Annotated in this window: 40 protein-coding genes; 18 read left to right on the top strand and 22 right to left on the bottom strand. The window is 62.1% G+C overall.

Going from position 1 to position 43,490, the window contains the following annotated elements; translation table 11 throughout:
* Window positions 1-107 precede the first annotated feature (107 nt).
* Window positions 108-1,499 (bottom strand): aldehyde dehydrogenase family protein, encoded by a 1,392-nt coding sequence (locus ACYP2A_RS09560; protein WP_459744682.1) that lies wholly within the window; start codon window positions 1,497-1,499, stop codon window positions 108-110.
* Window positions 1,500-1,607: 108 nt separating this feature from the next.
* On the opposite strand from ACYP2A_RS09560, the gene ptrR reads away from it, so the two are divergent.
* Window positions 1,608-2,468, top strand: a complete 861-nt coding sequence (gene ptrR, locus ACYP2A_RS09555) for a putrescine utilization regulator PtrR (RefSeq protein ID WP_459744680.1) — start codon at window positions 1,608-1,610, stop codon at window positions 2,466-2,468.
* Between the two features lie 123 nt (window positions 2,469-2,591).
* On the opposite strand, the gene ACYP2A_RS09550 is transcribed toward ptrR, so the two are convergent.
* The 11 genes from ACYP2A_RS09550 to ACYP2A_RS09500 form a co-directional block, all read right to left on the bottom strand.
* Window positions 2,592-3,101, bottom strand: coding sequence for a flavin reductase family protein (locus ACYP2A_RS09550; RefSeq protein ID WP_459744679.1), 510 nt, complete (start codon window positions 3,099-3,101; stop codon window positions 2,592-2,594).
* A gap of 32 nt (window positions 3,102-3,133) precedes the next feature.
* A complete protein-coding gene (locus tag ACYP2A_RS09545) occupies window positions 3,134-3,958 on the bottom strand; it encodes an NADPH-dependent oxidoreductase (RefSeq protein ID WP_459744678.1) in 825 nt (274 codons plus the stop codon).
* A 37-nt stretch (window positions 3,959-3,995) separates the two neighbouring features.
* The gene (locus ACYP2A_RS09540; protein WP_459744677.1) at window positions 3,996-6,428 is read right to left on the bottom strand and encodes a TonB-dependent receptor plug domain-containing protein; all 2,433 of its coding nucleotides are present in this window, start codon (window positions 6,426-6,428) and stop codon (window positions 3,996-3,998) included.
* A 107-nt stretch (window positions 6,429-6,535) separates the two neighbouring features.
* On the bottom strand, window positions 6,536-7,873 hold the full coding sequence (locus ACYP2A_RS09535; protein ID WP_459744676.1) for an LLM class flavin-dependent oxidoreductase: 1,338 nt from the start codon (window positions 7,871-7,873) through the stop codon (window positions 6,536-6,538).
* A gap of 13 nt (window positions 7,874-7,886) precedes the next feature.
* Window positions 7,887-8,981 (bottom strand): LLM class flavin-dependent oxidoreductase, encoded by a 1,095-nt coding sequence (locus tag ACYP2A_RS09530; RefSeq protein WP_459744675.1) that lies wholly within the window; start codon window positions 8,979-8,981, stop codon window positions 7,887-7,889.
* A 133-nt stretch (window positions 8,982-9,114) separates the two neighbouring features.
* Window positions 9,115-10,449 carry an LLM class flavin-dependent oxidoreductase gene (locus ACYP2A_RS09525; protein ID WP_459744673.1) on the bottom strand — a complete coding sequence of 445 codons (1,335 nt, stop codon included), beginning with the start codon at window positions 10,447-10,449 and terminating at the stop codon, window positions 9,115-9,117.
* Window positions 10,446-11,306 (bottom strand): TauD/TfdA dioxygenase family protein, encoded by an 861-nt coding sequence (locus ACYP2A_RS09520; RefSeq protein WP_459744672.1) that lies wholly within the window; start codon window positions 11,304-11,306, stop codon window positions 10,446-10,448. The genes ACYP2A_RS09525 and ACYP2A_RS09520 overlap by 4 nt, the downstream gene beginning before the upstream one ends.
* An 89-nt stretch (window positions 11,307-11,395) precedes the next feature.
* On the bottom strand, window positions 11,396-13,948 hold the full coding sequence (locus ACYP2A_RS09515) for a TonB-dependent receptor plug domain-containing protein (protein ID WP_459744671.1): 2,553 nt from the start codon (window positions 13,946-13,948) through the stop codon (window positions 11,396-11,398).
* An 84-nt stretch (window positions 13,949-14,032) separates the two neighbouring features.
* Entirely contained in the window at window positions 14,033-15,013 is a 981-nt protein-coding gene (locus ACYP2A_RS09510; protein ID WP_459744670.1) for an ABC transporter substrate-binding protein, read from the bottom strand.
* Between the two features lie 204 nt (window positions 15,014-15,217).
* On the bottom strand, window positions 15,218-15,775 hold the full coding sequence (locus ACYP2A_RS09505) for a nucleotidyltransferase family protein (protein WP_459744668.1): 558 nt from the start codon (window positions 15,773-15,775) through the stop codon (window positions 15,218-15,220).
* A gap of 40 nt (window positions 15,776-15,815) precedes the next feature.
* Window positions 15,816-17,459: a tannase/feruloyl esterase family alpha/beta hydrolase gene (locus ACYP2A_RS09500; RefSeq protein WP_459744667.1), complete on the bottom strand. Its 1,644-nt coding sequence runs from the start codon at window positions 17,457-17,459 to the stop codon at window positions 15,816-15,818.
* Between the two features lie 123 nt (window positions 17,460-17,582).
* Here ACYP2A_RS09500 and ACYP2A_RS09495 point away from each other — a divergent pair, with 123 nt between their 5' ends.
* Window positions 17,583-18,068: a DUF3237 domain-containing protein gene (locus tag ACYP2A_RS09495; protein ID WP_459744666.1), complete on the top strand. Its 486-nt coding sequence runs from the start codon at window positions 17,583-17,585 to the stop codon at window positions 18,066-18,068.
* Window positions 18,069-18,074: 6 nt separating this feature from the next.
* Here ACYP2A_RS09495 and ACYP2A_RS09490 read toward each other — a convergent pair whose 3' ends face one another.
* Both ACYP2A_RS09490 and ACYP2A_RS09485 read right to left on the bottom strand, forming a co-directional pair.
* Window positions 18,075-18,413, bottom strand: coding sequence for an FKBP-type peptidyl-prolyl cis-trans isomerase (locus ACYP2A_RS09490; protein ID WP_459744664.1), 339 nt, complete (start codon window positions 18,411-18,413; stop codon window positions 18,075-18,077).
* An 88-nt stretch (window positions 18,414-18,501) separates the two neighbouring features.
* Window positions 18,502-18,981: an Lrp/AsnC family transcriptional regulator gene (locus ACYP2A_RS09485; protein ID WP_459744662.1), complete on the bottom strand. Its 480-nt coding sequence runs from the start codon at window positions 18,979-18,981 to the stop codon at window positions 18,502-18,504.
* A gap of 147 nt (window positions 18,982-19,128) precedes the next feature.
* Between ACYP2A_RS09485 and ACYP2A_RS09480 the strand changes: the two genes are divergently transcribed.
* A complete protein-coding gene (locus tag ACYP2A_RS09480) occupies window positions 19,129-21,216 on the top strand; it encodes an alpha-ketoacid dehydrogenase subunit alpha/beta (RefSeq protein WP_459744661.1) in 2,088 nt (695 codons plus the stop codon).
* A gap of 1 nt (window position 21,217) precedes the next feature.
* Entirely contained in the window at window positions 21,218-22,447 is a 1,230-nt protein-coding gene (locus tag ACYP2A_RS09475; protein ID WP_459744660.1) for a dihydrolipoamide acetyltransferase family protein, read from the top strand.
* A gap of 4 nt (window positions 22,448-22,451) precedes the next feature.
* On the opposite strand, the gene ACYP2A_RS09470 is transcribed toward ACYP2A_RS09475, so the two are convergent.
* Window positions 22,452-24,593, bottom strand: a complete 2,142-nt coding sequence (locus ACYP2A_RS09470) for a TonB-dependent receptor (RefSeq protein ID WP_459744659.1) — start codon at window positions 24,591-24,593, stop codon at window positions 22,452-22,454.
* A 279-nt stretch (window positions 24,594-24,872) separates the two neighbouring features.
* Between ACYP2A_RS09470 and ACYP2A_RS09465 the strand changes: the two genes are divergently transcribed.
* From ACYP2A_RS09465 to ACYP2A_RS09450, 4 genes are all read left to right on the top strand, one after another.
* On the top strand, window positions 24,873-25,283 hold the full coding sequence (locus ACYP2A_RS09465; protein WP_459744658.1) for a DUF2946 domain-containing protein: 411 nt from the start codon (window positions 24,873-24,875) through the stop codon (window positions 25,281-25,283).
* A 65-nt stretch (window positions 25,284-25,348) separates the two neighbouring features.
* A complete protein-coding gene (locus tag ACYP2A_RS09460; protein WP_459744657.1) occupies window positions 25,349-27,505 on the top strand; it encodes a TonB-dependent receptor in 2,157 nt (718 codons plus the stop codon).
* Between the two features lie 41 nt (window positions 27,506-27,546).
* Window positions 27,547-29,604, top strand: a complete 2,058-nt coding sequence (locus tag ACYP2A_RS09455; protein ID WP_459744949.1) for a TonB-dependent receptor — start codon at window positions 27,547-27,549, stop codon at window positions 29,602-29,604.
* 80 nt (window positions 29,605-29,684) lie between these two features.
* Window positions 29,685-31,016: a DUF7256 domain-containing protein gene (locus ACYP2A_RS09450; protein ID WP_459744656.1), complete on the top strand. Its 1,332-nt coding sequence runs from the start codon at window positions 29,685-29,687 to the stop codon at window positions 31,014-31,016.
* Here the strand turns inward: ACYP2A_RS09450 and ACYP2A_RS09445 are convergent.
* Complete coding sequence (locus tag ACYP2A_RS09445) at window positions 31,013-31,399, bottom strand: carboxymuconolactone decarboxylase family protein (RefSeq protein WP_459744654.1); 387 nt, start codon at window positions 31,397-31,399, stop codon at window positions 31,013-31,015. The genes ACYP2A_RS09450 and ACYP2A_RS09445 overlap by 4 nt on opposite strands.
* An 87-nt stretch (window positions 31,400-31,486) precedes the next feature.
* On the opposite strand from ACYP2A_RS09445, the gene ACYP2A_RS09440 reads away from it, so the two are divergent.
* The gene (locus tag ACYP2A_RS09440; protein ID WP_459744653.1) at window positions 31,487-32,401 is read left to right on the top strand and encodes a LysR family transcriptional regulator; all 915 of its coding nucleotides are present in this window, start codon (window positions 31,487-31,489) and stop codon (window positions 32,399-32,401) included.
* 33 nt (window positions 32,402-32,434) lie between these two features.
* Here ACYP2A_RS09440 and ACYP2A_RS09435 read toward each other — a convergent pair whose 3' ends face one another.
* From ACYP2A_RS09435 to ACYP2A_RS09420, 4 genes are all read right to left on the bottom strand, one after another.
* Complete coding sequence (locus ACYP2A_RS09435) at window positions 32,435-33,136, bottom strand: DUF3053 domain-containing protein (RefSeq protein ID WP_459744651.1); 702 nt, start codon at window positions 33,134-33,136, stop codon at window positions 32,435-32,437.
* A gap of 207 nt (window positions 33,137-33,343) precedes the next feature.
* Entirely contained in the window at window positions 33,344-33,604 is a 261-nt protein-coding gene (locus tag ACYP2A_RS09430) for a type II toxin-antitoxin system Phd/YefM family antitoxin (RefSeq protein WP_459744650.1), read from the bottom strand.
* A gap of 96 nt (window positions 33,605-33,700) precedes the next feature.
* Complete coding sequence (locus ACYP2A_RS09425; protein ID WP_459744648.1) at window positions 33,701-34,480, bottom strand: enoyl-CoA hydratase-related protein; 780 nt, start codon at window positions 34,478-34,480, stop codon at window positions 33,701-33,703.
* On the bottom strand, window positions 34,477-36,033 hold the full coding sequence (locus ACYP2A_RS09420) for a 3-hydroxyacyl-CoA dehydrogenase (protein WP_459744646.1): 1,557 nt from the start codon (window positions 36,031-36,033) through the stop codon (window positions 34,477-34,479). The genes ACYP2A_RS09425 and ACYP2A_RS09420 overlap by 4 nt, the downstream gene beginning before the upstream one ends.
* Window positions 36,034-36,249: 216 nt before the next feature.
* On the opposite strand from ACYP2A_RS09420, the gene ACYP2A_RS09415 reads away from it, so the two are divergent.
* From ACYP2A_RS09415 to ACYP2A_RS09400, 4 genes are all read left to right on the top strand, one after another.
* On the top strand, window positions 36,250-37,008 hold the full coding sequence (locus ACYP2A_RS09415; protein ID WP_459744645.1) for a GntR family transcriptional regulator: 759 nt from the start codon (window positions 36,250-36,252) through the stop codon (window positions 37,006-37,008).
* Complete coding sequence (locus ACYP2A_RS09410; RefSeq protein WP_459744643.1) at window positions 37,005-37,625, top strand: glutathione S-transferase family protein; 621 nt, start codon at window positions 37,005-37,007, stop codon at window positions 37,623-37,625. Before ACYP2A_RS09415 ends, ACYP2A_RS09410 begins: the two co-directional genes overlap by 4 nt.
* 141 nt (window positions 37,626-37,766) lie before the next feature.
* Entirely contained in the window at window positions 37,767-37,934 is a 168-nt protein-coding gene (locus tag ACYP2A_RS09405) for a hypothetical protein (RefSeq protein WP_459744641.1), read from the top strand.
* A gap of 129 nt (window positions 37,935-38,063) precedes the next feature.
* Window positions 38,064-38,255: a hypothetical protein gene (locus ACYP2A_RS09400; RefSeq protein ID WP_459744640.1), complete on the top strand. Its 192-nt coding sequence runs from the start codon at window positions 38,064-38,066 to the stop codon at window positions 38,253-38,255.
* Window positions 38,256-38,273: 18 nt separating this feature from the next.
* On the opposite strand, the gene ACYP2A_RS09395 is transcribed toward ACYP2A_RS09400, so the two are convergent.
* The gene (locus ACYP2A_RS09395) at window positions 38,274-38,879 is read right to left on the bottom strand and encodes a hypothetical protein (RefSeq protein ID WP_459744639.1); all 606 of its coding nucleotides are present in this window, start codon (window positions 38,877-38,879) and stop codon (window positions 38,274-38,276) included.
* 204 nt (window positions 38,880-39,083) lie between these two features.
* On the opposite strand from ACYP2A_RS09395, the gene ACYP2A_RS09390 reads away from it, so the two are divergent.
* Genes ACYP2A_RS09390 through ACYP2A_RS09370 form a run of 5 tightly spaced genes read left to right on the top strand, consistent with a single transcriptional unit; the run spans window position 39,084 to window position 43,285 of the window.
* Window positions 39,084-39,725 carry a glutathione S-transferase gene (locus ACYP2A_RS09390; protein ID WP_459744638.1) on the top strand — a complete coding sequence of 214 codons (642 nt, stop codon included), beginning with the start codon at window positions 39,084-39,086 and terminating at the stop codon, window positions 39,723-39,725.
* A 22-nt stretch (window positions 39,726-39,747) separates the two neighbouring features.
* Complete coding sequence (locus ACYP2A_RS09385) at window positions 39,748-40,938, top strand: CaiB/BaiF CoA transferase family protein (protein ID WP_459744636.1); 1,191 nt, start codon at window positions 39,748-39,750, stop codon at window positions 40,936-40,938.
* 45 nt (window positions 40,939-40,983) lie between these two features.
* Entirely contained in the window at window positions 40,984-41,622 is a 639-nt protein-coding gene (locus ACYP2A_RS09380) for a carboxymuconolactone decarboxylase family protein (protein WP_459744635.1), read from the top strand.
* The gene (locus ACYP2A_RS09375) at window positions 41,619-42,500 is read left to right on the top strand and encodes an amidohydrolase family protein (RefSeq protein WP_459744634.1); all 882 of its coding nucleotides are present in this window, start codon (window positions 41,619-41,621) and stop codon (window positions 42,498-42,500) included. The genes ACYP2A_RS09380 and ACYP2A_RS09375 overlap by 4 nt, the downstream gene beginning before the upstream one ends.
* A gap of 20 nt (window positions 42,501-42,520) precedes the next feature.
* On the top strand, window positions 42,521-43,285 hold the full coding sequence (locus tag ACYP2A_RS09370) for an enoyl-CoA hydratase-related protein (RefSeq protein ID WP_459744632.1): 765 nt from the start codon (window positions 42,521-42,523) through the stop codon (window positions 43,283-43,285).
* A gap of 109 nt (window positions 43,286-43,394) precedes the next feature.
* Here ACYP2A_RS09370 and ACYP2A_RS09365 read toward each other — a convergent pair.
* Window positions 43,395-43,490: IS3 family transposase (locus ACYP2A_RS09365; protein WP_459741911.1), on the bottom strand; the 96-nt coding region annotated here is incomplete at its 5' end.

The raw sequence follows: 43,490 nt of genomic DNA, 5'->3' as shown, positions 1-43,490 counted from the left end.
CTTTAGTCGGGAACCGCAGCGCCACTGTTCCCGACTAAAGTCGGTCCTACGCGGATCGCCGCCCGGTCGGTCCTACGGTCCTACGAATCAGCGACCCAGGTCGCTGATCAGTTGCGATCCAGCCACACGGTCTGGGCGTTGCAGAACTCGCGCACGCCAAAGTGCGACAGTTCACGGCCGAAACCGCTTTTCTTCACCCCGCCAAAGGTCACCCGTGGGTCGGAGGCGCTGTAGCCGTTGATGAATACGCCGCCGGTTTCCAGTTGCTCGGTCAATTGCTCGGCACGTGTTACATCCGCAGTGTAGATCGTCGCAGTCAAACCGAACTCGCTGTCGTTGGCCAGCTCCAGCGCGTGCTGGGCATCGCGGGCAGTGATGATCGACGCCACCGGGCCGAACAGTTCCTGGCGGAACGAGGTCATCGTGTCGGTGACATCGCCCAGCACCGTCGGGGTGTAGAAGTTGCCATTGCCTTCAGCCTTGGCGCCGCCCAGCAGCAGGGTCGCGCCTTCGCTGAGTGTGGCCTGCACTTGCTGGTCCAGCTCGTCACGCAGATCGAAGCGCGCCATCGGGCCGATATAGGTGGCGTCGCTCAGCGGGTCGCCAACCACCAGTTGCTGCGTGGCTTCGACAAAGCGCCGGGTAAATTCCGCGACCACACCTTGCTCGATGATCAAGCGCTTGGCCGCCGCGCACACCTGCCCGGTGTTCTGGTAACGGCCGATTACCGCCGCCTTTACCGCAGCGTCCAGGTCGGCATCGTTGAGCACGATGAACGGGTCGGAGCCGCCCAGTTCCAGAACGCATTTTTTCAGTGCGGCACCGGCCTGCGAGCCGATGGCGATACCGGCGCGCACGCTGCCGGTCAGGGTCACGGCGGCGATGCGCGGGTCGGCAATGGCCTTGGACACGCCGTCCGGGGTGACGTTGATCACCTCGAATACACCGTCAGCGAAGCCGGCTTCCTGCAAGGCGTCACGCAGCAGATAGGCGCAGCCCATGATGTTCGGCGCATGCTTGAGCACATAGGTATTGCCGGCCAGCAAGGTCGGCACCGCGCCGCGCAGTACCTGCCAGAACGGGAAGTTCCACGGCATCACCGCCAGCACCGGACCCAGCGGGCGGTATTCGATCCGCGCCTTGCCGCCGGGCACCAGCGTCGGTTCCGGGGCGAGCATGGCCGGGCCGAATTCGGCGTACCACTCGCACAATTGCGCGCACTTCTCGATCTCGCCACGCGCCTGGGTCGCAGGCTTGCCCATTTCCAGGGTCGCCATGCGCGCCATCTCGTCGGCCTTGTTGCGCAGCACCCTGGCCAGCGCCTGGATCAGCTCGACCCGTTGCGCCAGCGGTTTGCGTTTCCATACGGCAAAACCTGCCGCCGCCCGCGACAGCGCAGCGTCCAGTGCTGCGTCGGTTTCATAGGGATAAACACCGATCTGCTCGCCGTTGGCCGGGTTGATCGATAGAGCGTGGGTCTGGCTGGAAACGCTGGTCATGGCCGCCTCTGCATCGTGTCATGAGTGAAAGTGCGATCAGGTTAGGGCCATGCTAGAGTCTTGAAAACTGAATAATAATGACTAACTCGTTCACGTTTGGAGAATGATGTGGATCTGGTCCAACTGGAAATCTTTAAGGCCGTTGCCGAACACGGCAGCATCAGCGCTGCCGCCCAACACATTCATCGGGTGCCCTCCAACCTCACCACGCGCATCAAGCAGCTTGAGGAGGATTTGGGCGTCGAGCTGTTCATTCGCGAAAAACACCGCCTGCGCCTGTCACCGGCAGGCTGGAATTTTCTCGATTACACCCGGCGTATCCTCGATCTGGTCGACGAGGCGCGCATGGCCGTGGCCGGCGATGAACCGCGTGGCCCGCTGGCGCTCGGTTCGCTCGAAAGCACCGCAGCGGTGCGTATTCCAGCCTTGCTGGCCGGCTATAACCAGGCGTATCCCAAGGTCGAGCTGGCACTCTCGACCGGCTCGTCGGGCACCATGATCGACGGCGTGCTGGCCGGGCACCTGGCGGCGGCGTTCGTCGATGGTCCGGTGCTGCACCCGGCGCTGGAAGGGGTGGCGGTGTTCGAGGAAGAAATGGTCGTGATCGCGCCGCTCAACCACGCACCGATCGACACCGGCAGCGACGTCAACGGCGAGCACATCTACGCCTTTCGCGCCAATTGCTCGTACCGTCACCACTTTGAAAGCTGGTTCAGCCACAACGCCGCCGTGCCGGGCAAGATTTCCGAAATGGAGTCCTACCACGGCATGCTCGCCTGCGTCAGCGCCGGCGCGGGTCTGGCCCTGATGCCGCGCAGCATGCTCGAAAGCATGCCCGGTTGCAGCACCGTCAGTGTCTGGCCGCTGTCCGAGCAGTTTCGTTATTTGCAGACCTGGCTGGTGTGGCGCAAGGGCACGGTTTCACGCAGCCTGGCCAGCTTTATCGAGAGGCTGGAACAGCGCGTATAGGAGGCAGCAATTGTCTTTGCCCATGCCGGCCTCTTCGCGAGCAGAGCTCCCTCCTACAGATCGGCGCTGGCCTTGTAGGAGGCAGCTCTGCTGGCGAAGACTGACTACAAGCCACTACATGTCTCAAACAAACCGCCCATACCGCCCGTTTGAATACAGCAACGGCTCGCGGTCCGAGTACCAGCAATGCTCCACCCGGCCGATCACCACCAGGTGCGAGCCGACGTGCGACAGTTCGGTCACCGTGCAGTCGAACCCTGCGCTGCTGGCGTCCAGTGCCGGGTTGCCGCTGGGCAGGCGTTGCCAGGCATGCCGGACAAAGCGCTCCTCGGGCGGCAGGCCGCCGGAAAAATCGTTGGACAGCTGCACGGCTTCGGCTTGCAGCACATTGACGCAAAAGCGCCTGTGCTCAAGCAGATGGCGATAAATGCTCGCACCACTGTTCACCGCGATCAGCACGGTGGGCGGGTCGGCGGTTACCGAGCTGAACGCGGTGGCGGTCAGCCCGAAGTCACCCTCGGCGCCGCCACAGGTGATGATATTCACCGAGGCCGCCGTATTGCGCATGGCCAGCTTGAACGCTGCCGCGTCCAGCACCGGCGCTAAGGGGTGTTCGACAACAAGAACAGTCATGAAAGACTCACGCAGTAGTTTTTAGAAGTGGCCTAGCGAAGGGCCAGGCGCTGGGCGCGCAGCGTCTCGGCGATGCGCTCGCGGCCATGCAGTGCATCGATACTTTTCAGACGATTGAGCACCTGCTCGCTCCACGGTGGCGTGTTCTGCCCCTGTTCGCGGCTAAACGCACCGGCCACCGCCTCATAGGCAGCAATTCGTGCCGGCTCCTCGGCGGCCACCTGATAATGCTCGCGGTGCAGCACCACGCTTTGCGGCAGGCGCGGCTTGATTGCCGCCGGGCGCTCGGGGTCGGCGTAGCCCACGCACAGGCCAAACACCGGAAACACCAGCGGCGGCAGTTGCAGCACATCGATCACCGCTTGCAGGTTATTGCGCAGCGCGCCGATGTACACCGTGCCCAGGCCCAGCGCTTCAGCGGCGACCACCGCATTCTGCGCTGCCAGTGCGGCATCAAGGCTGCTGACCAGCAGGCTGTCGAGCAACGCCGGCACTTCCAGTTCAATACCTTGTTGATCGGCGATGCGCTGGGCGCGCGAGAAGTCCGCCAGCCAGACCAGAAACAGCGGCGCCTGGCGAATGTGTTCCTGGTCGTTGGACAGCGTCGCGAGATGCGCCTTGTGCGCCGGGTCTTCGATGGCCAGCAGGCTCCAGGCTTGCAGGTTGGACGAGGTGGACGCCGATTGCGCCGCAGCCAGCAAGGTTTCCAGTGTGCCTTCGGGCAGCGGTGTGCTCAGGTACTGGCGCACGCTGCGGTGGCCGAGCAGGTGGTCGATGATCGGGTTGTCGACAGCCTGCGCGGTAACGTCAGGGTCGCGATAGCGTTGTTGCCAGAGGGTGTGTGTCGTTACAGGCATGGGCTGCTCCATTGCAGAGTGATATCAGGTGACGATCTTAGAAGCCGACTTCAAGACGCGTGTAGTAATAACCGCCGTACTGCCCGAACGGGCTGTTGGAGGCGTACAGCTGGGCACCGCTCGAGTCGACGACCGTGCTCTTGTCCGGGTAGACGTTGAACAGGTTATTGGCACCCAGTGCCAGGGTGACCCGTGGGGTGATCGCATAGGCGATGTCCAGGTCGGTCAGCCATTTGGCGCTGTAGTGCTGATCGGTCGCCGGGTTGGTCGCACTGGTGATCAGGTCATGACTGCCATAGCGGGTCAGGCGCAGGTTGATGTCCCAGGCGTCGACTTTCCAGTTGCCGCCCAGGATCAGCTTGGTCCTGGGGTTGTAGTCGGTGATATAGCCTTGGGCGACACGGTTGAACAAGGTCAGGTTGAGGGTGTTCAACTGTGCCGGGGTGTCCTTGATGTTAGTGATCTCGGTCTCGTCCCAGTTGGCGGCGGCGTTCCAGCGCACGCTGCCCCAGGCCCCGAGGTCTTGCAGGTAATTGCCGATGATGTCGACACCGGTGGTTTTGGTGTCGATGGCATTGGCGTAGTACGACACCGACTGGCTGGCCGAGAAACCGTTGGCCTGGAGGATCTGGCCGACGCCGGTACCGGACAGGTAGCCGGTCTGGGCAATGCGGTCCTTGAGCTCGATGCGGTAAGCGTCGATCGACACGCTGGTGCGTTCGTCCGGGGTGAAATTCAGGCCCAGGCTGTAGTTGGTGGATTTTTCCGGGGTCAGCGCTTCGGCCCCCAAGGCCGCGCCGAGGGCCGAGTCCGGGCGCACCAGCCGCGTGGTGGTCAGGCCGGGACCGATACTGGCGTTGTAGCCTTTGGACGAACTGGCAAAACCGCTCTGGGCCAGCGACGGCGCCCGGAAACCGTTGCTCACGGTGGCGCGCAGGTTAAGGCTGTCGGTCAGCGAATAGCGGGTCGAGAGCTTGCCGTTGGTGGTCTCGCCCGCGCTGTCGTCATACTTTTCGGCGCGGCCTGCCACCCCGACGAACCAGCGGTCGGTGAGGTCCAGGCCAAAGTCCAGGTAGCCGGCATAACTGTTGCGCTCAAGATCGGCGGCGTCTTCCGGCAAAATAGTCACCGCGCCTTGTGCCCCGATCGCGCCCAGTTGCCCGACCAGAGGGCCGGAAGTGTAGCGATAGCCGCCGTCGGCATACGCCAGCGGGTCGTGGGCGATGGTCTGGTAACGCTCGTGACGGTGTTCCAGGCCCCCCGACACCTGTAGCGGGTTGCCTGGACCAAGGTCGAAGGCGCGGGTCAGGTCGAGGTTGTTGGTCCACTGGCCGAACTCGGCCGAATAGGTATTGAACGCCGTCGGGCTGGTTGGTCCCAGCGATGGGTTGACGGTGTCGACCTGACGAAAGTCGGTGCGGTCATGGCCGTAAGTAGTGCTCACGTCCCAGTGCCAGTCATGCCAGTTTTCGCCGCGCAGCCCCGTCGCCACCTGATAGTCGTTTTCCTTCAGGGTCATGCTCGGTTGCATGATGCCGCCGTTGTAGATTTCCGCGATGTAGCTGGTGGAGTTGGGCAGGCGGAAGCTTTGCCCGACTTCGGCCTCGCGGTGGCCGTAGGTGCTGAACGAGTACAGCGTCACGTCTTCACTCAGCGGCAACTCGGCGTTGTAGGCCAGATTGAGCGCCTCGATCTTCGGCAGGCCACCCCGGTTCACACGTTTATCGACGGTGGTTTCGCGGGCGTCGCCCGGAAAATAAAAGCTGCCAGTGGCCTCGCCGTTACGCAGCGACCAGTTCTGCTTCTTGGCGTCCAGCGACAGGTTAAGAAAGCCGTCGTTGGGCAATGCCAGGCCTTTGTTGAGGCTTTGGGTATAGGTGTCGCCGTCGTTGTCGCCCTTCCAGCGGTAGCGCTGGCCAAGGGTAGTGATCGCTTTGCCGCCGTTGTCGGCCTGCTTGAGGATGATGTTGATCACCCCGGCAATCGCGTCGGAGCCGTACTGGGCTGCTGCGCCGTCGCGCAGCACCTCGATATGGTCGATGGCGCTGACCGGGATCAGGTCCAGATCCACCGGGTTGGCTCCCGAGGCCTGACTGGCCGGGTTGTTGTTGGCCGTCGCGGTGTTGTGCCGGCGCTTGCCGTTGACCAGCACCAGCACGTGGGCCAGGCTCAAGCCGCGCAACTGCGCCGGGCGCTGCACGCTGCTGCCGGACTGATTGTTGGAGGTATTGACCTGAAACGAAGGCAGGATCTGGGTCAACGCATCGCGCAGGTTGCTGTTGGCACCGCCAATGCGCTCCAGTTGCGCGCTGTCGATGACATCCACCGGCGCCGGGCTATCGGCAACGCTACGCTGGTCACCGCGGTTGCCGAGGCTGACCACCGTACCCAGCACTGCATCATCGGCACTGGCGTAAGCGCTGGCCAGCGCCAGGGTGAGCAGAGAAAAACGAAAAAGCGGGTTGTTCATGAATCTTCCTGACAGCAGGCTGGGCACATCGCCGTGGCGCAGCGTCAGTGCAAAAAAGGTGGGAAGAGCGGCAACTCAACGAAATATTCAGCACCGCTCGGGTTGCATCACGCCGGTACAGCTTCTTCGACCTGGCGGGTTACGTGCCGATTCACCGGCACGTCCAGCCCCAGATGCCCGCGCAGGGTCGTGTGCTCATAGTCCTCGCGGAACAGGCCGCGCTCGCGCAGGATCGGCAGCACTTGCTCGGTGAAGCGGGCAAAGTCGCTGGGCGTGCCGACATGGATATTGAAGCCGTCCACCGCGCCTTCGTTGAACCAGCGTTCGATTTCGTTGGCCACGGTCAGTGGCGAGCCGACAAAGCTCGAATACGGCTGGCCAAAACGCAGTGCAGCCTGGCGCACGCTCAGTTGTTGCTCGCGGGCGACCTTCTTGATGCGCTCGGCGTGGCCGCGATAACCGTTGCTGCCCAGATCGCCCAGCTCCGGGAACGGTGCATCGAGGTCGTACTGGCTGAAATCGTGGTAGTTGAACGGCCGGCCCAGTTGCACCAGTGCCTTGTTCAAGTCCAGCGTGCCCTTGCGCTGCAACTGAATGGCCTGGGCTTCTTCGTCGGTGTCGGCAATGATCGGGTCAATGCCGGGGAACAGCTTTACCTGCTCAGGATTACGCCCGGCCTCGGCCGCACGGCGCTTGATGTCGGCGTAGTACTCGCGGGCATCGTCGAAGTTGTCGACACCGGCAAAGATACCCTCGGCAATCGACGCGGCCAGACCGCGACCGGATTCGGAGACGCCGGCCTGGAAGATCACCGGCTGGCCTTGTGGCGAGCGCGAGATGTTCAACGGCCCGGTGACCGAGAAGAACTCGCCTTGGTGATCAAGGCGGTGTTGCTTGCTGGTGTCGAGAAAGCGTTTGTTGGCGCGGTCACGCGGGAAGGCGTCGTCTTCATAGGAATCCCACAGCCCTTGCACCACCGCAACGTGCTCATGCGCGCGGCGATAGCGCTCGCCGTGATCGATGTGTTGCTCAAGACCGAAGTTACCGGCGGCGCCTTCAAGGCCGGTGGTGACCACATTCCAGCCCGCACGACCGCGGCTGATCTGGTCCAGCGAGCCGAACTGGCGGGCCACGTTGAAAGGTTCGGTGTACGAGGTGGTCAGCGTGGCGACCAGGCCGATTTTGTCGGTGGCCCCGGCCAATGCCGAGAGCAGGGTCAATGGCTCCAGACGGTTGAGAAAGTGCGGCGCCGAATCGGGCGTGATATACGGGCTGTCGACGATGAACACAAAGTCGAACTTCGCCGCTTCCGCTGCGCGCGCCTGTTGTTTGTACCAGTCGATATCGATACTGGCATCGCCGGGGATTTCAGGGTTCAGCCATTCATGCTGGCTGGTGCCGACACCGGTAAGAATGGCGCCGAGGTGCAGTTTACGTTGAGTCATGAGGGGCAATCCTTTAGGGCTGTGTACGTAGGAGCGGCCGGGCGACCAATGCGCGAATGCGTGGCAGCAAATCCTGGCCGTATTCGGTGGCGTCGCGCAGTTGCTCGAAGCCGCGGAACAGGAAGGTGCTGATACCGGCGTTGTAGTAATCCAGCGCCGATTCGGCGACCTGATCGGCGGTACCCACCAGCGAGGTCGAGTTACCGGCGGCGCCGGTCAGTGCGGCGATTTCAGTCCACAGGCGCTTGTCGTGCACCTTGCGCTGGCTGGCCAGTTCCACCAACCGTGCGGAGCCTGCGTTGTTGATGCCGACCTTGTCGCGGCGCTTGCCCTGACGCAGGCTGATCAGGTGGCGGGCGTCTTCCAGAATGCGCTCGGCGCGGGCCCAGGCTTCGGCCTCGGTGCCGCCCAGAATCGGCCGCAACGACAGGCTGAAACGAATGTGCTTTTCACGGCCGTATCTGGCAGCGGCCTTGCGCACTTTGGCGATGCGCTCGCGCACTTGCTCCAGCGGCTCGCCCCACATCATGTACACATCGGCGTGTTTGGCGGCGACTTCGACCGCAGCCTCCGAAGCGCCGGAGAAGTAGATAGGCACGTGCGGCTTTTGTACCGGCTTTACCTGCGTCAGGTTGTCTTCGACGCGGTAATGCTCGCCGTGGTGATTGAACGGCTCGGTGCTGGTCCAGGTCTTGCGGAAAATATCCAGGTACTCGTCGGTGCGTGCGTAGCGGGCGTCCTTGTCGATGAAATCGCCATCGCGTTGCAGGTCGCCGCTGTCGCCACCGGTAATCACGTTGATCGAAGCGCGGCCGTTGCTCAGGTGATCAAGGGTCGCAAACTGCCGTGCGGCAAAGGTCGGTGCCTGAAAGCCCGGACGGTGGGCGACCAGCAGGCCGAGCTTTTCGGTGAAGGCGGCGGCATAGCTGGCCAGAATCATCGAGTCGGCGGAGCTGGTGCTGACCGCCAGCAGGGCCTTGTCGAAACCGCCGTATTCCTGGGCTTGCGCGAGTGCCTTGACGAACGCCACGTCGACCACCGGGCCACGAGGTGCCTGTGATTCGCTGCCTTCCTGAGGGCCGATCAGGCCGATGAATTCGAGACTCATTGCGAGGGAAACTCCTGTTGATTCATGGGGGCGCCATCCTCATGGGGGCGGCGTCTGGGCGCACGGCAAAGCATGAGTCGATACTAGGGTGGGTGGTTTTTACATGCAAATAACGTATAAAAATATGGTTATATTATTTTAAAAGGTTATTTTTTGGCTTGCGCAGGCCCAGGTGCTCGCGCAACGTGGTGCCTTGGTACTCGGTGCGAAACAGCCCGCGGCGTTGCAGTTCCGGCACCACCTGTTCGAGAAACCGCTCCGCGCCGCCAGGCATGTACGGCGCCATGACCACGAAGCCGTCGGCCGCGCCTTGTTCCAGCCAGGCCTGCATCTGGTCGGCGATGGTGGTCGGCGAGCCGATCATTTTCGCGAAGGCCAGGCTTGAGGCGTACCAGCGGCCCAGTTGCTCCAGGCTCCAGCCGGCTTCGATGGCGTTGCCGATCACCCCATCGAAACGGCCCTTGCTGCCGCGAATGTGCTCGCGGATGTCCGGTACCGGGGCTTTGGGATCGTGTTGCGACAGGTCGTAGTTCATGCTCGCCGACATGAACGCCAGCCCGGTGAGCGGCAGAATCAGCTCGTCCAGTTGCTCGGCCAGCGCCTGCGCTTGTTCGTCGGTGTCGGCCACGATCGGGTACAGGCCCGGCAGCACCTTGACGTCATCGGGGCTGCGGCCGGCATCCACCACTTGCTGCTTGAAGGTGCGATAGAAGGCCTGGCCTTTTTCCAGGGTCGACTGCACTGGAAAGATCACCTCGGCATTTTTCGCCGCCAGCGACTGAAAGGCCGGCGAGACACCGGCCTGGATCAGCACCGGATGGCCCTGCGGCGGGCGCGGCAGGCTCAGCGGGCCGCGCACCTTGAAGGCTTCGCCGTGGTGGTCGAGGTAGTGCAGTTTGCTGGCATCGGTGTAACGCCCGCTGGCCTTGTCGGCGACAATCGCGTCGTCTTCCCAGCTGTCCCACAGGCCGCGCACCACATCGAGAAACTCGGCGGCGCGGGCATAGCGCTCGGCATGCCCCAGGTGCTGGTCCAGGCCGAAATTGCGTGCCTCGCCGTCGTTGACCGAGGTCACCGCGTTCCATGCCGTACGGCCGCCGCTGAAGTGGTCGATGGTCGCGAACTGGCGGGCCACGTGGTACGGCTGGTGATAAGTGGTCGAAATGGTCGCACCGAGGCCGATGCGCGTGGTCAGCACGCTGAGCGCCGAGAGCAGCGCCAACGGTTCCGGTGAGCCGTTGGGACGCCAGGTCACGGCGGCGTCGAAAGAGCCACCGTGAATGTCGTCCAGCGCCAGTTTGTCGGCCACGAACAGCAGGTCGAGCCTGGCCGCCTCGGCCTTTTCGGCGAGCTTCTGGTAGCCACGAATGTCCAGCGGGTTGACCGTCTGAGCCTGCGGCAAGCGCCAGCCGGCCAGGTGCGTGCCGGCATGGCTGGCGAACAGCGCCAGGTGCAATTGCTTGCTCATTCGGCTACGCCTTTGCGCACGCGGTGCGGAATGTCGTCGTCGGCGATCAGCACCCGTTCCATGGCGCGCTCGAAATCGCCGTAGTTGTAGACCGGGTAGTGCAGCAGGGCGCGGTTGTCCCAGAACGCCACGGTGCCCGGCGTCCACTTGAAGCGCACGTGGTACTCGGGGTTGCTGAACTCCTTGAGCAGTTCGGCGACCAGCGCGCGGCTGTCTTCGACCGACCAGCCGATGAACTGCGGCGACATCGAAAAGTTGATGAACAGTGCGTCTTCGCCGGTTTCGGGATGGGTGCGCACCAGCGGGTGGGCGAGGATCGGGTAGTGGTAGCCGACCTTGTCCAGCGATGGCTTGAAGTTATGGGTGACGAACAGATTATCGATGCGCGCCTTGAGCTCATCGGACAGGCCGCGATACACCAGGCCGCTGTCGGCCCACACCGTGTCGCCGCCCAGCTCCGGCAACGAAATGGCGCGCAACACTGCACCCCAGGTCGGTTTCAGCAGCCAGCTGGTGTCGGTGTGCCAACGGCCCTTGGGCGCATTGCCGTAGGCTTCGCGGGCTTCCCTGGCCAGAATCAGGTGCGCCTGCGGCTTGTTGCTGTCCTGCTTCTGGGTGGTGGGGTGCTCGTACAATTCACCGAACTGCGCGGCGAAGGCGATCTGCTGTTCGCTGGTGATGTGCTGGTCGCGGAAGAACACCACCTTGTGCTTGAGGATCAGCGCATGAATCTCATCGCGCTGCTGAGTGCTCAGCGGACGGCTCAGGTCGACGCCGCTGATTTCTGCACCAACGGTGGGTTCCAGCACTTTGACGCTGAGGGATTGGGTGATCGAGACAACGTTTTCTGCGGGCATGGTGTGGTTTTCCTGTTGTTGTGCTGGAGCGGCGAGACGCTGATCTCCGTAGGAGCGGCTTTAGCCGCGAACGGCATCAGCCAAAGTTGTCACCAGTCATACGAAACCCGGGCGTAATAGAACGCGCCGTTCAAACCGTACGGGCTGAAGTTGCCGTAGGCGTCGGGGTTGTTGATTTCGCTGGGGTTGGCGCTGCCCAGCCCGGTCAGCGACGGGGTCGGGTTCTGTTTGTCGGGGCGGATGCCGAACAGGTTGTTGGAGCCCACCGACAGCGACAGGTTGTCGGTCAGCAGGTAGGTCACGTCCAGATCCGTAATCCACTTGGCGCCGAACTGCTGGTCGGCCGCAGCTGTGGTGCCGGCTTCGGTGTACTTGCCGTAGCGGGTAGCGCGCAGGTCGGTGATGAAGTCGCCCAGCCGCCAGTTGCCGCCCAGCACCAGCTTGTCGCGCGGGGTGCCCTTGGTGAGGTCGGTCTGCGCCTGGTGGCCGAAGATCACATAGTCGTTGCCCAGCAGGCTGTTGACCGTGCCGTTGCGCTGGATGTCCTGAATCGTGGTGCGGTTGTAGCTGTACAGCGCCGACCAGCGCACCTGGCCAAAACGCCCGTAGTCCTTGTTCAGTTCACTGACCAGATCGATACCGTCGGTGCGGGTGTCGACGCCGTTCATGTTGTACTGCGCCGAGTACAAATCGTTGATGCCGAGCGAGGCGAGGGTGTCGCGCACCCGGGTCGAGGTGCCGGTGTCGCGGATGATCTCGCTCTTGACGATGCGGTCCTTGATCTCGATGCGGTAGGCGTCCAGGGTGATGCGTGCGTCCCTGGTCGGCTCCCACGACAAACCGACGCTGAAGTTGGTGGATTTCTCCGGCTCCAGGTCCTGCGCGCCCAAGGCCTGGGCGGCCACGCTGCTGGGCGGCAGATAGCGCGCCAGCAAGGACTCTGTGGTGCCGTCGGCCAGGCGTACTGCGGTGTTCTGGGTCACCGAGAAGGTCTGCTGGGCCAGCGACGGCGCGCGGAAACCGGTGTTGAACGTACCGCGCAAGGCCAGCCCCGGCGCCAGTTCATAACGGGTCGAGAGCTTGCCGCTGGCGGTGTTGCCCGAACTGTCGTCGTAGTGCTCGAAGCGAAACGCCGCGCTGGTGTACAGGCGCTCGGTCAGATTGGCACCCGCGTCGAAATAGAACGCATAGCTGTCGCGATCCAGCGCTCCGGCATCGGCCACCGAGGTGCCGGTGAACGACTGCAAGCCGGCGGTCGGCCGTTGCCCGGCGCGTGGGTGGCCGGCAGGGTAGACATAACCGCCGTCACGATACGAGTCCGGTTCGCCAGCGGTCTGCACGTACTTTTCCCAGCGGTGTTCGATGCCGGTCGAGAACTGCAATGGCTTGGCCAGGCCGACATCGAAGGCGCGGGTGAAATCGAGGTTGCTGGTCCACTGCTCGAACTCCAGCGCGCCCAGGTAGAACGAGGTCTTGCTGGTCGGGCCAATCGAGGAGTTGAGGGTGTTCTGCGCGCCCAGGCGTACATCGTCCTTGCCGTAGGTGGTGCTCAGGTCGGCGTCCCAGCCGGCGACCTCGCCCTTGCCGCCGAAGGCCACCTGAAAGTCCTGCTCGTCGATCAACCGCTGGGCATGAAAGCCATCGGGGTAGATTTGCGGAATCGACGACACGCTGGTGGCGCGGTAGCTGCCGCGTGTATCGACGATGTTGCGGTCGCTGTAGGTCGAAAACGAGTAGAGCGTCAGGTTGTCGTGGATCGGCAGCTCGGCGTTGTATGAGAAGTTGTAGGCCTCGTCGCGGTTGGAGCGCCCGTAGCCTTTTTCCAGCAGGCGGTCGACCGAGCCTTCACGCGGGTCGGGCTGCGCCCCGGCGGTGCCGAACGGTACCGATTGGCCATTGACCACCGGGTAGTACCACGGGCCTTGTGCATCGCCTGCGGTGTACGACGGTCCTTGCAGGCGAATGTCCAGCGAGGTGTTGAAAAAGCCGCCATTTTCGCCGAGGGCAAAACCGCCATTGAGCGTGGTCTGGTTGAGGTCGCCGGGCTTGTCTTCCTGCTGGCCGGTGGTGACGCTGGCGCTGCCGCCACTGTCCTGACGCTTGAGAATAATGTTCAGCACGCCTGCGATGGCGTCGGAGCCGTATTGCGCCGAGGCGCCGTCGCGCAGCAGCTCGATGCGCTCGATGGCCGAGGTCGGAATCAGGTCCAGGTCCACCGGCACGCTGCCGCTGGCGATGCGTGCAAAGTTGTTATAGACGGCGGTGTTGTGCCGGCGCTTGCCGTTGACCAGCACCAGCAGGTGATCGCCGGACAGGCCGCGAATCGACACCGGCCGCACCGACGACGAGGTACCGCCGCCGGCCTGCGCCGGGGCGCTGAACGACGGCACGATGCTGCCCAGCGCTTCACGCAGGCTGGCCTTGCCGGTCTTGCGAATCTGATCGCCGCTGATGATGTCGATGGGCGAGGGGCTTTCGGCCACGGTCAGGGTATTGCCGCGCGCGCCGGTCGAGATCACCGACACCGTGCTCAACACCGTGTCCGATTGTGCGGCGTGCACCGCGCTGGCCAGGCCGCACAGCAGCAAGCCGCAAACCGCAGGCGAGCGCGGGCCTGACTGCATGCCAATGAATGCATTCATGGAGCATTTCCTTATGAGGGGCGCCACAGTTCCCGGGTCAAGCGGATTGCCGTTTGCCCGGTCTTGTCACCTGATGCCGAGCAGTCAAGGGGTGACGCGAACCTGTGTGGTCGCGACCTGCGTGGACAGGCCACGAACACTGTTGAAGCTTGGGTCAAACCCCTGGGAGACATTCACCGGGCGGCTGAGAATGCCTTCTTCGCGGTAGATGTCGGCGGTCACTTGCAGGTTGGCGATGACCGCATCGGTAATCGCCACCTTCTGGAAGTCGGTCGCCTCGGCGCTGGCCAGATGCACCTCGACCGGCAGGCCAGTGACCCTGACCTGAGCCTGCGCATACTCTTTGGGGTGCGTGTTGACCCACGCCCAGGCACGGTCCAGGCGCTGCACGAAGTCATCGAGCTGCACGCGTTTTTCAGTGATCGCCTTACTGGTGGCGGCGGTGTACAGGTGGTTGGTCAGCAGGTCGTCGCCCTTGCGCAAGATGCGTGCGCCGTTCTGGGTGATGGCGATGGTGGTGTACGGGTCCCAGGTCGACCAGGCATCGGCGTTGCCACTTTCCAGCGCGCTGCGCGCGTCGGTGGGCAGCAGGTTGACGAAGGTCACGTCGCTGCTTTTCAGGCCCACATCACGCAGCGCCTTGATCACCAGATAGTGACCGATCGAGCCCCGGTTAGTGACGATGCGCTTGCCCTTGAGGTCGGTCACGGTTTTCAGCGGCGAGTCCTTGGGCACCAGGATCGAGGTCGAGAAACGTCCGTCGGCGTGGGTGATGCTGACCACCTTGAGCGGCGCACCGGCGCCCAGCGCAAACACATACGGTGCATCCCCCAGCCCGCCAACATCCACGGCCCCGGCATTCAGGGCTTCGCCCAAGGGCGCGGCGGCGGCGAACTCGGAAAACTCGATTTTGTAAGGCACATCTTTCAGCTCGCCGGCCGCTTCAAGCAGCAGCTTGTAGGAAGATTTCTGGTTGGCGACTTTCAGTGGGGCAAGATCAGCGGCCTGTGCGCTGAAGGCCAGCGTGCCGGCAATCAGGGTGGCTAACAGGGAACGTAGCAGCATGTGGAACTCTCCTGGGTCTGGGCTCGAAGGCCTGGACGCGTCGTGGAAAACGTCCTCCACCAGGAAAGGGGTCGGGTCTGAAACAGACCTTATCTCTATAAGAAATGGCTGTGAAAGTCTTTTTAGCTCTAAGCTAATTATGAAAAATTGTTATTTATATGATCGTTGCACATTAATTTGTTGTATTTAAAGGGGGGCGCAAGGCTAGGCTTCAAGCCGCAACCAAGGCCAGCGTGCCTGATAGCTTTGGGCTTTGCGCTCGAACAGTTCTTGTTCGGGGTTAAGCGGGTTGAGGCGCAAAATGCCTTGCTCCACATCGCTCAGGCCATAAGGGGCATAGACCTCACCGGATTCCAGCTCCAGCCCGATGCAGGTGCCGGCGATCAGGTAGCGGTCGATGCCGTCGCGGGTCGATTGAAGCTGCGGGTAAGGACGGCCGAAGTGCTCGCCGTACCAGAGGTGTACGCGCGCCTGATTGCGGATTTCGATCTCGGCGTTCAGGTCCTTGAACAGGTATTTGGCGGCCTGGATCACGGCGTCTTCGGCCTCCCATGACAGGTCGGTGTCGAAGTAAAAGACGTCGTAATCCTTGATCCCCCAGCCCGGGGGCTGCTGCGCCTGCTGGTTCCAGACAGCTTGAAACAGGCAACCCGCGACCAAGGCGCACTGGTTCAGCCCCAGCGCCGGCAGGCGCTGAATGAGCTCGACGTTGATCGGGTCGGTGCGGGCGATGTCGAGCAGTTGTCGGGAGTTCAAGGCCATGATCATGTCCGTATGCAAAAGCCGCCACCTTGAACCGGATTCAGCGTGGCGGCAACTCACACACAAACGAATCGCTGCTGTTCAGCTCGCCTGTGCCGCGATAGCGGGCTTCTTGCGGATAGGGGCATAACGGGCGGCTGCGCTCGGGAAACGCGCTGCCGGTGGCGATCAACTGTTGCGGTGCCTGCTGCCGGTCTTGCCAGTCTTGCAGGGCTTGCAACGGGTCGAAGTTATCCAGCCCCGGGCCATCGCCGCAGTGGGTCATGCCCGGCACGATGAACAGGCGCGCCCATTCGCCCAGTGGCTGCGTGTCGCCGTTGTCGTGGCTCAGGCGGTCCCAGTAACGGCGTAAATCGTTGGCCGAGAACACCGGGTCGCTGTTGCCCTGGATCACGATCAGCTTGCCGCCGTTGGCAATGAAGCTCGACAACTGGGTGCCGGTCGGATCGTTGATCGCGCCGGTTTCGGCCACCGCCTCAGCGGCCTGGTCGAAGTCGACCTCGGCCAGCGTCAGCGTAGGGTTGGGCGGGGTCATGAAGTAATACCCCAGCGATTTCGGTGTCAGCGTGGCGTTGCGTGCGTTGGCCTGGGCGGTTGGCGAGGTGCCCAGTTTCCAGGCGCGCCAGCCATCGCTGGCAATCCCGGCGTCCCACGGCCAGTCGCTGTACAGGCTGCGGCCCTGGCTGTCATGCGCGCCTTCGAACACGCGGCGCAAGGCCTGGACCTTGGTGCTGGACAGGCATTCGCCCTGGCTGCCGGCCGGGCATTGCAGTTCGCTGGGGTCGAAGCGGCACTGGCTCATGGCGTCGATGCTGCCGTCCCTGGCGCCATCGAGGGCGTCGCAGCGGTCGAGCACTTTGCGTGCAACCAGGGCTTGCTCGTCGGGCGTCAGGGCCTGGGCCAGAATCGGCTCACCATTGGCCGTGCGCGGTGCGGCGGCCTCCAGCGCCCGGGTGTCCCAGGCCTGCGCCACGGCCGCACGCGACAAGCGCAGGCCAGGGTTGCCGGCGATGATGCCGTCGAACTCGGTCGGGAAGCGCTGCGCCGCCATCAGTGCCGCCCGCCCGCCGTTGGAGCAGCCCATGAACACGCTGTGCTGCGGGCCGCGCCCGTAATGCGCGTTGATCAATTGCTTGGCCTGGCGCGTCACCTGGCCAATCGCGGCGTAGGCGTAGTCAAGCCGGGCTTGCTGGTCGAGACCAAAGCTGGCATCGCTGCTGTCCTTGCCGGCATGCCCCGAATCGGTGGCGACCACCGCATAGCCACGGTTGAGGGCGGGCAGGGCGGTGGCGCCGCGAAACGGAATCGCCCCCAGTGCCTGATTGACCACGCCGTCCATGCCGCCGCCGCCCTGAAACAGAAAATGGCCATTCCAGTCTTGTGGCATACGCAGCTCGAAGCCAATGGCGTAGTCCTGGCCATCGGCGCCTTTGCGCGGATTGATCACCCCTGTCACCAGGCAATGCGCGGGCATCGCGGCCTTGGACAAGGCCTGGCCGGTCAGTGCGGCGCGGCCGGGGTTGGCCTTGGGAATTTCGCCGGCCGGGACGACGGTGGTGTTGAGCAGACGCACTTGCGGGTCGAGGCTTTGCAGCCCGGTGCAGGCATCCGTGGCGGCCTGTGCGCCCGTGGCCAGGCCGAGAAGGGGCAGGCTTGAGAAGATAAGACGGGTAACCAGTGTCATTCAGCATTCCCTTTGCTTGTTGTGATGAGTGGGGAAGTCGAGCTATAAAGTTAATAGTGTTAACTAAAAGTTCGGTCAAGCGCTTTCTGCAAAACATCCCCACAACAACAAGGAACCTTACCCATGCGTCATGCCATTGCCTTGTCTTTCGCCCTGCTGGCTGCCCACGCTCAAGCGGCCGAAAGCCCGCCGCCGCGCACCGAGCTGGTCTATGAAGCGATTGTCGATATCGCACCCTCGGTCAGCCTCGGCCAGGGTCCGCTGGGCGAGCGGCGCATGGTGCCGATCACCGGGGGGGAATTCCACGGTGCCGGGTTGGCGGGCAAGGTATTGGCCGGCGGCGCCGATCGGCAACTGATCCGCAGCGACGGCGTGCGTCAGCTCGATGCGGTGTACGAGATGCAGACCGACGACGGCGTGATTCTCAGCGTGCGCAATCAGGTGCTGGTACGCGGCGAAGGCGCCAACCGCTACGCCTTCTCGCAGATCACCATCGATGCGCCGCAAGGGCGCTATGAGTGGCTGAATCAGTCGCTGTTCATCGGCACCCTGACCAGCCTGAAACCTGAACGCAATGCGGTATCGATCAAGGCCTGGCGGGTTTACTGACAGGAATCAGTCGTCGCGGGTCAGCACTTCCAGCAGTTCGATCTCGAACGTCAGGTCCGAATGCGGTGGAATGCTGCCGACCTGACGCTCGCCATAACCCAGTGCCGCCGGCACGTGCAGTTTGCGCTTGCCGCCGACGCGCATGCCCATCAGGCCCTGGTCCCAACCTTTAATCACGCGACCGGTGCCGATCACGCACTGGAACGGTTTGCCGCGCCCGGCCGAAGAATCGAACACCGTGCCGTCGTCCAGCCAGCCGGTGTAATGGGTGGTGATCAAGGCGCCCTTGACCACGGCCTTGCCGTCGCCTTCGTGCAGGTCGGTGATGTGCAGGGTATCGGTCATGGACGTGCTCGCGTAGGGAATGAAGGGCGGGCTTTTTCGCAGGAAATGCGCGTGGATGCAAGTCTGCTTGCTGCCAGGTCAAATGCCGTTATGCAAGGTGCCCCAGTGGCACCGGCGTATTGGCCTTGACCTCACGAATAACCACGGCCGAGCGAATTTCGCTGACGCCGGGCAATTTGAAGATCACTTTGTGCAAAAACTCGTCGTAGTGGGCGATGTCGGTGGTCAGCACTTTCATGATGTAGTCGGCCTGACCGGTGGTGCTGTTGCATTCGATGATTGCCGGGCAGTTGCGCACCGCCTCTTCGAACGCTTCAACCACGTTTTCGACATGCTTGGACAGGTTGACCTCGGCCAGTACGCAGTTGCCCAGACCGACCTGCTGGCGGTCGACGATGGCGGTGTAGCGTTTGATGTAGCCGTCCTGTTCCAGGCTTTTGAGGCGCTTCCAGGTCGGCGTCGATGACAGGCCGATGCGCTCGGACAAGTCTTGCACCGAGAGGCGGGCGTCGGCTTGCAGGGCATCGAGAATGCGGATGCTGTAGGTATCGAGGCGATCTTTCTTCATTTGTTTTTATTCGGAGAATGAGCGTTCTCGATTCTCGCCAAAGGTCGAAAAAATAGGAAGCACATTCTCCGTCGCCGTCCATAGGATTTGGGTAAAGGAAACGCGCCGTTTGGCGACGTACCGCTCAACCGCAAGGACAACAATAAAATGACGGTGATCCAACGCACACCCGCGCAACCTACGTTAGCCAGCCCGCATGAGGTGCCTGTCGACTGGCGTCGGGCGGCTTTTCTGATGAGGGTCTCGCGCCAGCTCGACGCGCTGGAAGAAGGCACGCTGGTGCCACAGAAAAAGGTGCTGTACCAGTTTTCCGCGCGCGGTCACGACATGGCGCAGATCCTGCTGGGCCTGCACCTGAACGACCCGCATGACGCCGCCTGCGGCTATTACCGCTCGCGTCCGCTGTTGCTGGCGCTGGGTGTCGATCTGGCCGATGCGCTGGGCTCGTCGATGGCACGGGCCGGCGGTTATTCGGACGGTCGTGACATCGGTGTGGTGTTCAACTACCCCAACCCCGGTGGTGTCGCCGCGCTGCCGATGTGCGGCGGGGTGGGCGCGCAATACACGCCGACCGCCGGCTGGGCACAGGCGCTGGAGTATCGCGCCAAAGTGATGGATCAGGCCGAGTGCTCGCGGGCGATCAGCGTGGTACTGGGCGGCGACGGTTCGGTGGCCACCAACGGTTTCTGGTCGGCGCTGACCATCGCCACCACGCAAAAACTGCCCATGCTGTTCTACATCGAAGACAACGGCTTTGGCATTTCCGTGCCCTCGACCCTGCAAACCCCCGGTGCCGACATCGCCAAGAACCTCGCCAGCTTTCAGGGCCTGGAAGTGATTTCCGGCGATGGCTGCGACCCCGAACACAGCGCCGCCTTGATTGCCCGCGCGGTGAACCATGTGCGCGATCGCCATGGGCCGTGCCTGTTGCGCCTGACTGTACCGCGCCTGCAAGGCCACAGCTTTCAGGACACTCAAGCGTACAAGTCCGCTGAACTGGTCGATGCCGAATGGGCCCGCGATCCACTGCCAAAGCTGCATGACTTTCTGGTGCCTGCACGGCTCAGTGAAGCGCAATGGCAGCAATTGCAGGAGGACGCCGCGCACGTGGTGCAACAGGCTTGCGAGCACGCCGAAGCGCGCCCGGTCAGCGATCCGCAACGGGTCACCGATAATGTGTTTTTCGAAGGCGAGCTGCAACAGCGGGGCGGGCAATGGACCGATGGTTATCAGGCGCCGGCACAACACCTTGAACCCGAACCGCAAGGCCCGCGGCTGAACATGGTCGCGGCGATCCGACGCACCCTCGACCATGAACTGGCCATCAACCCGCGCGTGGTGGTGTTTGGTGAAGACGTCGGCCCCAAGGGCGGCGTGCATGCGGTGACGCTGGGGCTGCAAGATAAATATGGCAGTGATCGAGTGTTCGATACCAGCCTGTCGGAGGAAGGGATTATCGGCCGCGCAGTGGGCATGGCGCTGGCCGGGCTGATGCCGGTGCCGGAGATTCAGTTTCGCAAATACGCGGATCCTGCCATGGAGCAGATCAACGACTGCGGCACCATGCGCTGGCGCACCAATAACCGCTTTGCCGCGCCGATGGTGGTGCGCATTCCGGGTGGTTTCTTCAAATGCGGCGACCCTTGGCATAGCCAGACCAACGAGGTGCAGTTCGTGCATTCGCCGGGCTGGAAAGTCGCCGTACCGTCCAATGCCGAAGACGCCGTGGGCCTGTTGCGCTCTGCATTGCGCGGCAACGATCCGGTGATCTTTTTCGAGCACCGGGCGATGCTCGACGCCGCCAGTGCGCGGCGCAGTTACCCCGGTGACGACTATGTGCTGCCGTTCGGCAAGGCGCGTCTGGTCACGCGCGGCAACGACCTGACCGTGGTGACCTGGGGTGCGATGGTCGAGCGTTGCGAACAGGCGGCTGAAGGCCGTTCGGTCGAGGTGATCGACCTGCGCACGCTGATGCCCTGGGACCGTGAAGCGGTGCTGGCCTCGGTATCGCGCACCCATCGCTGCCTGGTGGTGCATGAGGATTTGGGCACGGCAGGCTTTGGCGCCGAGATCCTTGCGGTGGTCGCAGAGCTTGCATTCATGGAACTGGATGCGCCGGTGGCGCGCCTGACCATGCCGGACATCCCCAGCCCTCATCACCCGTTGCTGATGGAGCACGCATTGCCATCGGTGGAAAAAATCCGCGCGAAAATCGACCAGATGCTGGGGTTCTGAAATGAATGACATGACCCTTAATCCTTCTGCACAAAACATAGCCGCGCCGTTGCAGCAGGAAGGCACCAAGGCCGTCTTGCGCACCTGGCTCAAGGCCGCCGGTGCGGCAGTACGCTACGACGAACCGGTGGTGGAGCTGGAAACCGACAAGGTCGTGGTGGAAGTCTGTGCACCGTGCGATGGCGTGCTGGAGATTGTCCTTGAAGAAGGCCAGGACGCTGTGCCCGGCGCACTGCTGGGGCGCGTGGTGGCGGCGTTGCCCGAACCAGTGGCCGTTGCGTTGCCGGGCGCTGAGCCTGCGCCGCCTGAACCCGTAGAGACTGAACCGGCTGAAATCGAATTCAGGCTGTCGCCGGCCGTACGCCGCCTGGTGGCCGAGCATGACCTGAATCTTGAAGCACTCAAGGGCTGCGGCACCGGGCGCGGCGGGCGCCTGACCCGTGAAGATGTGGTCAAGGTGGTAGAGCAACGCAAAGAGCACCCTGTGAAAGAGCAACCCGTCAGCGAACCCGCGCAAGCCTCGAACGGACCTCGGGTGGCCGAGCGCATCAAACACTCGGGCATGCGCCGCAAGATTGCCGAACACATGCAACATTCGGTCAGCGTGGCCCCGCATGTCACGGCGGTGTTCGAGGCCGACTGCACGGCGATCATCAATCACCGCAATCGGCACAAGGCACGTTTTGCCGAGCAAGGCGTGAACCTGAGCTTCACCGCCTATTTTGTCGCTGCTGCCGTGCAGGCGATGCAGGCTGCGCCAACGGTCAACAGCCGCTGGCACGAGGATTTTCTGGAGGTGTTCAGCGATGTGAACATCGGTGTCGGTGCGGCATTGGGCGATCAGGGCCTGATCGTGCCGGTGATTCATCGTGCGCAGGAATTGTCATTGGCGGGCATCGCCAGTCGTCTGCAAACCCTGACCGAACAGGCCCGCACCTCGCGGCTGAAACCGGCGGACGTGCAGGGCGGTACGTTCACGATCTCCAACCACGGGGTATCAGGGACATTGCTGGCCACGCCGGTGATCATCAACCAGCCGCAGTCGGCGATTCTGGGCGTGGGCGCGTTGCAAAAGCGCGTGGTCGTCAAAGAGGTCGATGGCGTGGACAGCTTTCAGGCCCGGACGATGGCCTATGTCTCGCTGACCATCGACCATCGCGTGCTGGACGGCAGCCAGACCAATGCCTGGCTGCGCCGGTTTGTTGAAGTGCTGGAAGGGTGGGGTGATTGACCGATTAAAGATCGTAACGCACGCTCAGCAACACCGTACGCGGGTCATTGATCACGTAGTGCGAGGTGTTGCTTGCGGCCGAGTAGCTGACGCCTTGCGGGTACGCGCGGTCGAGGATGTTTTTCACCGACAGCGTGGTGGTCCAGTGGCCGTCGCCGGTGGTGTAACTGGTGTTGGCGTTCCAGAAGCCCTGGGCCGGGACTTCATAGATGTCGGCATTCAGGGCGTTGGCGTACGAGCGGGTCTGGTACTGGTAGTCGGTGCTGGCGATCAGCGCGCCCGGCAGGCTGACCGGTACGGTCCAGCTCAGGCCCAGGCTGGCGTTCCATTTGGGCGCGAAGATCATCTCTTTGCCATCGGCGCTGACGCCCGGACCGCTGGCGTTCTGGAAGTCGTCGTACTTGCTTTCGAGATAACCCAGGTTGGCGGTCAGGCGCAGGTCGCGGGTCAGCAGGGCGGTGTTTTCCAGCTCTACGCCGTAGGTATGGGCGCTGCCGACGTTGGTGCGCAGGTTGGCGCTGATCGCAGGGTCCCAGGCGTTGGTTTGCAGGTCTTCATAGTCGTTGTAGAAAAACGCGATGTTGCTGCGCAGGCGGCCATCGGCAAAGTCACCCTTGAAGCCGATTTCATAGGTGGTGACGTTTTCCGGGTCAAAGCCTTGCTCAGCCGCGATTTGCGTCGGGGCGCGGTTGTCGAAGCCGCCGGCCTTGAAGCCGCGTGCCACATAACCGTATTGCACCAGGTTGTCGGTCCAGGCGTATTCGAGACCGATCTTGGGGCTGACCGACGACCACGACTCGCTGGTTTCGGCGCTGAAGTTGGTGCCGGTGATCTGCCGGGCTGTGGTGATGGCGTAGTTCTGGTAGTCGAAGTTCTTGTGTTCGTAGGTGTAGCGCAGGCCGGTGGTCAGCGACAGGCGCGGGGTGATCTTGTAGTTGCTCTGGCCATACAGCGCGTAGCTTTCGGTGTCGGTGGTGCTGTACTGGCCGCTGGCGTTGACGCGGTTGGCGGCGACCGAATAAGTCAGGCTGTCGCGCTCGGCGCGGAAGCGCTCCTTGTACAGAAACACACCCAGGGTGTAGCTGAACCGGTCGTAGTCGCCGTTGAGCTGGAACTCCTGGGTGGCGTAGCGCTGTTTGTAGACGATCAGGTTGTTCTGGATCGGCGAGGCGTTGCCGCTGTTGGCCTTGCCGGAGTTGTCGTAGTCCACGGGCTGATCGAACTCGGACCAGGCCGTCACCGACTTGAAGTTCAGGTGGTCGTCGATGCTGTAGATGGCGCGCAGCACGGCGCTGCCCTGGTCGAGTTTGTTCTTCGGCGTCAGGCTGTTGTAGGTGGTGAATTTGTCGTAGTGACCGTCGGCAACGTTGAACGGCGTGTAGCTGGTGGTATCGCCACGGTCGATGGTGCCGGCCAGGGTCAGTTGCACATCCCAGCGCGAATCGTCCGGCGCCCAACGCAGTTTGCCGCGATACGACTGGATGTCGACGTTGTTGACGTCCTTGTCGGTGGTGCGGTTGTGCACCGTGCCGTCGCGGGTCAGGCGGATCGCCGAGAAGCTGCCGTACAGGGTGTTGTCGACCAGCGGCCCGCTGATCAACACCCGGCCGTTGCGTGCGTCGTAGTTGCCGGCGCCCAGTTCAAAAAAGCCACGGGTGGTCTGGTCGGGATCGCGGGTAATCACCCGGATCGCCCCGGCGGCGCTGTTACGTCCGTACAGTGTGCCTTGCGGACCGCGCAGCACCTCGACGCGCTCGACATCGTTGAAGTCGAGCATCGAAGAAATCGCCCGCGGGATGTACAGGTCGTCGGCGTACACCGCGACTGCCGCTTCCTGGATCGGGTCGGTCTCGCCGATGCCACGTATGCCGTAGGTCTGCGCACTGTAGGAGATCGACTGGCGCGGCAGGGTCAGGTTCGGCACGCGTCCGGCCAGATCGCGCACGTTGTTGACCTGCTGGTCCTGCAAGGTGTTCTGGTCGAAGGCGGTGATCGCCAGCGGGGTTTTCTGCAGGTTTTCTTCGCGGTGTTCAGCGGTGACGGTCACGGTCGGCAGACGGTCTTCGTCAGCGGCCAGCACCAGCGCCGGAGCGCCCAGGGCAATGGCCAGCACCAGCGGTTGCAAGGCGTAGGGAATGGTTGGCATGGGGTGAGGTTCCTGTCATGCATCTATAGGGCCTCCGCCATGGTGTGGGGTCGGGTTGCATAAAAGATATTCTTTTTAAAAAATCCTGTGAAAGCACATTTGGTTATATGTTAATCATGATTTTCCATGATCTTAAGAAGTGTAAATCATCAGTAAAAGTTATCTTGAAAACGACTTGTGCAGGTCGTTTTCAAGCAGCACGCGCGCCCTGAAACAGTGCGGCAATCTGCCACATCAGTCTTTTACGATCTGTTCTCATCCGGTGATAAAGTCGCCGCCATGAAAATTCACCGGACCGACCGCAGATTGATTGCATGGGTGCTCTACGCCAGCGTCCTGTTCAGTCTGTTCGCCTCCAGTATTCATCACGGGCAAATGGCCGGGCTTGCCCTTAGCGGCCTGAGCGGCGGCTATTGCGCGATGGAGGGCGGTGGCGGCATGGGCCAGAATGCGGGCGATGCCGATCACGCCGGCAAAGCCACCGCGCAATTTTCCTGTCCATTGTGTTCATCCTCGACCACCGCCCTGACGCTGAACTCAGCGGCCTGGGACCTGCGTGACATTCCCAAGGGCGTTATCTCGCCAGTGGTGGTGCGCAGTTGGGCGCAACCGCCGCCACGTGCGCTCTGGCCCTCTCTCAATCCCCGCGCACCGCCTGCCTTTATTCCCGCTGTGACTACAACTGCCTGATTGCGGCCGTCTGCACCTTGATGCAGCCCGAATCAGCGTCACTTATTTGCGTGGAAACGTTGTTCATGAAAACCACCAACACCTCTCTGGTGCTGCTTTTGGGCGCCTGCAATGTCGCGTGGGCGCAAGATGCCTCGCTGGAACTCGATGCCCTGAGTATTCAGGCTGTGCAAGACCAACCTTCCGGGCTCAGCCTAGATCAACCGATCACGACCGGCTCGCGCCTGGGCTTGACCGCCCGGCAAACACCGGCCTCGGTGAGTGTCTCCGACCGTGCGCTGATCGAAGCGCGCGGTGCCAGGGACAGCCAGGAAATTCTCAACGCCATGACCGGCATCAATGCCTCGGCCAACCCGGGATATGGCGGCTTTGTGGCCTATCGCGGCTTTACCCAGAACCAGATCACCCAGCTCTATAACGGCATCAATCTGGGCTACAGCAGCGCCACGCGGCCGGTCGACGCCTGGCTGGTCGACCGGGTCGAACTGCTCGGCGGGCCCTCGAGCTTTCTCTCGGGTGCAGGGGCCGTCGGCGGCTCGATCAACACCATCAGCAAGCTGGCCAGCCGCGATGCTCAATTGCTTGAAGGCCGTTTGCGCTATGGCAGCTTTGATGAGTCCGAGGTCGCGGTCGGCTTCAATCAGGCGCTTAGCGAAACGGCGGATACGCAGCATTACCTGCGGATGGATTTCAGTCGCGTGGCGGGCAAGGGCTATATCGACCGCAATACCCGTGAAACCAACAGCTTTTCAGCGTCGCTGCTCAGCGACCTGACGCCCGATTTGAGCCACACCCTGGCGCTCGAATACCAGGAAGACACCGAAGACAGCCCGTACTGGGGCTCGCCGATTCTCAACCCGCTCGGCAACACGATGAAGATCGACAAGAGCCGGCGCTTCGAGAACTACAACACCGAGGATGGACGTTACGAACAGCGCGTGCGCTGGCTGCGCTCGATCACCGAGTATCAGGTCAGTGCCGCCACCCGCCTGAACAACACCCTGTACCACTACGACGCCCAGCGCGATTACCGCAACCTGGAAACCTACCGCTACACCGCCGATAACCACCAGGTGATCCGCTCCGGGGCTTACCTGCAACGCCACGAACAACAGGTGCTGGGCAACCGTCTGGAACTGCGCCATGACCAGGCGGTGTTCGGCCTGGCCAGTCAGTGGGCGGTGGGGCTGGATTACTCGGTCATGCGCCAGGACCTGTACCCCACCAATGGATCAGGCGCCGATACGGTGGATGCTGATCTCTTCAATCCGGGGCATTTTCGTGACCTGCCGGGCATGGGCGCGGGGCTGGTGAGGCAACGCAAACATGAAATCACCACCCGGGCGCTGTTCGTGGAAAACCGCCTTGAGCTGACCGAGCGCCTGTCTTTGCTCACCGGCCTGCGTTACGACCATTTGCAGATGGAAGTGACTAACTACGGCACGGTGTCGGCCACCAGCCCGGCCTGGTTCGAGCGCCGTTGGGAGCCGCTGAGCGGTCGGGCCGGGTTGCTGTATGAAGTGACGCCGCATGCCAATGTCTATGTGCAATACAGCACCAGCGCCGATCTGCCGGCCGGTTCGCTGGCGTCGGCCACCTATTCCAACGTGGGCCTGTTCGATCTGTCCAAGGGCGAACAATGGGAAGTCGGCAGCAAGTTCGACTTTCTTGAAGGCCGCGCTTCGGCCACGGCGGCGCTGTACCAGATCGTGCGCCGCGACTTTGCCGTGCGTGACTCGGTCAATCCCAACCTGACCGTGCAGGCCGGGCAGCAGACCTCGCGCGGCATCGAGCTGGCCGGCAAGCTGCAGGTCACGCCGCAGGTGTTGCTGGAGGCCAACTACACCTGGGTCGATGCGCAGTATGACCGCTTCAACGAGGCGGTCGGCGGGGTGTCAGTGTCGCGCAAAGGCAATACCCCGACCAATGTGCCGGACAGTGTCGCCAACCTGTGGCTGACCTGGCGTCTGAGCGATGCCTGGCAGGTCGGTGCCGACAGTCGCTATGTGGCCTCGGTGTACGCCGACAACGCCAATACGCTCAAAGCCCCGGCGTACACGCTGTTCGGTGCCTTTGCCCGGTATCGACTCACGCCGCAGGCGGCGGTCACCGCGCGGGTGCGCAACCTGACGGACGAGGTTTACGCCAAACAGGCCTATGGCAGCCAGTACTACATGGGCGCGCCACGCAGCCTCGATGTAGCGCTGGACCTGCGTTTCTGATCGCCCGCCGGCCATTTGATTGAAGGACTTTATTGATGAACATGAACATCAAGGCGGGCGCTCGCCTGCACGTTAGCGGTGTGTTGTGCAGTCTGTTTGCATGGGCGCCGTTAAGCCAGGCCATCGCTGAAACCCGCAGCGCCGGTGATTCGGTCGTAACCCTGGGCGCGGTCACCGTGACTGGCAATGAGGCCGGTCCGTTGAACAGCCGCAATATCCTCAGCTCCGTGGATGCCGTGGGCGCCGAGCTGCTGGAAAAACAACCGGTGCAATACAGCTGGGAGCTGTTCAACCGCGTGCCGGGGGTGATGCTCACCCAATTCAACCAGGGCACGACGTCGGGAAAGCTGTCGTTTCGCGGCTTCAATGGCGAGGGTGAGGTCAATGCGGTCAAGCTGCTGATCGACGGTATTCCGAGCAACACCAACGACGGCAATATGCCGTTTATCGACATGGTTTTTCCGCTGGAAATCGACAGCATCGAGGTGGTGCGCGGCACCAACGACCCGCGCTACGGCCTGCACAACATCGCCGGCAACGCCACGATCAACACCCGCCAGGGCGGCAACGATGGCAAGCTGCGGCTGCGTTATGGCAGCTTCGATACCCGCGAAGTGCAACTGGTCAAGGGCATCGAGTCGGGCAACTGGAGCCAGAACTATGCCCTGAGCTACCAGGCCAGCGAAGGCTATCGCCAGCACGCCGATGCCGAGCGCATGAGTTTTTCCGGCAAATGGTTTTATACCGCCGATGACGACGCCTGGCGTGCAGGACTGATCGCCCGGCATTACAAGGCCGACGCCGACGAGGCCGGCTACCTGAGCCGCGCCGACAGCCATGACCGGCCACGCCAGTCTTATGCCAACAACGCCACCGACACGGGTGAGCGGCAGATGAGCCAGCTCAGCCTGCACCTGGACGCCACACTCCGTGAAGACCTGAGCTGGGCCAGCAAGGCTTACGTGAACACCTTCGAAGACCGGCGCTGGACCCAGTACTGGCGCACCTCGGCGCAGCAGGAACGCTACAGTGACGAAACCCAGTACGGCGCCCTCAGCAGCCTGACCTGGCGCCCGCAGGTCGATGGCCTGCACGGTTTTGCCCTGGAAGGCGGCGCTGAAGTGCAGCGTCAGGAAAACCAGAGCCTGCGTTACCGCACCCTGTTGCGTACCCGCACTGCGCAAACCCGTGACCAGCAATTCAACCTGAATGTCTACGGCGCTTATGTGCAGGCGGTGATCGAGCCGATCGAGTCGCTGAAGATCATCCCGGCCTACCGCGTCGACAAGCTCTATGGCGATTACCGCAACGGGCTGAGCGGCGAGCGCGCTGACGTCAACGACTACGGCCTGATTCGCCAGCCCAAGCTCAGCGTAGTCTGGTCGCCGTGGCAACAGGCCAGCCTGTACGCCAACTGGGGGCGCAGTTATCAGGTGGGGGTGGGTTCGGCGACGTATCGACTGGCGACTCAACAGGATGACCTCAAACCCTCGATCAACGACGGCTGGGAAACCGGCATCAAGTTTCGCCCGGCCGCGTGGATCGACGGGCGTGTCGCCTATTGGCAGCAGAAGGCCAGCGACGAGGTGCAGCGTAAGCTCAACGATGCCGTCGGCGATGCCGAGAATGTCGGCCAGACCCTGCGCAAGGGTTGGGATGTGCAGGTCAATCTGTACCCCACCGACAGCACCAGCCTGTGGCTGTCGTACTCGCGGCAGTTCTCCGAGATCCTCAAGCCCAACCCCAATCTGCCGGCCAGCAAGGGCCAGGAGATGGACCACGTGCCGCATCACTTGTATGCCGCCGGCTCGACCTGGCAGGTCACGCCGGCGCTACAGCTGTCGGCCTGGGCCAACGGCCAGAGCGACTATTACCTGGAACGCACTAACAGCACCGGCAAGTTCGGTGATTACGTGTTGGTCAATCTGGGGGCGACGTATCAACTGACCCCAAGCCTGAGTGTCGATCTGCAAGCGAAAAATATTACCAACCGTTACAGTGAATACGTCTGGTACGACGATACCGCAGGCGTCCAGCAATCGCTGCACGCCGCCGGCGACGGACGGGCGGTGTATGCCGGGTTGACCCTGGATTTCTGATCGGGCAAGACCTGGGGGAATTCGTCCGGGGTAATCGGGTCTGATCGGCACATGCATCCGATTACCAAGGAGGTTCACCCATGAACAGTGCCCGAATTGCCGCATTGCGGCCGCTGATGCCCATCGATGTGCTGGCCAGTATCATGGGCAAGCAGTGGTCACCGCCCGATGCGCATGGCTACGTGCCCGACACCCATAACCATGGTTTCGGGGCGCAGATGGCGGTAGACGGAACACTGGGCAAGGTGAGCTTCTACAAGTCGTTTGCTGCCGACCAACTCATCGAAGGCTTGCACATCGGCATGCCGGTGGCGGCGGTGCTGCAGGCTCGGCCGAGCCTGCAAGCCTTTGAAAACGGTCCGCAAGACCCGCTGGAGTGGTCGCAGTACCGCGACCGCACCGAGGCAGGCCATGAGCTGATCGTGCGTATTCGCGACGGTGTGATTCTGGCGCTGGAAATCAGCCAGCCAGGCGCTGTGTATCCCGAACCCGACAAGTTGCTGGCCGACACCAGCCTGAACAAGGTCTATGACCTGCTGCGTGACCCGCAACGGCCACTGCCGCCCAGCGGTCGCGGTGCCAAGTGGGCAGGTGGCTGGAACCTGGGCTTGCCGCCCGGTATCAGCGCCCGGCAATGGCCCTTGAGCCCGTCGCTGGGGTATCCGCTGCGCCATGCGTTTACCGTGCATGTGCCACTCCAATACCGCGCACAGGGCGCCGAATTTGTGGCGTTCAGCCTGTTTGTCGACGACCAGTTCGAAGAACTGCCGTCGAGCAGCGCCATTGAGGCCTTTTTTGCCGCGCCCCTGTCCAGCGAGCCCCCGGCCGATGTTCATCTGTTGCCGTTCTGGCAGCACCGCCATGCGCGGCACCCCAAACAGTTCGATATGAAGGACATCCTCGGCGTCAGCTATGCCGCCATCTGGCTGACCCAGGCGCAGTTCGACGCGGCGCTGTGCACACCGCCTGACCTGAGCGGCAATCCGCTGCTGGGGCAGGCGCCGGGCTGGCTGGAAAAGAACTACAGTGAATATTTCGGCTACGAGCAGGTGCGTAACCCCGGCGAGCCGGCATTCGAGTGGCTGCCCGACGCCGGCCTGGAAACCGCGTTTGCCATTCGTGCGCAAGAACGCGAAGGCGACCCCAACGTCGGCAAACCACCGCGTGAGTGGGAAGATGAATGCCAGGACAGCGGCTATATTCCAGGCTTCAGCGACGAAGGCATCGCCCTGGACCTGGAACGCTTTCATGCGCGCAATCACTTCGGCGGCACGATGTTTCCGGTACAGGGCTACCCCGAGTTCGGCCCGCGCTATCTGGAGTTCGAAGAAGACTTCGGCGGCTTCAACTTCGGCAGCGGCAACGGCCAGATCGATCTGGAAAAAATGGAAATGGACTGGGCGTGTGGCTAACACGCCGATTGGTTTTCGGCGGCAAACACCTCTTTGGCTGCAAACAGACCATTGAGCGCCGCCGGAAAGCCGGCATACACCGCCATCTGCATGATCACTTCAACCACTTGCTCCCGAGAGCAGCCGACATTACGCGCGGCATGAATATGCACTTTGAGCTGCGGGGTGGCGTTGCCCAGCGCGGTCAACGCCGCCACCACCGCCAGCTCGCGGGTTTCAAGATCGAGACCGGGCCGCGAGTAGATATCGCCAAACGGAAACTCGATCAGCAACCGGGCAAAATCCGGCGCAATGTCCTTGAGGCTTTCAATCACGTTTTCACCGGCCTGACCGTCGATTTCTTTCAGCTTCGCCAAGCCCCTGATATAGCGTTCATTGTCCATGTCATCTGCCTCGTCGTGGTGTGTGCAGCGACTTTAGGCCCGACAGTGGATGTTCAGCCAATACCCTTTTGGTGATACCTTTTCGGTATGAATGAAGCCATCGATCTACGCCAGTTCCGTTATTTTCTAGCCGTCAGCGAAACCCTCAATTTCGGGCGCGCTGCGGCGCGTTTGCATATCTCGCAGCCGCCGCTGAGCCGGCAGATTCGCCAGCTGGAAAACCAGCTCGGCGTCGAGCTGTTCGTGCGCACCCGCACCGGTGTGACGCTGACCAAAGCCGGCGCGGCCTTTTTGCCCGAAGTCCGGCGTACCCTGGCGCACGCGGCAAAGGCCATCGCGGCCGCGCAGGCAGCGCGGGAAGGTGAGGGCGGTCAGTTTTGCGTGGGCTATACCACGGTGTTCGATCGCAGCGTGATCCCCGATGTATCCGAAGCCCTGCGGCAGCGCTTTGCCGATTGCCGGATCGTTACCCAGGGCAAGCACTCGATCAGCCTGGTGCGCGACATCAACAATGGATCGATGGATGTCGCCTTTATCGGCCTGCACACCGAGGCCCGCGGGCTCAAGACCGAGACGCTGTTTGCAGAACCGATGAAAGTCGCCTTGCCCGCCAGCCACCCGCTGGCGCGCAAGCGCACGCTGGGCTTCGATGACCTGCGCAACGAGGTGATCTTTCGCTTCGAGCGGCGGCTTAATCCAGGCTTTTACGACCATTGCCAGGCGTTCTTTGACGGGATCAGCTTCAAGCCCGAGACAATCCCGGAACCTGACGACCACCATATTCTGCTGGGGCTGATTGCCGAGGGGCAGGGCATCGCGTTTATCCCGGCGTCGCTGACCCACTTCAAGCGCAAAGGCGTGGTGTTCAGGTCGCTCAAGCAGGAGGGTAACGCGCTGTCCAGCGGTATTGCCGTGGCGTATGTCGAAAGCAACCCGTCGCCGGTGCTGGCGTATTTTCTGCAACGGGTGAGGGCAAGTGTGGTGAGTACGCACGCCCAGTGAACGCCGACCGGCATTCACTGGACGGGAAGGGGATTACTTGCCGAGCATCACCGACTGCAAACGAACCTGCGCCTGCTGAACGGTCTTGGCCTGCTCATTGAGGTTTTGCAGCAGCGTGTTCAGCTCTGCCTGCACTTTCGGGTCCTTGACCGTAACCACCGCGCCATTGATATCGATCTGTTCTTTATGGGCGGTCACGTAATCGGCCACTTTCAGGCCGCTGTCCAACGTGTTGTTGAGTTGCGGCAGCACTTCCAGAAGGGCCGTTGCCGGCACGCTGACGGTCTTGTCAAAGGCCTTGTCGTACACCGCTTTCAAATCGTCCGGCTGCTTGAGCTGGGCATGCGCAGTGTCGGCCTTGGTCTTCTGCTCCTTGAGCTTCACACCTACGTCGTTCAGGCCGGCCTGGATCGCCTTGATGTCATCGCGGCGGCTGACCATCTCACTCACCGAGCGCATCTCGCCTTTCTTCGCCAGTTCGCCCAACGGCTTCATCGTGGCGTCCATCGAGCTGTTGAAGTCGGTGATCACCGCGTAATGGGTGGTGTAGTCGCCAAACGACTTGGACTCTTCCGGGGTCAGCTTGGGCACACGCACGCCGGGTTTGTCGACGATGCGGGTTTGCAGGAACTGGCTGAACGCGGCGCGTTGTTCAGGTTCGTCGTTGCCGCAGGCGGCGAGGACAAGAGGCAGGGCCAGGGCGAGTAGCCATTGAGGGCGCAACGAGACGTTCATGTCGGCAGGGTCTCCAGAAATACATGACAAGCCCGCGACAGAGACGGCCCCTGCGCGATGCCGGTAAGCGTGCGGTGCGTGGTGTACGCAGTGATGGCACATCACTTACAGGCGATAGGACGCAAGTGGTCGGTAGAGGTTCCGCAAGGGGGTAGTTTGTAGGTCTATTCGATACGCTTGCTGGCAGCTTCGTAAACGTCTGACCGTTCACGCTTGCCGAATCAGTTCGTCGATATCAACCGCTACCGTGGGTTCACCCTGGCGTGAGCGCACAAGCTCGGCAAGTTGCATGTCATCGATCAATTCCAGCATGGCCTCATAAAGGGCTGGCGGAACCGCATAAAAAGCCGGCTCGTTACGGTTGAGAATGACCACCGTTTTTCCCTGACCTTCGCGAACAGTGCCCATTGGATCGCGCTTGAGGTCAGTAACAGAAGCAGCGATATCCGCCAGAATTTGAAATGCCATAACAAGACTCCATAGAGTGCTTTTAAAAATGTTTTTTACAGTGCCTTAGCATAGGCGCACTCAATGGCAACTTGAAGCGAATTCTCTGGAAGCCTATCACCGCCCCCGATAAACCGGCGTCCGCTTCTGCAGAAACGCCGCCATTCCTTCTTTCTGATCATGACTGCCAAACAGCAAGGTAAAGGTCTTGCGCTCCAGGCTCAGCATGGTCTGCAACGGTGCGTCCTGGCCGATGCTGAGCATTTCCTTGATCGCCTTGATGGCCAGCGGCGGCTTGCTGGCGATTTTGTGGCCGATCAACAGCGCGGTTTGCAGCGCCTGATCGTCGTCACAGAGTTGCGAAACCATGCCGTTGGCAAAGGCGTGTTCGGCACTGATGGCCTCGCCGGTCATGGTCAGCAGGGCGGTCTGGTATTTGCCGATGGTTCTCAGCAGCCGCTGGGTGCCGCCTGCGCCGGGCATGATGCCGACGTTGATTTCCGGCTGGCCAAAGCGCGCACTGCGGGCGGCGATGATGATGTCGCAACTCAAAGCCAGCTCGCAGCCACCGCCCAGGGCGTAACCCTCGACAGCGGCGATAACCGGTTTGGTGCACTGGCGCACCACCTCGAACACCCGGCCGGTGGCTTGCAGGTTGTGCTGCAAGGGCGTCATGTCGGCCATTTCGGCGATGTCGGTGCCGGCGACAAAATAGCCACCGGCGCCGGTGATGATGATGACGTGCACGTCCGCGTTGCTTTCGCATTCGATCACGGCGTCAGCGATCAGGTTCTTGATTTCAAGGTTCAGGGCATTGCGGCGTTCGGCGCGGTCGAGGGTAATGACCGCGCAGCCGTCGTGCAGGGTGAGGTGAACCGGAGAAGTGGGCTGGCTCATTGGACGGTTTCCGCAGGTGAGTTGGCGTGGGTCCACAGGCTGTCGGTCAGTGCTTTGCGCCGCAACAAGGCGCTGGGGCGATAGCGGCCATCGGGGTAGGCCTGGGCCAGATGATCCAGAACACTGACCACCTGGCGGTTGCCAAAGCGGTCGGCCCAGGCCAGCGGGCCAACGGGGTAGTTCACGCCCTTGATCATCGCGGTGTCGACATCTTCTGCGCTGGCGATGCCATGGCACACCGCTTCGGCGGCTTCGTTGGCGAGCATGCACAGGGTGCGCAGTACCAGCAGGCCCGGAATGTCGCTGATGATCGCGACATTTTTGCCCAGTTTTTGAAACAAGCCGACCGCGTGAGCAAGTGCCTGATCGGAGCATTGATCCGCTTTGGCGAGCACGATCAAGCTTGCCTTGAGGTAGTCGAACGAGGCATCGAAGAGCACCACGTTACGATGCGCTCCTGCAGCCGCGAGTTGGGTTGCGGTCACGCCGGTCGAGGGTTGCAGCTGTGCGTCCCCCACGCTGATCGAGCCTTCGCCGTCGGTGTGCGCGAACGCCAGGCCGTGGGTGCTGGCCAGGCTGATCAGTGCTTCAATCCCGCTAAAGGTGCCTTTGAACACTGCTCGATCAGGCGCTTGCGAGGCGGGTGCCAGGTCCACAGCCGGCGCTGGCGCGTCTTCGGCGTACGAATGAAAGCCACGGCCGCTCTTGCGCCCCAGCCACCCGGCATCGACCAGCGCTTGCTGCACCAGCGAGGGTTTGTAACGGGCGTCCTGAAAAAAGCTGTTGTAGACGCTGCGGGTCACCGCAAAGTTGGTGTCGTGGCCGATCAGGTCCATCAACTCCAGCGGCCCCATGCGAAAGCCGCCGGCATCGCGCAGTGCCGCATCCAGCGTGCCCTTGCTGCACGCTTGTTCCTGCAGGGCGAGCATGGCCTCTGCGTAGAACGGTCGCGCCACCCGGTTGACGATAAAGCCCGGCGTAGAGCGGCAGTGAACCGGCGACTTGCCCCACGCGGCAGCAGTGTTTGCGATCAGCGCGGCAATCTGTGGGTCGGTCGCTTCACCGCTGACGATTTCGACCAGCGGCAGCACGGTGGCCGGGTTGAAGAAATGCATGCCCACCAGGCGCTCGGGATGTTGCAGGCCGGCGCCGATGGCGGTGATCGAGATCGACGAGGTGTTGCTGGCCAGAATCGCGTCGCGGCTAACCACCTGCTCAAGCGCGCTGAACACGGAGATCTTGATCGGTAGGTCCTCGATGATCGCTTCGATCACCAGGCCGCAGTCGCTCAAGGCCTCCAAGGTGGGCGTCAAACTTAGGCGTGAGCGGTATTCAGCCTGGTCGGAGGCCACAAGATCACCACGTTTGATCCAGCGCGCCACGATCTTTTCAATCGCCTCGGCAGCGCTGTCCAGCGCTTGCGTGCGAGTGTCGTGCAAGCTCACACGATGGCCCGCACGCAGCGCGACGGCGGCAATGCCGTTGCCCATGGTGCCGGCGCCAATCACGCCAATACGGGTACTGGCAGGAAGTGAGGGGGGCGTTGTTTTCATAAGGTCCTCATGAGGCTGCTCAGGCGTCAGGCGCCCGGAATGAGCGAAACCTTACGAGTTACCCTTCATATAAGTCAATAGACTGACCTATAGGATTTAAAGACGATGTTGCCTGCAAAGGTCAATCGACTGGTATTTTGCCTTTATGCAATACTTGCCCGTCTAAGCGCGAGCACGCTTAACGCCTGTTCCGCTCCCTTATTCGAGGCAACCAAGATGACTGATGTGGACTTTCTCAACCGGCCGGGCGTCGACTTCAGCCGCAGCGGCGTGTCGCGTTACATTCAACTGGCCACCCTGTTTCGTCGGCGTATCGAGCAAGGCGTGTGGCCGGTAGGCGAGCAGATTCCCACGGTCGATGACCTGGCCGCCGAGTGCAGCGTGGCCCGTGCCACAGTGCGCCAGGCGCTGGATATTCTTGAAGACGACAAGCTGATCAAACGCTACCGGGCCAAAGGCACGTTCGTGATCCAGCAACCGCAAGAGCAGATGTGGTGCGAGGTGCCGACGGACTGGTCGGGTCTGTTGCTGTCGCCAGAAGGCGCATCCATCGAAGTGCTGGCGTTCGACGTCAAGGCGCAGCCGGTCAACATCCAGCACAAGATCGGCGAACTGGCCCCGGAGTACCGTTGCTGGCGTCGCCGCCACTCGCGCGATGGCCGGCCGTACTACATCGGTAATGCCTACATCGATGAGCGGCTGACCCGCAAGATTCCCAACGAAATGTTTGCCAGCCATACCACCCTGAGAATCCTGCGCGACCTGCCGGGTCTCAAGCTGGTCGAAGTTCATCAGACCATCACCGTCGGCACCGCCGATCTGGAAACCGCCGAAGCACTGGAAATTCCACTGAACGCGCCGGTGGTGTACTGCTACCGCACCGCCGTGGACGCCAAGGGCCGGCTGGTGTTCGTCGGTGACGGTGTTTACCGCGGCGATGTGGTGCGCCTGGACGTGAAGGTGACGGTCAAATGAGTGAATGGGTGCTGCATTGGTCGCCGCTGTCGCCGTTCGTACGCAAGGTCATGTGCTGCGTGCACGAGCTGGGCCTGGCGGATCGGGTGCGCTGTATTCGCACCAAGGTCTCCAGCCAGGCGCCCAATGAGGCGCTTATTGCCGACAATCCGCTGATCAGAATTCCGACCCTGGTGTTGCCCAACGGCCAGGCGCTGTTCGATTCGGTGGTGATTGGCGAGTACCTCGATTCGCAGAGCAGCGCCGCCGAGTTATACCCCGCGCACGGCGATGCGCGCTGGCAAGCCCTGCGCTGGCAGGCGTTGGGCGATGGCTTGTGCGACACGTTGATTGCCTGGCGGCATGAGCGTGATCGCAGCGCCGAACAGCAGATACCGGCGCTGCTGCACGGGGCGCGGGTGAAGGTCGATGCCACGCTGGACCGGCTTGAACGGGAGGTCGGTGAGCTTGAGGCTGCGGCCTTTGGGATTGGGCATATCGCGATCGGTTGTGCGCTGGGGTATCTGGGGGTTCGCTTCAAGGATCTGGAGTGGCGTGTGGGGCGGCCCTTGCTGACGCAGTGGCAGGTCGGGTTTGAGGCGCGGGCCAGTGCGCAACTGACTCGGCCCGTCTCTTGAGGGAATGTGGAAATTTCTGACAAACGCCGTGGGTGAAGAACAGGACGGTCAGCACTAACCTCGGCTATGACCACTGGTTATACTTTGCTGCGTAGGGCGCAATGTCAGCGCCCTCTCATTTAATTGCCCACAGGGATAAGAATGAAAATGCTCAGCTTCAAGACCGTGCGGCTTGTGCTTTCTGGTGCGTTGCTTGGCGTCGCAGCAGCAAATGCATTCTTTGGCGTGAATTTTTCCGGTGAGATCGTAGCAGGCGTTCTGGGCGCTGGCGGCGCGTTGATGCTGATGAAAATGACTGCGATCGTCTAGGTGGTTACTGTTTTCGGGCACGTTCTGGGGTTCGAGGCCATCACGATAATCCTCGCCGGAGCTTGCGGTCTCGTGAATGCAATTCAGCAGTGGTGTCACCGGCGCCGGTTGAAGAGCGCAGACCTGGTCATGGCTCTGCTCAACGGCGCCTCGATCTTTCCCTTCTGTGCGATGGCAGGCGCTGTATTCTCTGAACAGCTTCTCAAGGCCGCTTCCTCGTCCGTGCTTTCCCTTGCGCTGGCGGGGCTGGTCGGGCTTGTATTTGTTCTGGGTGAGGTGTGTTCCCCTACGGGACTCAAAAAAACCGCTGACGTCGATTGATTGTGCATTGCACGATGCTCAACAGTTAAACACCGGCGCATAACGTTCTTCACGCTTCCTGAAGTGAATCGGCGCCATCGGTACTTTTTCACCGTTCACGAAAATAGCCGGAAAGGTGAGGGTGAAGTCATCCATATCGCCCTTGCCCAAGGGCGTTCCCTTGCGGCTGCTGCTGTGTATCTCTTTCGGGTCAAAGCCGGTTTTCAGTTGCTCGATACTGACTTGATAAGTCTCACCCGTGGCCAGCGTTACGCTGACCATGGGCGAGGCGGCGCTGATCCAGAGCGGTGGGTCGGTTTGTTGGTAAGCCGCCCGGCGTTGATCCGGAGTGTTCAGGTTGCGCAAGCGTGGGGGTGTGTAGAGTCGGCCAAACAGGCGCAGCTCGGTATCGGCCGAGCGCACGTTACCGGGCCAGCTGGATGTTCCCGGCGGCGCCACGTAGACCAGTAGATGAACCCAGTCGAGTTCTTGCGAAAGCGGTGCATAGCTCATGGCCGCTTTCGGGCCAGGGCACGTGCGGTCGAGCACGGCGTTTGTGCCCGCTGCGGATTCCGGGTGCAGATACGGCCCGGTGCTGCATCCAGCGAGCAGCGCCACGAGTGGATAGAGGATGTAGTGCTTCATTCGGGGGGCCAACTCCATTTGCAGTACGCACGACTATCTCATCCCGGCGGTTGATTCTCACCACCACCCTTCATAAAAAATCTCCCCGGGCGGTCTAGCCGTCCGCTTCAAGACCTGTTTATACTGAAAAGGTCATAAAGTTAGTTGATAGGCATAAAAGTGACCTTTACAACAAAAGCTATCGCTCCAGACACCCACGCTCCGATGAAGCTGCACTGGTCGCCACGCTCGCCGTTCGTGCGCAAGGTGATGATCGTGCTGCATGAAACCGGGCAGTTGAACAGCGTCGACTGCGTGCGCAACGTGGTCGGCATGACCCAGCCCAATGAGCAGGTGATGCTGGATAACCCGCTGAACAAGATTCCGACCCTGGTGCTGCCCAGTGGTCAGACGTTGTTCGATTCACGGGTCATCTGCGAATACCTCGACCGTCAGCATCAGGGCCACCGGCTGGTGCCCGAGCAAGCCGAGGCCTACTTCCAGGCCATGACCTGGCAGGCGCTAGGCGACGGTTTTCTCGACCTGTTACTGGTCTGGCGCAACTGGTTCAGCGATCGGGCGCTTGCCCATGATGCCCCGCAGGATGCCTACCTGGTGACCTTCGCGTTGAAAGCCCAGCGCATCCTCAGTGAGCTTGAACAGCAAGCCGCCGCGCTTGGCGCAACGCCGTTGAACCTGGGCCATATCGCCATCGGCTGTACCCTGGGGCATCTGGATTTTCGCTGGCAGGTGCTGAACTGGCGCGATAACCGGCCGCAACTGGCGGCCTGGTACGCCACGTTCAGCGCGCGCCCTTCAGCCATCGCCACCGTCGTGCATGACGACGCCGCGGCCGTTGCCCAATAACCTTGATAAGGAGCACATCCGCATGGCTGGACCACTTTCCCATATTCGAGTGCTGGACCTGAGTCGCATCATGGCCGGCCCCTGGTCGGGCCAGGTGCTGGCGGACCTTGGCGCCGATGTCATCAAGGTCGAGCGGCCTGATGTCGGCGACGATACCCGCACCTGGGGCCCGCCGTTTCTCAAGGACCGCGATGGCAACGCCACCAAAGAGGCGGGTTACTACCTGGCGGTCAATCGCGGCAAGCGTTCGGTGACGGTTGATCTTGCCGATGCCGAAGGCCAGCAAACCATTCGCGAGCTGGCGGCGCAGTGCGACATCGTGCTGGAGAACTTCAAATCCGGCACCCTGGAGCGCTATGGCCTGGGCTATGAAGACCTCAAGGCGATCAAGCCGGACATCATCTATTGCTCGATCACCGGCTTCGGCCAGACCGGGCCGAAACGTGATCATGCCGCTTACGATTTCATGATCCAGGCCATGGGCGGGCTGATGAGCGTCACCGGCGAACGCGATGACGAGCCCGGCGGTGGCCCGCAGAAAGTCGGCATCCCGATTGTCGATATCATGACCGGCATGTACGCCACGGTTGGCGTACTGGCGGCCCTGGCCAATCGCGAACGTACCGGGCAGGGCGAGTATGTCGACATCGCGATGCTTGATGTGCAGACCGCCATCCTCGCCAATCAGGCGATGAATTATCTGGTCTCGGACAAAGAGCCCAAACGCGCCGGTAACCGCCACCCCAATATCCAGCCGCAGGATGTCTTCAAGTGCGCCGATGGCCATATCGTTCTGGCAGTGGGCAACGACGGCCAGTTCCAGCGCTTTTGCACGGTCATCGAACGGCCAGAAATGGCCAGCGACCCACGCTTTGCCAGCAACCAGGCGCGGGTGCGCCATTTGCCTGAATTGCTGACGGTGATCCGCGAGCGTTTTGCGCAGCAGCCCATGGCGCACTGGCTGGCAGCACTTGAGAAGCAGAGCGTACCGTGCGGGCCGATCAATACCATTCCCATGGTGTTTGCCGATGAGCAGGTTCAGTCGCGCGAAATGCTCAGGCACCTGGAACACCCGCTGGCCGGCACGGTGCCGCAAGTGGTCAGCCCGATCCGCTTGAGCAACGCGCAGCTGGATTTCGAGCGCGCACCGCCCTTGCTCGGCCAGCACACCGACGAAGTATTCCGTGAACTGGGGCTGACCCGCGCGCCGTAGTGCGCCCTTGGTTTCCCTGTCAGCTATTCATTTATGGAGAAAGAAATGTCCCGGATTCCCTTGTTCGACCCCGAGGGCATGAGCACCCAACAGGCCAAGGTCTATGCCGAGGTCGTCGGCGGACCGCGTGGCCGTCTGGTGGGGCCTTTGCGCGCAGCGATGCACAACCCCGAGCTGGCGGACCGCTGGCAGAAGTTTGGCGAGGTGTTGCGTTTCAATACCTCGCTGCCCAAACGCCTGACCGAACTGGTCATCCTGGTCACCGCCCGGCGCTGGAACAGTCAGCTGGAGTGGTACATCCACGCTCAGGACGGTCTGGCCGCCGGGTTATCGCCCGAGGTCATCGAGGCGCTGCGCTGTGGTGAGTCGCCCTGTTTTGATGACCCCGAAGACGCCGATGTCTATGAATTCGCCTGCCAGCTTCAGCAACAGGGCAATGTCCAGCAAGCGCTGTATGAGCGTCTGCATCGACGCTGGGGCACGGTGGCGATGGTCGATCTGTCGTCGGTCATCGGCTATTACACGCTAGTGGCGATGACGCTGAATGTGCATCAGGTGCCCGTGCCGGACGGCGCCAGTCATCCACTGCAAGCGCTGGGCCGCACGCCCGATGGCACCTGGGCACTGGCCGGTCTGGCGCCTGCCGAACAACAACTGGCAGCGGCCAGTGGAGGCGAGCGATGAGCAGCCCGATCGATACCGTGGAGGTGCGCATGCCCCGTGCGCCGCACAAGGCCTTGCCGGCTGGCGCCTGCGATGTTCATTGTCATGTTTTCGGGCCATTGGAGGCTTTTCCGACCGGGCCTGCGACCTATGCCATTCCGCTGGCGCCGCCAATGGTTTATCGGCAGATGCTCGACAGTGCTGGCTTCAGTCGCGGCGTACTGGTACAGCCTGCGCCTTATGGCACCGATACCCGTGCGTTGGTCAACGCGCTGGAGCTGCTGGGCGAGCGGGTACGCGGCATCGCCGTGGCGGACGCCGACATCAGCGAGGCGCAGTTGCAACAGCTGCACCGGGCTGGCGTGCGTGGCCTGCGCTTCATCGAGATGCTCGATCCCACCTCCGGTAAACGCTATGCCGGCAGTATCGGCATCGACACACTCAAGCGTCTGGCGCCGCAAATGCGTGCACTGGGCTGGCAGGCGCATATCTGGGCGCGTGCCGCCGATTGCCCGGGCGTCTTCGAGCAAATCCAGGACCTCGGTGTGCCGGTGGTGTTCGACCATATGGGCCAGTTCGATGTCGGCCAGGGTGTCGACTCGCCCGACTTCAAGGCCTTTCTTGCCTTGCTCGAAACCGGGCAGGTGTGGGCCAAGCTGTCGTTGTGCAGGGTCTCGAAACAGGCGCCCGGCTACGACGACGTAAAGCCTTTTCACCAGGCCATGATCGCTGCCCGGCCAGACCGTTTGCTGTGGGGCTCGGACTGGCCCTTCGTGCGCATGGCCGAGAACTCCCCGGATGTGGGCCATCTGCTCGACGTGTTCCAGACCTGGGTCAACGATGACGCCGTGGTACGGCAGATTCTGGTGGATAACCCGGCCCGGTTGTTCGGCTTCTAAATCAACAAGAGACTGCTGCGATGCAAGATATTCGCTTGGACATTCAGGACGGCGTCGCCGTCATCACCCTCGACCGCGCGCCGGTCAATGCCATTACCCTGGCGCACTATCAAGCCATTGGCGAGCTGTTCGAAACCTTGGGACAGGACCTGTCGGTCAACTGCGCGATCTTCACCGCCGCCGGCGAGCGAGCCTTCTGTGCAGGCCTGGACCTGCATGAATTCCTTGCGGCCACCGTCGACGAGGATCCTGCGCGGGCCGCCGTGGTGCGCCAGTGCTTTGCGGCGGTAAGGACCTGTCCGATTCCGGTGATCGCCGCCGTGAATGGCCCGGCACTCGGCGCCGGCACGGTGCTGGCGGCGGTGTGTGATTTCCGCCTGGCATCGGAGAAAGCCAGTTTCAGCATGCCGGAAATCAACGTCGGCCGTTGCGGCGGCGGTGCGCATCTGGGGCGTCTGATCGGCCAGGGCAACCTGCGCAAAATGTTCTTCACTGGCCAGCCGATCAATGCTCAGGAGGCGCTGCGCATCGGTCTGGTCGAAGAGGTCTTGCCGGCTGATCAACTGATGGCGCGTGCCTGGGAACTGGCGCGCACCATCGCCGCGAAAAGCCCGCTGGGGCTGCGCATGGGCAAGGCGTCGCTGAACGAGATCGAGTTCATGCAAGTGGAGGAGGGCTATCAGGTCGAGCAGGGCTACAGCACCCGCCTGATGGCCACCGAAGACGCCCGCGAAGCCACCCGTGCGGTGGTCGAGAAGCGCAAGCCGGTGTTTGTCGGTCGCTAGATAACGGGCACAAAAAACCGGCTTTCGCCTAATGCCGATCAGTTAAGCCGGTTTTCACCAGATTTTACGTCTGATGCTCAATTGATCTGACCCCAAAAAGTTGGACAGTCTATTGCCACACGCCCACCGAGCGAGTCCTGAACTCCACAGGACTCAATCCGCCAAGCTTCACTTTTATCCGGTCATGATTGTAGTAACGGATGTA

It is taken from the genome of Pseudomonas sp. 3A(2025), assembly GCF_054589175.1.
Note: the sequence above shows the minus strand (reverse complement) of the source record. Positions and strands in the feature narration are given on the sequence as shown.

Excerpts from the sequence above, each read along its gene's own strand:
- ACYP2A_RS09455 (WP_459744949.1), top strand. The coding sequence starts at position 27,547 with ATGAACATCAAGGCGGGCGCTCGCCTGCACGTTAGCGGTGTGTTGTGC.
- ACYP2A_RS09440 (WP_459744653.1), top strand. The coding sequence starts at position 31,487 with ATGAATGAAGCCATCGATCTACGCCAGTTCCGTTATTTTCTAGCCGTC.
- ACYP2A_RS09405 (WP_459744641.1), top strand. The coding sequence starts at position 37,767 with ATGAAAATGCTCAGCTTCAAGACCGTGCGGCTTGTGCTTTCTGGTGCG.
- ACYP2A_RS09380 (WP_459744635.1), top strand. The coding sequence starts at position 40,984 with ATGTCCCGGATTCCCTTGTTCGACCCCGAGGGCATGAGCACCCAACAG.
- ACYP2A_RS09480 (WP_459744661.1), top strand. The coding sequence starts at position 19,129 with ATGACGGTGATCCAACGCACACCCGCGCAACCTACGTTAGCCAGCCCG.
- ACYP2A_RS09430 (WP_459744650.1), bottom strand. The coding sequence starts at position 33,604 with ATGGCATTTCAAATTCTGGCGGATATCGCTGCTTCTGTTACTGACCTC.
- ACYP2A_RS09505 (WP_459744668.1), bottom strand. The coding sequence starts at position 15,775 with ATGGCCTTGAACTCCCGACAACTGCTCGACATCGCCCGCACCGACCCG.
- ACYP2A_RS09550 (WP_459744679.1), bottom strand. The coding sequence starts at position 3,101 with ATGACTGTTCTTGTTGTCGAACACCCCTTAGCGCCGGTGCTGGACGCG.
- ACYP2A_RS09400 (WP_459744640.1), top strand. The coding sequence starts at position 38,064 with ATGGCTCTGCTCAACGGCGCCTCGATCTTTCCCTTCTGTGCGATGGCA.
- ACYP2A_RS09500 (WP_459744667.1), bottom strand. The coding sequence starts at position 17,459 with ATGACACTGGTTACCCGTCTTATCTTCTCAAGCCTGCCCCTTCTCGGC.
- ACYP2A_RS09530 (WP_459744675.1), bottom strand. The coding sequence starts at position 8,981 with ATGAGTCTCGAATTCATCGGCCTGATCGGCCCTCAGGAAGGCAGCGAA.
- ACYP2A_RS09370 (WP_459744632.1), top strand. The coding sequence starts at position 42,521 with ATGCAAGATATTCGCTTGGACATTCAGGACGGCGTCGCCGTCATCACC.
- ACYP2A_RS09375 (WP_459744634.1), top strand. The coding sequence starts at position 41,619 with ATGAGCAGCCCGATCGATACCGTGGAGGTGCGCATGCCCCGTGCGCCG.
- ACYP2A_RS09560 (WP_459744682.1), bottom strand. The coding sequence starts at position 1,499 with ATGACCAGCGTTTCCAGCCAGACCCACGCTCTATCGATCAACCCGGCC.
- ACYP2A_RS09460 (WP_459744657.1), top strand. The coding sequence starts at position 25,349 with ATGAAAACCACCAACACCTCTCTGGTGCTGCTTTTGGGCGCCTGCAAT.
- ACYP2A_RS09410 (WP_459744643.1), top strand. The coding sequence starts at position 37,005 with ATGAGTGAATGGGTGCTGCATTGGTCGCCGCTGTCGCCGTTCGTACGC.
- ACYP2A_RS09485 (WP_459744662.1), bottom strand. The coding sequence starts at position 18,981 with ATGAAGAAAGATCGCCTCGATACCTACAGCATCCGCATTCTCGATGCC.
- ACYP2A_RS09425 (WP_459744648.1), bottom strand. The coding sequence starts at position 34,480 with ATGAGCCAGCCCACTTCTCCGGTTCACCTCACCCTGCACGACGGCTGC.
- ACYP2A_RS09490 (WP_459744664.1), bottom strand. The coding sequence starts at position 18,413 with ATGACCGATACCCTGCACATCACCGACCTGCACGAAGGCGACGGCAAG.
- ACYP2A_RS09395 (WP_459744639.1), bottom strand. The coding sequence starts at position 38,879 with ATGAAGCACTACATCCTCTATCCACTCGTGGCGCTGCTCGCTGGATGC.
- ACYP2A_RS09385 (WP_459744636.1), top strand. The coding sequence starts at position 39,748 with ATGGCTGGACCACTTTCCCATATTCGAGTGCTGGACCTGAGTCGCATC.
- ACYP2A_RS09420 (WP_459744646.1), bottom strand. The coding sequence starts at position 36,033 with ATGAAAACAACGCCCCCCTCACTTCCTGCCAGTACCCGTATTGGCGTG.
- ACYP2A_RS09470 (WP_459744659.1), bottom strand. The coding sequence starts at position 24,593 with ATGCCAACCATTCCCTACGCCTTGCAACCGCTGGTGCTGGCCATTGCC.
- ACYP2A_RS09520 (WP_459744672.1), bottom strand. The coding sequence starts at position 11,306 with ATGCCCGCAGAAAACGTTGTCTCGATCACCCAATCCCTCAGCGTCAAA.
- ACYP2A_RS09465 (WP_459744658.1), top strand. The coding sequence starts at position 24,873 with ATGAAAATTCACCGGACCGACCGCAGATTGATTGCATGGGTGCTCTAC.
- ACYP2A_RS09525 (WP_459744673.1), bottom strand. The coding sequence starts at position 10,449 with ATGAGCAAGCAATTGCACCTGGCGCTGTTCGCCAGCCATGCCGGCACG.
- ACYP2A_RS09415 (WP_459744645.1), top strand. The coding sequence starts at position 36,250 with ATGACTGATGTGGACTTTCTCAACCGGCCGGGCGTCGACTTCAGCCGC.
- ACYP2A_RS09390 (WP_459744638.1), top strand. The coding sequence starts at position 39,084 with ATGAAGCTGCACTGGTCGCCACGCTCGCCGTTCGTGCGCAAGGTGATG.
- ACYP2A_RS09535 (WP_459744676.1), bottom strand. The coding sequence starts at position 7,873 with ATGACTCAACGTAAACTGCACCTCGGCGCCATTCTTACCGGTGTCGGC.
- ACYP2A_RS09475 (WP_459744660.1), top strand. The coding sequence starts at position 21,218 with ATGAATGACATGACCCTTAATCCTTCTGCACAAAACATAGCCGCGCCG.
- ACYP2A_RS09495 (WP_459744666.1), top strand. The coding sequence starts at position 17,583 with ATGCGTCATGCCATTGCCTTGTCTTTCGCCCTGCTGGCTGCCCACGCT.
- ACYP2A_RS09435 (WP_459744651.1), bottom strand. The coding sequence starts at position 33,136 with ATGAACGTCTCGTTGCGCCCTCAATGGCTACTCGCCCTGGCCCTGCCT.
- ACYP2A_RS09510 (WP_459744670.1), bottom strand. The coding sequence starts at position 15,013 with ATGCTGCTACGTTCCCTGTTAGCCACCCTGATTGCCGGCACGCTGGCC.
- ACYP2A_RS09515 (WP_459744671.1), bottom strand. The coding sequence starts at position 13,948 with ATGAATGCATTCATTGGCATGCAGTCAGGCCCGCGCTCGCCTGCGGTT.
- ACYP2A_RS09450 (WP_459744656.1), top strand. The coding sequence starts at position 29,685 with ATGAACAGTGCCCGAATTGCCGCATTGCGGCCGCTGATGCCCATCGAT.
- ACYP2A_RS09445 (WP_459744654.1), bottom strand. The coding sequence starts at position 31,399 with ATGGACAATGAACGCTATATCAGGGGCTTGGCGAAGCTGAAAGAAATC.
- ACYP2A_RS09540 (WP_459744677.1), bottom strand. The coding sequence starts at position 6,428 with ATGAACAACCCGCTTTTTCGTTTTTCTCTGCTCACCCTGGCGCTGGCC.
- ACYP2A_RS09545 (WP_459744678.1), bottom strand. The coding sequence starts at position 3,958 with ATGCCTGTAACGACACACACCCTCTGGCAACAACGCTATCGCGACCCT.